The organism is Herbinix hemicellulosilytica (assembly GCF_002904165.1).
In the GTDB taxonomy this organism is placed as follows: Bacteria; Bacillota; Clostridia; order Lachnospirales; family Lachnospiraceae; genus Mobilitalea; species Mobilitalea hemicellulosilytica.
Genome location: NZ_CVTD020000024.1, coordinates 1 through 57,671, shown reverse-complemented (window position 1 = coordinate 57,671; position 57,671 = coordinate 1). Strand labels below are relative to the sequence as shown.

The window sequence follows — 57,671 nt, the reverse complement described above, 5'->3', positions numbered from 1 at the left end:
GCCTTATAATGAAACGAAGCATATGGGGCTTCTTCGGCACATTCTTATCCGTGTAGGTTATACTACCGGGGAAGTCATGGTATGCCTGGTTATAAACGGCAGGGATTTTCCGCACAAGAAAGAGCTGGTGGAAGGTCTGAGAAAAATTCCTGGCATTACAAGTATATGTCTGAATATTAACACCGCAAAGACCAATGTAATCCTTGGAGAAGAAGTAATAAAGGTTTGGGGAGAAACTTATATAACCGATTATATCGGTAGCATAAAATACAGGATTTCACCTTTATCATTCTTTCAGGTAAATCCCTTACAAACTCACAGGCTGTATCAGATAGCTTTAGACTATGCCGGCCTTACAGGAGATGAAGTGGTATGGGATTTATATTGCGGAATCGGCACCATATCACTGTTTCTTGCCAAGAAAGCGAGGAAGGTTTATGGTGTTGAGATTATTCCCCAGGCTATAGATGATGCCAGAACCAATGCCAATATCAACGGAATAGAAAACGTTGAATTTTTTGTAGGAGCAGCGGAAGAGGTATTTCCAAGAAAACATAATGAAGAAAATATTAAAGCCGATGTTATTGTGGTGGACCCCCCAAGAAAGGGTTGCGACCAAAAACTTCTGGATACCATAATATCAATAGCTCCGAAGAAAGTGGTCTACGTTTCCTGCGACCCTGCCACTTTGGCAAGGGACTTAAAATATCTGAATGCCAACGGCTATGAACTTAAGAAAGTACGGGCTGTAGATCAGTTTGCCCATAGCTCGCATGTGGAAACGGTTGCTCTGATGATAAAAGTGTAGATGAGGATTAGAGTGGCTTGAATCATCGGTAAATTATAACCGCCCTGTCTGCAAAACTCTGCAGACAGGGCATAATTGAAATTGGTATTTTAACAAGAAAGTGCTACTTACCGATTTATAGGTTACAAAGAAACAGAATGAGGATTTACCGGTTATAAAAAATGGCATAATAAAAAAGTATTTCCCATTTAGCAAAAATGGTTTATTATATAATAAAATAAATAGAGATAGTCAGGCATATGCTTGATTATATATAAATTTTCAGGAGGGCTATTTTTATGTTGAAAAATAGAAATCATATGGAGTCCGTAGTATAGCCGGGAGGTTATACCGGATTCGTCTAGTATACCTCCCATAGGCCATCAAATTATGATGCTATACGGAGGTAAACAAATTGAACAGAGAAAATAAAATAAAGAAATATAAAAAAGGTTACTATAAAACCAATGCATGCAATGAGACTTTTACCTGTAAAGTTTGTGGGAGACTTGTTGTTCCTGAAGGAGCGGGAAGTAACCATAGAAACCATTGCCCCAACTGCCTTTGCAGTTTGCATCTGGATATTGAACCCGGTGACAGGGCGGCAGATTGCGGGGGGCATATGGAACCCATAGCAGTATGGGTGAGAAAGAATGGGGAATGGGCAATTATCCATAGGTGCAAAATATGCGGAGCATTAAGCTCTAATCGAATAGCTGCTGATGACAATCCTATGAAGCTAATGTCCATTGCAATGAAACCTCTCTCACAACCGCCGTTTCCGATTGAGAAAATTGAGGAATTGACAAGGCTTATGGGCGGAGAAGGCAGTATCAGGTAGTAATTTTTTATGTGGTATGAATATAGTACAAAAAACAGCTCCTTACCGCAGGGTAATACTTGTGGCAAGGAGCTTTCATTGTGCACCCGTATGGGTGTAATCTGATAGGTGCAAGTCAATAATACGCCATAGTGTGAGTATAAATTACCAATAGTTATAAACCGTTAAAGAAAAGTAATCAGGCATTTTTGTATACTTTTTTTAAGCAACTTTATACATACATAGCCTTTCTTACTTCTATCCGTTCTATTATATCATCAATTTTTTCCATAGCCCTATTAATGGCATCAATTCTTTCTTTTTCTGTATCTCCTGTACCATCAACCAACAGACGTTCAAAGGAGCTTATGCCCATAGATTTCATTATATCTTCGATATAATTTAAGCCTTTATTCATTATAGGCCTCAGCATAAAGGGTATATGGGCTCCTGATGACTGGATATAAACTACGGTCCTTGGTTTATCGTTTAAAAGTCCTACCGGTTTATCACCGCCGTCCGGGAATGCAATTGTCCTATTTTCTTGAACTATGCAGTCTATATATTCTTTTAATGGTGAAGGGAATGACAGGCTCCACATCGGTGAAGCAATTACATAAACTTCCGCACTGATAAACTGGTTACACAAGTCAACGATTTTTTGAACTTCTCTTTGGTCTTTTTCGTCTAAATCCTTAAGAGCATCTCCGTTTATTATGCAGTTTCTTTTTACAAAATACTGGTATTCAAGCCTTGGTATATGAGCCTTATATAAATCCAGTTCTTCAACTGTAAATTCCGGATATTTTTCAATGAATTTATTTACAAAGGCTCTTCCCACGGTTTTGCAGGATGATAAGTTTTCAGGTTTTGAGTTGACTGTTATATATAATAATTTTCTCAATGCTGTATCTCCTTTACTAAATATTATTTTATTATTAGTATGAAAAGGATTTGAAAATTTATTAGTAATTATTAATTTATTTTTAGTTTTATATCCTTTATGGTATAATTTGATATATCAAATTACATAAGAGTTAAATTACGGCTGTTTTAGAATATAGGAATGGTTAAGGAGGAATTTATATGGATGCCATTTTTAACAGAAGAAGTATTCGGAAGTATAAAGAACAGGCGGTAGAACAGGAAAAAATAGACAAAATTTTAAGAGCAGCTATGCAGGCACCATCTGCGGTTAATCAGCAACCGTGGGAATTTATAGTTGTACAGGATAAAGAAAACCTTAGGAAACTGGCTGAACTTAGCCCATATTCGAAAATGGTTGCCGAAGCCCCTTTGGCTATTGTTGTATTAGGCAATGAAGACAGAATGAGATATAAACATCATTGGGAACAGGACCTGGGGGCTGCAACCCAAAATATCTTACTGGAAGCCGCCTATCTTGGTTTGGGAGCCGTATGGCTAGGAGTTGCCCCTATAGAAGACAGAATGGACTATATAAGAAATATATTCGGGTTAGGTAAGAAGTTAAAGCCGTTTTGTGTGATTCCTATCGGATATCCGGCAGAAGGTCAGGAAAATAAATTTGTGGACCGGTATGATCCTTCTAAGGTTCATTATGAGAAATATTAAGATATAATATTAAACGTACGTATAATAAAAAGATAATATTGACAGGGAAAATATATAAGGATTGACAATAATAAATGGGATATGGATATAACTTCACGGTTATACCCATATCCCTTTGAATTTACTCCACATACGATTGAAGCCCTACATTTGATCTTATTTATAAAGTAATAACTATATTTTTTTAATGGTAAATACCATTCCGCTCATCGGATAAATCCATTTATTATTTACAATCACATTATACATACCGTGGTCTTTTTCAAAAGCGTTACCTACCGAGGATTCAATACTGTCACTGAAAAATGAATACATCTCCACAGCCATTTTATCCGGCTGGTAACTTAACTGAATCTTGGGTGAATATGTGGGAACGCTGAGAGCCACTTGAAACTCACTGTTCCAAAGCTGAGCCATATGGAACAGGATTCTTACGGAATGCCCGTTCTTTTTGGCCATATGATTGGAATAGAAGAGAACCTTAATACATGTTTGGTCAACAATAATTTTTCGGATTTCTGCAGGTTCATTGTCTATTTTTATTTTGAGTTTAACAAACGATTTAATAAAATCGTTAAGTTCATTCTCAGGTAAATTAATAATCTTATCAAGGTCTTCCCGTTTTATTTTGAGCTGTTCCCTGAATATGAAGGGAATATGATCGTCGCAGCAGGATTTGCCTTTTCCGGTCCTTAAAGCATAATCAAGATTTTCAATGTCGAAAAAGAAACCGGCACAAAATTCATTAGGCAAGTCTTCATCTGTCTTGGAGTTTATGTAACAGATATTATATTGCAATGTTTCCGATAAAAAGAAATAATCGGCAGGATTAAAAATGTTGTTTTGGGGAATGTCATGTAAAAGCTGTATGTTGTAATCAAAGTATGTCCGAATATTAAATGAATTATCGGTATTCAGATATGGTTCCAGGCATCCCTGGACCATGGCACACGCCCTTTGATCGACCAGGGAGGCTATGGTTGAATTGATAAATCCCTGCCTTTGTTCTTTGGTAAATAAAGCAATGGTTTCCGGGTCGCTCATAAGGGTTTCGGTAATCTGCTCAGACATTTCTATAGCCGATATATCCTGCGTCAGTTTTTCATAAGCAAAGTTAAAAATCAGCAGGGGCGGAAGTATGCCAAGTATGTTGGCAGTTATATCATCCAGCAAATCACTAAAATTCAAACCCCATATAAAAATTTTTAAGAGCAGTAATATAATCCATATAAGAGTGGTACCTATAATAAGAAATGCCATCATTCGCTTTTTGCTTTTTTTATAAATTAATTTATTGTTATGGTAGAATTCTGATTTGTTTTTCATAAATTTAGCTCCTCTTTTGTAAATACTCCCCTATATAATGTTTTTGATTTATTATAATAAGCCCAGAATTTATCACCGTAATCGTAGTGCCACCATTCAGTAGGCAGATTGGTAAAGCCGGCTTTTATCATGGAGTTATATAACATTCTACGGTTGAGTTTGATGTCAATTTCATCGGTATTCTCAAAGTATGCGGTATGAGTCTTATCGGAAAATTCGTCAAATGCCGTTCCCATATTTAATTCATTTCCGTCTGGGTCCACTATAGTCAAATCTATGGCACCGCCTGTTGTATGTACAGGCGGATTGTCCCTTTCATGAACCGGTGGTGATATAAACCCGGACAAAATTTTTTCTTTTTCACTATCCGAAAGAGCGTTTAAATTATATTTTTCTATTAAAAGAGAGGAATAAACTTCATATAATTCTTCCTGCAGCTTAATAGGGCGCCAGGCATCGTATATTTTAAACCTGTAACCTTCGGGCAGGAAGCTTTGAGCAATTTTTAACCTTTCGAGTAATTCCTCCCGAACCAGGCATTTATTAAAAGTATTTTTAAAATTCATTTTGGGATACTGCAAATCTATAATAAATCCCATGTTTTCATCAATCAATACCAATTTGGATAAGATAAAACCGTTTTCAGTCCATTTTTCCGGCAAATCCATATTTGGTATAGGATTATCAAGGATGCGGCTATTTACCATTTTTGGCTCCTTTTAAACCTCCGAAAGAAGACATATTTAATATATTGGTATCAAAAGAAAACGTTATGTTTTCTTCTTCCCTTTTTCTTTTTAAAGCAAGTTCAATCAGCCTGCTTAAGAGTTCCTTATAAGGAATACCTACAGGCTCCCACAAATAAAATGCTAGAGAACCGGGGATTGTATTTATTTCATTAAAGTAGAGGTTTCCGGTATCTTTATCTATTATAAAATCTATTCTTGCTACTCCGTTACATCCGAGATGTTTAAATGCTTTTACGGCCATGGACCGGATTTTTTCTCTCATTTCCTCAGATAACTCTGCCGGTATTTTTCTTGAAACGCTTGCCATACCTTTGGAGCCACCCTTTGCGTTTGAAAGATACTTGTCTTCATAACTTAAAATATCTGAATTACGAAGAGGCTCTTCACACTCCGATGCTATGGCTTCGTTGAAATCGCCTAAAACGGCACAATTTATTTCTCTTAAATTCTTAATACCATGTTCTACAAGGATTTTATTGGCATAAAGGAAAGCATCGTCTATGGCAGAAATTAATTCATCTTTATTGTTTGCCATTTTAATACCTACACTGGAACCTAAATTCACCGGTTTTACAATAACGGGATAGGAGAATGCATTTTCAATATCTTCAATAATTTTGTCAATATTTTTATAATCACCTGTAGTAAAGGTAAGGCAGTCTAAAACAGGAATACCGCAGTCCTTTAAAATGGCTTTCATATAGTATTTGTCCATTCCGATTGCTGAAGCGGTGACATCGCAACCGACAAAGGGAATACCCAGGGTTTTAAGATAACCCTGCAGGGTGCCGTCTTCTACGTTGGTACCGTGAACAATGGGGAAGGCAACATCTATAATTATCTCTTCAGGTTTTTTAAACAGTTTCATGGGATAGGATATTAGCTTTACCTGGCCCTTGTCACTCACCATAATAACCCGGCGGCTGTTTTTAAGTAAGTTATCTATATTTTTATAAGCCTCAATGTCGCCTACGGCGTCTCCTATGTACATTTCATTCTGTTTGGTTATATATACGGGGATAATATCGTATTTATCCTTATCCATATTTGCAATAGCCTGTATTCCAGAGATTACTGAAACTTCATGTTCAACACTTTTGCCACCGAACATAACCGCTACTTTAATTTTCATATCAAATCTCCTCTCAATAATTATCCGGTAAATCATTTTCAAGCAGTATATATTTATGTTTATCCGTATGAATATTATAAGCGTGATTTATTGCATCATCAAAATAATCGGTAATATAAAGCTTTGATTCGTCAAACCCTTCACTTATAAGGCCTTCACGGATTGCCTGGGTCTGCCTTTTGCCGACAAGGATTACATAATCGCAGCTTACAGCCGCCTGTCTTCCGAATTCTTTGTTATAATAATCCTCCTTGTCTCCCAGTTCAACCATGCCGGGGGTAATAAGGATTCTTAATCCGTCAAACAGGGCAAGGGTATCTAAAGCTGCCTTAGAGCCGGCAGGGTTGGAATTAAAGGCATCGTCAATTATGGTTATATTGCTTCCTTTTTCAATCAGCTGCAACCTGTGCTGTACCGGCTGCAATCTTCTTACGGGTATAATAAGGTCTTCTAAAGGAATACCCAGGGTGTTTGATACGGCAATAGCACCGACTATGTTAACTACATTGTGGCGCCCCAAAAGCTTCGTCTGGAAACGGACTTCTTCTTTTTTTGGAGAAATGACCGTAAACTCCGTTCCTTTTGAGGATACCGTTATATCAACGGCACGGTAATCCACATTCGGATTATCTATACCGTAATAAATGGGATGGTTTAGTCCTTCTTTATTTTTAATATATTCGTTATCACCGTTAAGGAATATAAGGCCTTCTTTGGGCAAGGCATCGGCCAACTCAAATTTTGTTTTGATTATGTTATCTATAGTTTTAAAGGATTCCAGATGCTGAGGGCCGATTGAGGTGATTATTCCATGGGTGGGACTTACTATATCACAGATTTCCTTTATATCCCCTATATTTCTTGCCCCCATTTCACATACAAAGATGTCATAGACCGGTTTTAAGCCGGATCTTATTGTTTTAACGACACCCATGGGAGTATTATAACTTTCTGGGGTCATAAGCACATTGTATTTTGCCTGAAGTAAAGCGGAAAGAAAATGCTTGACACTGGTTTTTCCATAGCTGCCGGTTATACCTATAACCAGCAGGTTGGGACACTGTTTGAGGATTTTTTTTGCATCATTTATATAATAATTGTTAATACTTTTTTCGATAGGCTTATTTAATATATTTGATAAGATTACCAACAAGGGTTCAATTAGATTAACCAGTGTTGCACCTAGGACAGCCTTCCGGATAAAAGTAAAATCGGTCAATGTTGTTGCGGGAAATATTAATCCGGTTAAAATAACTGCCAGTATTAAATTTGTAGCAATCAATCTTTTTACCCTGTTTGTATAAACCAGTTTTTTCTTTGCCTTGGCTTTGCTTAAGATATAATAATATAGTAATACTATAAATGATCCTATTAACATCAAAAGGGCAAGGGCGAAAATACGGGCAACTGCCGCAAGTACCGCACTTACCAGAAAAATTACAAGAATGGCCTGTTTTTGTCTGTTTATCTTAAGCCACCTTAAATGTACTTTGTTTTTATAACCGTTAAGCTGAAACATATGGAGATTATATCTCAGCACAAAAATAAAAGATAAAATGACAACAATAAGGTTAACTAAATATATATAATCTATAAATTCCATTTTATAGGCTCCGTTCCGTATATTATTAGCTTATTTTAAAATATGATTTCATAACCCGGTCAAATATATAAGGTTGATCAAGAAAAGAATAATGCCCCGCACCTTTAAGCACAACCAGGCCTGCATTGGGGATGGCCTTTTCCATTATGTAGGCATCACTAATCGGGGTTGCAGTATCCTTATCACCCCAAATAAGTAAGGTTTCTGCCTTTATTTTACTAAGATAAGCTGTAAGATCTTCGTTTACCGCCTTAACAAGACACTGCCTCATAATCGGGGAGGCATTACGGTAATCGGCAGAACCTTGTTTGCTTTTCCAGCTTTCTATTGCATCTTTGAAAAAGGCTTGGGCTAGCTTTGTGCGGGATAAGCGGTTTACCGTCTTAAATATTTTAATTCTAACCTTTTGCTTAAATGTTTTTTTCGGTAAAATTCCCGCACTGTCTATCAAAACTAATTTATTTATTTTTATAGGAAGGCTATCCCTGCTTGCCAGTTTTATGATAACCCGGCCACCGTAGGAATGGCCTATAAAGGAGGCTTCCTTAACCTCCAATTTATTTAAAAATTTCAACACAAAATCGGCATAATCGTCTACCGACCAGGGCTCTTTAGGCTCATCGCTTTGACCAAAGCCGGGAAAATCAAGCTGAATAACCCTGTAATGAGAATTAATAGAGCCGGCTATGGTATCATACAAGTCCATACTTGTTCCCCAGCCCTGCAATATGACAACCGTTTCTCCATGACCGGTAATTTTATAATTTATCGAATAATTATCTATATTCATCTTCATGGCTGTATTCCTCTGATGCTTTGTACTTTAGTCATCATTATAACTCAATACAAATTTTAAGTAAAGTTTCTTCTCTAATTATATTATATGGGTATTTTAAAAATAATGCCTTGATTTTATCCGTTAAATCCAGGTTATTGCATTTGCATGGTAGGGGTTTTTACGGTGTTAATGTTTGTGTTCCTTATATCATAAATTTCTATAGGTTCCGGCCCTCTTACCACGGTTCTTTCTATATGCATGACTCCACTGTCATCGGCTTTTATTCTCCAGTCGACCATCAAAACTTGATCGTTTGCGATTTCGATACCCGGAATACCTCTGGTATTAATGCAGCAGCCGGTATTAAAATACGGAAGTTCGCCTTTTTTGGGGAATTTAGCCCTGTGGGTATGGCCACAGATTAACATAATTTTATGTTTTTTTATCCATTTGTTATAATTTTTTTCGACCTTATGCCTTTTGTACATATTCCTGGCGGGACTGGAAGGGTTTTCAAAACCGACGACATGCAAGAACCTCCAAAAGTAGCGTAAAAGAAGCATGGATACATACCAGAACTGGTCATTAATAAAATCTCCCTGATGGCCGTGGACAATTAAAATTTCCTGATCGGTTACGCGGTGTTTTAAAACCAGTGCTTCAATAGGTTTTAAACCTTTAAAAAGATCTACCTTTTTTTGCTCGTATTCGTCATAAAATTGGTAATAATTATTCCGTACATAATCCAAATTTTTCAGAAATATATTGTGATTTCCGTAAAGGATTCTGAGCCGTCCTTCATCATGAAATTTTTTCATAGCTATAAAAACATCTTTATGGGCAAGGCGGATATGTTTAAAATTCTTATGTTCCCATAATTCATCCCCGTCCCCGGCTTCCACCAAAATATAGCCGTTATTGTAATAATGATTCAGGGCATGAAGAAAAATCGCCTGATTACGGGCAAATTCATCGGATACACTGTCGTCACCGCGGTGTATATCGCTAAAGATAATATATTTTGAATCTTTGTCAAAATATTCAATAGTAGCTTCTTTATAGGCTTTTGTTAATCTTTTTTCCGTATTCATACTATATCCCTTAATATGGTTGATATTAAACTAAATGCTCTTTGATAGATAATTTGTGCAATAATATAATGCTTATTCATTTATGTATATAAATCGTATGTCGATGCAGACTTTAAATAAAGTACAATATAAAAAATACATTTGACTTAACTTAGTACAAATAGTAAATTTGTGGGTATAAATATTTTTAGAATAGAGGAAAAGTTATGGTAGTGGGAATAGTTAAAATTAAAATTTACGTACCTTGGGTCCATTCCTTAAAAGAAAAAAGAATGATAGTAAAAAGCTTATGTTCAAAAGTCAGAAATAAATTTAATGTGTCAATCTCAGAAGTTGAAAACCAGGATATTCACCAAAGTATTGTTCTGGGGTTTGCGTGCGTAACAACTAGCAATGCCCATGCGGATAAAATTATAGATACCGTAATAGGATTTGTGGAAGGGAATACGGAAGGGGAAATCGTTGGTATAGAAAGGGAGCTATATTAAGCTTCTTTTCTTGACATAATCTGGCACAAAAGCTACAATATTTAAAAGTTTTTTTAGTTTGACCGGATTATGTCTTACCTGTTTAATTGGTTAAAAAGTTTTTCATCGGCAGGAAAGGAGCATCTTTATGCGGATATCATCATTGTTTGGGAAAAATAAGGTAGTCTTTTCATTTGAGGTATTTCCGCCCAAGAAAACCAGCCCGATAGATACAATTTATAAAACCCTGGATGATTTAAAAGACCTTAAGCCGGATTTTATCAGTGTCACATATGGGGCCGGAGGCAATGCTGCGGATACTTCAACCTGTGATATTGTATAATGCCCCCCATTGTCAAGACAATTTTTCAGCTTTTCTAAGTTAGATTCTCCTTTCTTTAAATTTCTATATTTTACATTTATTTACTATGTCTGAGGATGTCAAGGGCGAGCGTAAGCGAGTTCATCTTGACCCTTGACATCCAATACACATACATCATTTTTCTTTCCGGTCTGTCATGACAGACCGGCTGCCTTCCGGCGAGGACGGGGTTTGGGGCAGAGCCCCAAGGTTTTATACGACTGCCTGAAACTGTTTGTAAACCCCGAAATAATACTCTGCTGGCGTTTTGTAGTCTAACGACTGATGAGGTCTCCGGTTGTTATAATATTCAACATAATCCCTGGTAATCTGCCGGAGTTGGTGCCCTGTTTCGCAATCCTCAAGATAAAGCTTTTCCCACTTGTAAGATCGAAAGAAGCGCTCTATCCTTTGGTTATCCAGTGCTCTTCCTTTCCCATCCATTGAAATTTTTATATTGTTACTTTTTAGTAAGTTTATGTAATCATCACTGGTAAACTGTGAACCTTGGTCACTGTTCATAATTTCAGGTTTCCCGTACCGTTTGATCGCCTTTTTTATTGCCTCTAATACAAATGTCCTTTCCAAAGTATTTGATAACTCAAATCCAACAATATACCGGGAATACCAGTCTATAATGGCTACCATGTACATAAAACCACGTTTCATCCGGCAGTATGTTATGTCTATAGACCATACCTGGTTTGGATGATCAATATTCAAGCCTCTCAGCAAATACGGATACAAATACTTGCCATGCAGACGTTTGCTAAGATTAGGTCCAGGACAGAAACCATGGATCCCCATTTCCCTCATGTAACGCCGGGTTCGCTTTCGATTGATATGAATGTGATAATCCCGGTTCAGGATATTCGTCATCCTGCGGTAGCCATACTCCGGATGAGCCGTGTAAATCTCATCAATAATACGCTTAATCAGGTATTCCTCATCATTTACTGGAACCGGCTTGTAGTAAAGGCTTGTACGGTTAATTCCCAACAGTTCGGCTTGCTTTGTGATGCTCAGTTTCTTTTCTTCTCTGTCAATCATCTTCATGCGGTCTTCACGGGACTTAGAGTCGGCCAGATTTTTTTTTAAGCCAGGCAACCTCATATGAAAGTTGTCCAATTTGCTTAAACAGTTCGTCCTTCTCCTTTTCATACGACTGTTTGACCTTCTCTACTTCATCAGTTTCCTTGCTGAAAACTCTGCCTGCATTGCTTATGAATTCTGCCTTCCAGCGACTTAGCTGGTTCGGATGTATTTCATATTCGGCAGCAATCTCATTCAGCGTTCTTTCTTCCCTTAAGACCTCAATCACTATTTTTGCTTTTTCTTCCGGTGTAAAATTTCTTCTCTTTTCCATAGTTCCATTCTAACTTATTTTGGCCGTTTTGTCTGTCTTAATTTCTGGTATCATTATATTGCTTCTACCATACAAAGCAAATACGGTATTATCCCTCTTGCCCATCTGACATGTGTTAACTATACATCAAAAGAGATAGATCAAATTCTTGACCTTTTAAAAAATAATGGAATAAAAAATATACTTGCCCTTAGGGGAGACAGAAATCCTAATATCCCTCCGAAAAAGGAATTTTCTTATGCCAGCGAACTGATACATTACATAAAAGAAAGAGGGGATTTTTACATATCCGCCGCCTGTTATCCGGAAGGGCATGTGGATGCGGAGAACCTGGATCAGGATATTATGTATCTTAAAAAAAAGGTGGAAGCCGGAGCACAGCATCTGATTTCCCAGCTCTTTTTTGACAACTCATATTTTTATAATTTTCTTGAAAAGGCAAGGGAAGCAGGGATAGATGTGCCTATACAGGCCGGAATTATGCCTGTTATCAATAAGGCTCAGATAGAAAGAATGGTAACACTGTGTGGAGCCAGCCTTCCTCCCAAATTTACAAAAATGATGCAGCGTTTTGAACATTCTCCTGAGGCAATCAGGGAAGCCGGAATAGCTTATGCAGTCGATCAGATAGTCGATTTAGTTTCCCACGGCGTGGACGGAATTCATCTGTATACCATGAATAATCCCTATGTGGCAAGAAGAATAAGCGAAAGTATAAAAGACATTATAAAAGCATGATATAAAATTAAATACAATTTCAGACATAAAATTAAAATCATCGACAAATTGGATTGCGTTGCACCAAAATTTATTTTAAAATAAACTATGAAACAGAATTTATATTCTGTTTCACAGTTTATTTATACAGGGGTGACGCGTGTGGTAGAGGTTAGAGAGGTTAAAACAAGAAAGGAACGGAAGCTTTTCGCATCTTTTAATGCGGATATGTATAAGGACGTTCCTCAGGCCATTCCGGATTTGGTTTCCGATGAGTACAAAAATTTTGATCCGAAAAAAAATCCGGCATATGAGTATTGCAGGGTTAAGCAGTTTTTGGCCTTTAAAGACGGCAAATGTGTCGGCAGGATTGCCGGAATAATCAATGATGCGGCCAATAAGAAATGGCAGACAAAACGGATTAGGTTTTCAAGAGTGGACTTTATTGATGATCCGGAAGTATCAGCCGCATTATTTAAAGCAGTAGAAGAGTGGGGAAGAGCAGAAGGCTTAACGCAAATACACGGTCCTATCGGATTTTGTGATTTGGATCAGGAAGGAATGCTTATAGAGGGATTTGAAGAAGACGGGATGTTTATCACCATATATAACCATCCCTATTATATTAAACACATGGAAAACCTGGGATACCGAAAAGACATCGACTGGATTGAAAATCAGATAAAGATGCCCGAAAAGCCCAATGAAAAGTTAAGTAAATTATCCGAACTGGTGTTAAAAAGGTATAATTTAAGGCTTATAGAACCTAAGTCAAAAAAAGAAATAAAGCCTTTTTTGCCTAAGGTATTTGATCTTATAAATGAAGCATACAAGCATCTGTACGGCACTGTGGAACTGACACCGGCTCAGATTATGAAATACTATCGCCAATTTATTTTAATAATAAATACCGATTATGTAAAATTTATTGTGAATGAAAATGACGAATTGGTCGGGTTCGGGCTTGCGGCACCTTCAATGAACAAGGCTGTAAAGAAAAGTAACGGAAGACTGTTTCCGTTTGGCTGGTACAGGATATTAAGGGCTCCATACGCAACCACAGAAGTTTTAGACCTGTTCCTGGTCGGAGTAGTACCGAAAATGCAAAATAAAGGGCTCACAGCGGTCTTGCTGCACTCTATGACCGAATCAGCCAGAAAAAACAACATAAAGTTTGCGGAGACCGGCCCCGAACTGGAAACAAACCATCAGGTCCTGGCGCTTTGGAGACACTATGAAACCAGGCAGCATAAACGCAGGCGCTGCTGGATCAAAGACCTGTAAGATGGTTTTCATAATTTGGCGGAATAATATAAAGCCAACCATTAATACCGATACAGGACTAATGATGTGACTTTTGTGACAACGCATTTGGATATAAAACAACGGGGTAATATAATTTTATAATATAATAAAGGTATAAGAACACCTGCCGTAATACGGACGTCATTCGGATTAGCCGCCAGACGTACAAAATACGGCAGGTGTATTTTTGTCGGTATATTTCGGTTATACCTTATATCCCGTTGATTTATGAATATATTATATACCCTTTATTATTAATTTGGTTTTAGGCTAAATTATTTTCGGCTTATAATTATGTTTTAAGTTAAATGCCTGATATATGAAACACCCTTGTTTTATTGCTGCTTTATAAATGATTCAAATCCTGAGCTGTATTTCATGGTTTTATCGGGAAAGACCCACAGGGCTTCTATGCCATCCAGGCTTTCAATAAGAGCTATGCCTTCATCAAAAGGCATACAGTAAATAGCTGTCGATAAGGCATCAGCCAGGCCGGAATCTTCGCAGACTATCGATATAGCCGTAAAGTATTCGGCAGGCATGAGAGTATCGGGGTCTATTATGTGATGATAAATTTTACCGTCAACTGTGTAATACCTTTCGTAATTTCCGCTGGATACCAGGGACATATCTTTTAGGGCAAGGGTATATAAGCTGGTTTGTTCTGAGCTTTTATCGGGGTTTTGTATTCCAACGTTCCAGGAAAGCTTTTCTTTGCCTTTTGCACCCACAGCTCGGACATTGCCACCTACGCTAAGTAAAAAGTCTGTATATCCTTTTTCTTTTGCAGCCTGTACTACACGTTCGACTGCATAACCTTTGGCTATGGCACCGACATCTAGGCTCATTTTACTGTCCTTAAGATATACGGTAGAATTGGACTCGTCTATTACCAGATTATTTAGGTCGGTATGCTGCTTTGCTTCTATTAGAAGCTCCATAGGCGGAAGTTTTGCATTTAAGGGATCATCAATACCCTGAGTGCGGTAGTCATGCCATATTTTAAGAACGGCACCCATACCGATATTGACTCTACCTTTGGATAATTCGTAAGCTTCAACTGAAAATTTCAGTAGATCAATTATTTTCTGGTCTACCTGCACAGGCTGTATACCCGCATTATCATTTATTGTTTTTATATTGTTAATCCCTTCATATGAATTATAAATATCATAAAGTTTATGATATGTTTCCATCTCATCATGAATAAAAGTGGCAAATTCCTTGAATGCGGCTTCGTCTTTTGCATAACCGATTACTTCGGTAACAGTATTAAATAGGAAAAGAAAACTTCCCTCATATTTTTTTAGTGCCTTGTTGCAGGATGAGAGGGTAAGCCCTACGGTTAACAAGAGCAATGTAAATTTTAATTTTTTCATATCTTACACTCCGGAAAAATTATTAGGATAAAGGTTAAACCATATGGTTAGAATAACACAGAAAATAAGGGATTGCAAAACATTTTAGAAATATGTTGTGTTTGCAATCCCTTATATAATTCTGTTATGACTATATACTACTTAAATATTATTTTGCAACCTTAGCGGCCTTATCAACTACTGTTAAGAAATCAGTGATAGTAATTGTAACAGAGCTTACAAGATCTTTATCGGTAGCTTTACCGCCATCCAATGCAAGACCGGTTATATCTGCAACTTTCTTGCCCTTCATATAGTTGCAGAATGCCTCAGATTGCTCAAACCATTCTTTGCCGATACCGGAAGCGGATCTCATGTTGTATCTATCGCCAAGCTCAATCTTGGTTTCAAAAGGTCCGGTAAGGTCGGAAGTAATCTTTCCTTCGGCATTGAAAAATACTTTAGACTGAGAAGCATCGATAATACTGCTGGTAATCTTGCCGTTCTTGTCTAATGTAATTACGCCGTAATGTGTATAAGCGGTTACAGAACCGTCTCCTTCGGCAGAGGCGTTCTTTGTACCGGAAGCCTGAGCACCGGAGATAAGTCCAAGACCTAATTTGTCACCGGCTTTTGCGCCTAAATCTTTTGCATTGTTAACGGCTTTTTCAATAGCGCTGATAATGGAAGCAATATTAATTGTAACTGAGCTGGCAAGATCTTCGTCGGTAACATATCCGTGATCATCAATGGCAATGCCTTTAACCTGATCAAGGGTCTTACCGATAACATATTTCTCAAGAGCTTCTGCCTGTTCATACCATTCTTTGCCTATAGGAGAAGCTTTTCTCATGTCGTAAGCATCTCCAAGTTCTTTCTTGCTTACAAATGTTTTGTCTAACTCTGTAGTGATTTCACCTGCAGCATTAAAGTTAAATCTGGTTTGAATTACATCAATTGCACAATTTTGAATAACACCCTTACTGTCAACAAGAACCGCAACAGCAGTTGAATCAACCTGGGCAAGGCCGTCAGATTCTGCGGTAGCGTCTTTTGAACTGGTTGCGGTAGTAACTACTGCAAGACCGGTCTTAACGCCTTTGGAACCGCATGCAGTAAACATTGTCATAACTAATCCAACGCATAAAAGTAATGAAATAATTTTTTTCATAAAACTTATCCTCCCATTTAAATTTCGTTAATTAATAAATTAACAAAGTGATTAAATATTACTACTTTTTTTAATAATAGTCAATGAGAATTTTGAATATTACTAAGTAAAATATTACTCTGTTACGTGATAATTATAACAGATAGAACCTATTTTAGTAAAGATATTTGTTATTATTTTCACTAAAAAATTAAAAAATTTAACGGTTGCAGATTTTGTTAAAATATATTCAATCTTTAAGCGGATTAGACGTTAATTATACATTCCTTTGCTTTGCATATACAAAAATAACGTTTCACCGTGTTTTTGCTCTTCTTTTTGTATATGGTTAAGCACGTCTCTTATTCTGGGGTCTTTAAATTCAAAAATGGCGGTATTGTAGGTTCCGGAAATATACTTTTCCGTACTTAACATATCAATGCACATTTCTTTATCTGTAAGGTTAAAACTACCGCTTGAAGATTGGCCGGATGAGACTTGCTGAGCTTGTCCTTGCTGATTTTGCTGCGAGTTTGACGCTTGTGAATTTTGCGCTTGTGAGTTCTGCATTTGTGAGTTTGATTGAGAATTTTGCATTTGCATATTTTGCGTTTGTGATCCCTGCTGTTGTGAGCCTGAACTGCTTTGGTTTACAGAGGGAATTTCACCGTTCAGCAATTGATTGATGGTTTGCAGGTGTTCTTTTTCTTTTTGGCTTAAGTTCTTAAATATTGATTTAAGTTCGGTATCTGTTGCCAGATTTGAGTAGTTGTCGTATTTTAAAACGCATTGCTCTTCATGGGTTTTTTGATCTTCAAGAAGATATCTCTCTTTAGTAGTTAATGTAACGTTTGTTATCATTTATTAACACCTCCTTCCATAGTATTTCTAAAAAAACTTATATTATCCAGAAATCCAAAATAATTTTTCTGTTTATTTAAACTTTAAGAATGAATTTTAATTCATATACTGTTTTTAATTATGAAATAAATACGGATATAAAGATAATGAAAATCTCTGCAATTGCCTAAATATACGGGGTTTTTTAAATGCAGGTATAAACTTTCGGCAAAAAAAGCATTAAAAAAAATACATTTTATTTAAAAAAAAATTGATATCATTATATATATTGTGATATAATACCGCCATAAAAGTCAGAAAAAAGGCCAATTAATAGCGGAAAATTCTGTAATAGGAGGATTAAATATGTCATATATACAAAAAGTACTTGATCAAGTAATTGCAAGAAATCCCGGAGAGCCGGAGTTTCACCAGGCAGTCAAAGAAGTTTTGGAGTCCTTGAAGCCGCTATTACAAGTACGGCCTGAATATCAAAACGCAGGTATTTTAGAAAGGATAGTTGAGCCGGAGAGGCAGATCATTTTTCGGGTACCTTGGGTGGATGATCAAGGCAGAGTACAAGTCAATAGGGGATTTCGGGTTGAATTTAACAGTGCAATAGGTCCTTACAAAGGAGGACTGCGTTTTCATCCTTCGGTGAATCTGGGAATTATAAAGTTCTTGGGTTTTGAGCAGATTTTCAAAAATTCCCTTACAGGAACTCCGATTGGCGGTGGTAAGGGAGGCAGCGATTTTGATCCCAAAGGCAAGTCTGACGGAGAAATCATGCGTTTTTGCCAAAGCTTTATGACAGAACTGTATCGTCACATAGGCCCTGATACGGACGTACCTGCAGGAGATATCGGTGTAGGCGCAAGGGAAATCGGTTATATGTTCGGTCAGTACAAACGTATCAGAAATGCCTTCGAAGGAGTTTTGACAGGAAAAGGCTTAACTTACGGAGGCAGCCTGGTAAGAAAAGAAGCAACCGGTTATGGGCTTATTTATCTTGTTGAAGAAATGCTTCGCGATAAGCAGAAAGGCTTTGACGGTGCCACAGTTGTTATCTCAGGATCGGGAAATGTGGCTATATATGCTGCCGAGAAAGCAATGCAGCTGGGAGCAAAAGTCGTTGCAATGAGTGATTCCAACGGTTATGTCTACGACTCCGAAGGTATAAAACTGGATACCGTAAAACGGATAAAAGAAATTGAGAGAAAGAGAATAAAAGAATATGTAAATATTCATCCGAAAGCCGAATACCACGAAGGTTGTTCCGGTATCTGGAGCGTACCTTGCGATATAGCTTTACCTTGCGCAACCCAGAATGAGCTGGATGGGGAAGCTGCCAAGATCCTTGTAAAGAACGGATGCTTTGCTGTCGGTGAAGGTGCAAATATGCCTTCCACACCGGAAGCAATAGAAGTTTTCATGAATAATAAAGTTCTTTTCGCGCCCGCTAAAGCAGCAAATGCGGGAGGAGTTGCAACATCCTCATTGGAAATGACTCAAAACAGCATGAGGCTGCCTTGGTCATTCGAGGAAGTTGACTCAAAATTAAGGAATATTATGGTTAACATATATAAAAGTATAAGCGAAACAGCCAAAGAGTACGGCTGTGAAGGAAATCTTGTTGCAGGCGCCAACATTGCCGGTTTTGTCAAAGTGGCGGATGCAATGCTTGCACAGGGAGTAGTATAAACACAGTTAAAGAACTGCCGCTTAACGGTTATTAATAAAAAAGCGGCAGTTCTTTATATATTACGGATATTTTATATGTTTATTTTTTAGCCTATTGACACGTTTTTTTTATTACTTTATAATATCTCAAGTGAACAAAGGCGTTCATCAGATAGTACCGGATAATAGGCCTAAGAAGCTTATTGTCTAATTTTGGTACTATGTGATGGACTTTTTTTATTTTAGCTGAAAATTTCCAGGATTACTGACCATATAATAAAAATATTATTTGAAAAGAAATCTCTCACGCTTTTATTCTCGGATATTCAAAATTCTTTTGGAATTCCTATTTGTCAATATTTATATATGGAATTAAATTTTTTGCTAAATACATTCAAATGGAATTATGATATTATATTAATAGTAATTTTTTAGTAAAAAAATATAAAAACAGGAGGGATGGATATGACTGCAACCGTAAGCGAAGCATTGGAATTCATTAAAGAAAATGACGTTAAATTTATTCGGCTTGCTTTTTGTGATTTGTTTGGAAGGCAAAAGAATATTTCCGTTATGCCGGATGTATTGCCTATGGCGTTTGAGTACGGAATTCCTTTTGATGCACATGCAATCAGGGGATTTACGGACGTAACAAATTCGGAACTTTTATTGGTACCGGATCCGTCGACACTTTCAGTACTTCCATGGAGGCCGCAGCAAGGAAGGGTTGTCCGGTTTTTCTGCGATATTAAAAATCCTGACGGCAGTGCATTTTGGGGTGATACGAGACAAATTCTAAAATCGGTTATCTCCCATACCCAGCAAAGGGGATACACCTGTATGGTCGGTGCGGAATGTGAGTTTTATCTGTTTAAAACAGACGAAAACGGAGAGCCTACAATGATACCCTTTGATAACGGCGGTTATCTGGACGTTTCACCTCTGGACAAAGGAGAAAACGTAAGAAGGGAGATTTGCCTTTGCCTTGAAGAAATGGGTCTGAAACCGGAAACATCCCATCATGAACAAGGGCCGGGGCAAAATGAAATAGATTTTAAGTTTTCCGATGCATTAAGCTGTGCAGACAATTTAGTTACTTTTAAGCAGGTGGTTAAAACTATTGCCCAAAGAAACGGCCTGTTTGCGTCTTTTCTTCCGAAACCTTTGCCGGATAAAAGCGGAAGCGGTCTGCATATCAATCTGTCCCTTTCTCGGAATGGGGTAAACATATTCAAATTGGGTGACAGTGAATATTCCGGGGTAACGGAAAGTTTTATAGCCGGTATTCTTGAAAAAACCCCCGAAATTACCGCATTTTTAAACCCGTTGCCAAATTCATACGATCGTTTGGGAGCTTTTGAGGCACCAAAGTATGTTTCATGGTCTTACAGTAACCGTTCTCAGCTTATCAGAATTCCGTCAGCTCACAATGAAAGATGCCGTATGGAATTGCGTTCTCCCGATCCTTCGACAAATCCTTATCTTGCGTTTGCTCTTGTAATCAGTGCCGGGGCCTATGGTATTGAAAAAGGATTAAAGCTGAAAGACAGCATAAATGTGGATCTTTACCAGGCTGACAAGAGTATTACCGATTCACTGGTTCGTCTTCCCGAAACGCTTGATGAGGCATTAAACCTTGCCAAAGGTTCTGAATTAGTAAAAAGTACATTAAATGAAGAACTTATATTAAGATTCCTTCACTTGAAGACCTTAGAACTGGAAGCTAATCAACAGGCAGTCAATAAGCATGATTATTTCTTTAATAATTATTTTAAGGTTATATGAAATTTAGTATATGAAAGGGGGAATGCTATGGATAGTGCGCTGATAATTTCATGTTCTGAAAAAAACAATCAGGATTTGCGCAAAATATTAACGGAAGCGGCCATATCTGAAATTACCGTAATACCTACTGCTTCTGAAGCAAGACGGGTACTAATTGAGAAAGATTTTGACCTTATTATTGTTAATACACCGCTTCCCGATGAGTTTGGCGAAAGCCTTGCAAGGCATATAGCAGAAAAAAAGATCAGTGAAGTTATTTTACTTGTAAAAGCCGAATTGTTTGATGAAATATCGCACAAGGTAGAAGAATACGGCATTATCACCATAGCAAAACCCATAGGAAAAGCTTTATTTTGGAATGCGTTAAAAATAGCCTCGGCAGCCCATAAAAGGGTAAAAATAATTCAAAATGAAAATAAAAAACTTGTACAGAAAATAGAAGATATTCGTATAATTGACCGGGCAAAATGTATCTTGATTTCACAGCTGTCATTTTCCGAACCTGAAGCTCACAGATACATTGAAAAGCAGGCAATGGACCTTAGGGTGACACGAAGGAAAATAGCGGAAGAGATTCTTAAAATGTATGAAAATTAAAAGTATTATAGTCTGATATTTAGTAAACATCAGGATAAAAAAGGAGCGTTATACTATGACGAAGTTTATCTTTGTAACCGGTGGTGTCGTGTCCGGTTTGGGAAAAGGCATTACTGCGGCAAGTTTAGGGCGGCTTTTAAAACAGAGAGGATTAAAAGTGGCCGCACAAAAACTGGATCCGTATATTAATGTGGATCCGGGGACAATGAGCCCGTTTCAGCATGGAGAAGTTTTCGTTACCGATGACGGGGCAGAAACCGACCTGGATTTGGGCCATTATGAAAGATTTATTGATGAAGACCTGACTAAATTTTCAAACCTTACTTCCGGCAAGGTATACTGGAATGTTTTAAACCGTGAGCGTCAGGGAGGTTATCTTGGAGAAACGGTGCAGGTTATTCCACATATAACAGACGAAATTAAAAACTTTATATATGAAGGAGCAAGAAAGAGCAATGCGGATGTGCTGATAACCGAAATAGGCGGTACAACCGGTGATATTGAAAGTCAGCCCTTTTTGGAAGCAATAAGGCAGATTTCTCTTGAACAGAGCCGTGATAACTGCCTTTTCATTCATGTTACTTTGGTTCCCTATCTTAAAGGTTCCAATGAACACAAATCAAAACCGACACAACATTCGGTTAAGGAATTGCGCTCCATAGGTATTTCACCGGATATAATAATAGCCCGTACCGATGAACCACTGGATGACAGTATCAAGGCAAAAATTTCTCTGTTCTGTAACGTAGAGCGTGATTGCGTAATCGAAAACCTTACGCTTCCTTGCCTTTATGAAGCTCCCATTATGCTTCATGAAAAGGGGCTTGATGAAGTGGTATGCCGCAAGCTTAAGCTTCAGACCGAAAAACCGGATTTGACCGAATGGAACAGCATGATTAAGAAAATAAAGTCTGTGGATAAAAAAGTTGTCATAGCCATTGTCGGTAAATATGTAAAACTTCATGATGCTTACCTTTCTATTATAGAAAGTTTAAATCATGCCGGCTTCCACACCGGTTCAAAAGTTACAATCAAATGGATTGAAAGCCAGGATATAACACCGGAAAATGTAGGAGAGCAGCTTCAGGGTGTTGACGGCATTATTATACCGGGAGGATTTGGCGACAGGGGAATTGAAGGAAAAATCACCACATGCCGGTATGCGAGAGAAAACAATATTCCTTATTTGGGAATTTGCCTTGGCATGCAGATTGCCGTTATCGAATTTGCCCGTAACGTTTGCGGGCTAGCCGGTGCCAATTCTTCAGAATTTACCGACTCCCCTCATCCGGTAATTGACCTTATGGAAGAACAGGTCGGTATAACCCATAAAGGAGGCACCATGAGGCTTGGGGCATATCCTTGCAAAATCAAAGACGGAAGCTTGCTTAAGAGTTTATATAAAGAGGATTTAATCAGCGAACGGCACAGGCACAGATATGAATTTAACAATAATTACAGAGAAACATTCGCTGAACATGGCATGGTTATCTGCGGAACTTCTCCGGACGGACATCTGGTAGAGGCAGTGGAATTGCCTGTGAACAGATTTTTTATAGGTGTGCAATATCATCCGGAATTTAAAAGCCGTCCCAATAGGCCTCATCCTTTATTTGTGGGATTGCTTGAAGCTGCCTTAGGTGACAGGTGATTGGGTGATAATTAATAGGATAAGATACAAGAATAGATTATAAAATATTACTTTATTTGATCAAAAATTCATTAAAATCCGGTCTACAATTTATTTTTCGTGCATATATAAATATTGTGTAACAATGGCGTTCACTTAATCATTTGAAAGAATGATTAAGAGGACGCCTTTTATTTATTATAGCGGATAATAATAAGAAATTATAGGATGTAAGATATGCCTATAGCAACTTTTTAATTCGCTTGGAGGGTATTCCTGCCCGTTATTAGGGCATTTAAATTTAAAAGTTCATAATCGACTATTAGGCGTATTAAAAACTGTAGTCCTAGATTTATTGAAAGAAAGAGGTGCTATATATGTGCGGAATAGCCGGATTTTGCAATTTTAATTTGGATTATACAAAGTATCCCGAATATTGGACGGATACATTAATAAAAATGAGAAAATCAATTGCTCACCGCGGAAAAGACGATTCGGGTGAATATTTAAGAAAATATGTCGGATTAAGCCACAGCCGCCTTTCCATAAGAGACCAGTGCTTTGGCAAACAGCCGATTATAAGGACCATAGACGAGCATGATTATGCAATTGTTTATAACGGGGAAATATATAATACCGAAGAGCTTACTCCTGAGTTGAAAAAAGCAGGATTTATATTCGAAACAACAACTGATACCGAAGTTATTCTATATGCATATATACATTACGGAAAAGATTTTGTAAGCAAATTAAACGGTATTTTTGCCTTTGCAATATGGGACGGAAAAAAGGAAAGCCTCATTTTGTACCGGGATCGGGTCGGGGTAAAGCCTTTGTTTTACAGTATTAAAAATCAGACTCTTGTTTTCGGGTCCGAAATAAAGGCCCTTTTTTGCCATCCTGATATAGAGCCTGAGATTGATATAAACAGTTACAGAGAAATATTCGGTATGGGGCCTGCCCGTACTCCCGGAAACGGTGTATTTGTCGGTATAAATGAGATAAAACCCGGTTATTATGCCGTTTTTTCAAAAGCAGGCATGGCTTTTTTCCGGTATTGGGAACTTGAAAGCAAAGAACATACGGATACTTATGAAGATACTCTTGATAAGGTATCTTATTTGGTACGGGATGCTATAAGAAGACAGATGGTTTCCGATGTGCCGGTATGCAGTTTTTTATCCGGAGGTATTGATTCAAGTATTGTAACTGCCGTAGCGTCCGATTATTTGTCTGAAAAAGGGTTAAAGCTAAATACATTTTCTTTTGATTTTAAAGACAATGATATTTATTTTCAGTCCAATGCTTTCCAGCCTGAAAGGGATAGGCCTTATATAGATAAAATGCGTTCAAAATATGAAGTAAACCATACTTATCTTGAATGTGACGAAAGAAAGCTCGCCGATTTGCTCTATGAAGCTGTAGATGCTAAAGATTTGCCGGGTATGGCCGATATTGATGCTTCGCTTTTGTATTTTTGCTCTCTGGTAAAAAAGCATAACAAGGTAGCTTTAACCGGTGAGTGTGCCGATGAGATTTTCGGAGGATACCCTTGGTTTTACAGAAAAGAACTTTTGTGGGCGCAAGGGTTTCCGTGGTCAAAGGACTTGTCGGCAAGAACGGCCCTTTTGGCGGATGATTTTATTAATGAACTTAATATTGAGGATTATGTATCGGCCAGATATGACGAGTCTGCAAAAGAGGTACCGTATCTTGCCGGTGAAAGTCTGGAGGAAAAGAAGAGAAGGGAAATAACATACCTTAATATAAAGTGGTTTATGCAAACACTTCTTGACAGAATGGACAGAGCAAGTATGTACAGCGGGCTGGAGGCAAGGGTTCCTTTTGCCGACCACAGAATAATCGAATATGTTTTTAATGTGCCTTGGGATATGAAATATAAAAACGGGACAGAAAAAGCACTATTAAGAGAAGCCTGTAAAGATCTTTTGCCGGTCGAGATTATAAATCGCAAAAAAAGCCCGTATCCAAAAACATATCATCCCAATTATGAGAAATTGCTTACGGAAAGATTTTTGGATATTGTTAATGATCCCAATTCCCCTATCCGGCCCTTGATTGATAAGAAAAAGGTTAAAAAATTTATGGAAGCTCCGGCTGTATACGGTAAGCCTTGGTTCGGCCAGTTAATGGCATCACCGCAGCTTATGGCTTATATGATACAGGTAAATGACTGGCTTAATAAATACAGTTCTTCATAAGATTAAGATAAATAAATAACCATGATGTAACGAACACCTGCCATAGTTTATTTGGTAATTCAGATATGTAGTATATAACCGATTTTACAAGTATAAATTATTGCAGGTGTTCTTATTATTTAATTCAGCATATTTAAAAGAAGTTGTCTTTCGAGTATATTTGTTTTCTTCATAATAACTTAATCATAAAATAATATCTTCAATAATTCTCTTATATACTACCGCTTTAAATCATTTTTTATTCCGGCTTGTCGAAGTTATTGTCGGTAACATTTATATCTTCACGCTTTATTGTTTTACCGCAATTCGGGCAGTAGTAAGTCAGCTCGATTTTGTGGCCGCATTCGGAGTGGGTAAGAATTTTGTGGCATTTTTTCAGATTGCGTTCACTCCACAGGATTATGCTGTTAAAAACATCTGCCAAATCTAAACCGCTATCTGTAAGGAAATATTTGTATCTGGGAGGATGGGACTGGTAGAGCTGTGAGGTTATAAGGCCGTCTTTTTCCAGGCTTTTTAGCCGGTCTGAAAGAATGTTGGTAGGGATTCCTATAAGCCTGTCCTGTATTTCTTTGAAGGTATCGTAACCCAGCATCAGCTGGCGGATAATAAGCAAGGTCCATTTATCTCCGATAATATTAAGGGTTTGGGCAATATTGCAGGGGAGGTTATACAGATTTTTCATGGTATACTCCTTTCATTAAACCCGGATATCTCTTGTTAAAATAAATTGCATCCTGACGTAAAAAATAAATTGTCATTCTTCGGTGGCTTGAAGGGCCTGGCGGATTACATTGTCCATAATATCTTTGGTCAGCATGGCTGCAGCATATCCGTAAATATTTCCTTCTTTGTCAATCAAGAAAGTAGTAGGATAGGCTGAAATAAAGTAATCCATTGTCACTTGCCCTGTTTCGTCGAATACTACTGGGAAGGTAAAGCCGTTTTCTTCTAAGAAATCTATGATTTCATCCCTGCTTACGTCCTGATTATAAGGATATTCATCACTGGAAGGATTGGCAACTCCCAAGATTATTACGTCTTTCTGGTTTTTTCCGTATTCATTATATATTTTTTCAATATCCGGCATTTCTTCTATACAATAAGGGCACCAAGTGGTCCAGAAATTTAAGAATACCACTTTCCCTTTATAATCGGAAAGGGTGTGTTCATTGCCGTACTGATCCTTTAAGGTAAAATCTATAGCCGGGAATTTGGGAGGGACTTCTTCTGTCTGTTCGCTGTTTGGGGAATCGGCATCGTTGTTGCTGGCACTATCAGCTGTCGAATTGTTTTCGGACAAGTCGTCATTTGAATTATCACCCGGAAGGATACTTTCGGCTTCAGGATCATAAGGAGTAGCTCCCGGTTCGTTTACGGTTTCATTGTTTGCGTATCCCGATGCATCCGTATCGGATTTATCGGTGGGGTTTCCGTATGATTCGTCCGCCATATCGGTTTGCTGTTCTTGCTTTACTCCCAGGGGACGGGATATTTTATTTAAATATTTTGATATGCCGTTCATCCAGCCTGTAAAAGTCATAATGCCGATAAGTATTAGGATTAATCCTCCTATTTTTACGGTATATTTTAATATTTTCTGTTTTGATTTAAGGAAATTTAAAACCTGCGTAGTAAAGAGACCCAGTATCAGGAAAGGAATAATAAATCCCGCAGTATAAAGAAGAACAAGAAGATAACCTGTCAAGGCACTTTTTGAGCTTGAAGCCAGTATAAGTACGGAAGACAGTGCCGGTCCGACACAGGGAGTCCAGGCAAAACTGAAAGTAAATCCCATAAGGAAAGCCATCAGGGGATTTATTTCATCAGGTATGAAGCGGAATTTCCGTTCTTTTTGCAGGAATTTAACATTAAACAGGCCCACCTGGAACAGGCCCAGTAAGGTTATAAGAATTCCGCCAATTCTGGTAAACAGAAGCTGGTTGGTCTTAAAGAAGCTACCGAGAGCGGTAAATGCCATTCCCAAAAGAAAAAAAGAAAATGATATGCCAAGGATAAAAAATACGGTATGAAAAAATACGGTTTTTTGCCTGTAAGTAATGGCACCGGATTCATCCGTATGTTTTGCATTGCCTGCCAAATAGCTCATGTAAATCGGAATAAGAGGTATTACACAGGGCGACAAAAATGAAATAAGTCCTTCAAGGAAAACAAGCACAAAACTTATATTGTCCAAAGACACTAAATTATCAAACATATACCTTCTCCTTATTAAATAATTAAAATTAAACCTTTAAGTGTATAGCCTAAATTGATTATTATATTAAGAAATTATCTTAAGTAAAAACGATATCAGTTTTATAACCTTGAAACAAATTAGAATAAAGTCGTATGCTTAGTCTGATATAAAATAGATTGAGATGTTTTTAAATGGATTAGTATTTTATTAATATTTTTAGCGTGTTTGTAATCTACACTATAATTCTATCATAGTAACTTTATATTTTCAAGTAACTTACAAATATAAAGTTACGAAAAGTTTTAATGATACATTTTCAGTATAGGTTATTACATTGACATAAGGGCAGAATGTCGGATAAACTGGTATATGTAAAAATATACCTGTGACTGAGGAGGTAACATTTATGGATAATAAGTATAAACATCGCATGGCGACAAGTGTTATACGTTTTGTAGGAAAGGACGGGTCACCCCTTGCCAATAAACGTATAGATATATCACAGACAAAGCATGAGTTTATGTTTGCCTGCGGAGCTTTTGATACTGTAGCTCTGGTAAATGATCTTCCATTCGGAGAAGATAAAGAACTGCTTAAGGACCGTATGGATAAATGGTTGGCCCTGTTTAATACAGCAACACTGCCGTTTTATTGGGGACAATTTGAGCCGGAAAAAGGAAAGCCGCATACAGAAGCACTTATGAAAGCAGCGCGCTGGCTTAAAGATAGAGGAGTTACCTTAAAGGGACATCCTTTATGCTGGCATACACAAACAGCTCCATGGCTTTTAGATATGACCAATGAGGAAATTTTAAAAGCCCAGCTTGACAGAATTCGCCGTGAAGTTTCCGAATTTAAAGGCGTAATAGATATGTGGGATGTAATAAATGAAGTTGTAATTATGCCTATTTTTGATAAATACGATAACGGAATAACAAGAATATGCAAGGAACTGGGAAGAATACCCCTTATACGGGAAGTGTTTCAAGCAGCTAAAGAAGCCAATCCCAATGCTGTGCTTTTGATAAACGACTTTAATACAAGTATATCTTATGAAATAATGATTGAAGGCTGCCTGGAGGCAGGAATTCCGATTGATGCAATAGGTATCCAATCCCATCAGCACCAGGGCTATTGGGGAGTGGAAAAAATCCAGAGTGTACTAGAGAGATTCTCTCATTTCGGATTGCCTCTTCATTTTACCGAAAACACATTGATATCCGGCGATCTTATGCCGCCTGAAATTGAAGATCTTAACGATTTTCAGGTCGACGAATGGCCTACAACTCCGGAGGGAGAGGAAAGACAGGCAAAAGAAGTAGTAGAGCTATACAGGACCTTGTTTGCCGATCCTTCTGTAGAAGCCATTACTACCTGGTGTATTGTGGACGGTAAATGGCTTAAGGCTCCGGCCGGATTCCTTAGAGCAGATAATTCCTGCAAACCTTCTTATGACGCTTTATATAATTTAATTAAAAAAGAATGGTGGACAAATGTAACGGTTATGACCGACGATAACGGTTTTGCTGAAGTTACAGGATTTTTGGGTGATTACGAAGCAAAATCCGAGGGACTTGACGGACGGTTTAAGATTGCAAAAAACAGCCCTGCAGTAACCGTATGTCTTGAATAAAACTGACGGTGCAGGGATGGTTTTGATATAGGAAACGGAGGAAATAAACAATGGAAAAAAGGGTAAAAAATCCTATACTTCCTGGATTTTATCCTGATCCGTCCATATGCAGGGTGGGCAGCGATTATTATTTGGTTACATCCACTTTTGCCTATTTTCCGGGAGTTCCGATTTTCCACAGCAAAGATCTGGTAAACTGGAAACAGATAGGAAACATTCTGGACAGAAGAGAACAGATTGAATTATCCGGTGTACGGCTTTCACAGGGTATATATGCCCCTACCATACGCTATCATGACGGGACATTCTATATGATTACAACCAACGTATCCGGAGGAGGCAATTTTATCGTAACGGCAAAAGACCCGGCCGGCCCCTGGTCAGACCCGTATTTTATTGAAGGAGCGCAAGGAATAGATCCTTCACTCTTTTTTGACGATGACGGGCGGTGCTACTATATCGGTACCAAAAAACGCAGAGAAGGGGGCAAATATTACGGAGACAACGAAATTTGGCTGCAGGAACTTGATATAAAAAATATGAAGTTAATAGGCGAATCTTATGCCATATGGCACGGGGCTTTGAAAGATGTGGAGTGGCCTGAAGGACCGCATCTTTATAAAAAAGACGGCAGGTATTATCTTCTTATTGCGGAAGGTGGAACAGGCCATGCCCATGCAGTTACCGTGGCTTCCTCGGATCGGATCACAGGTCCTTATGTGGGTTATAATTGTAATCCTATACTTACCCACAGGCATTTGGGGCTGGATTATCCTATAGTCAATGTGGGGCATGGAGATCTGGTGGAAACCCAGAACGGGGAATGGTATATGGTTTTACTTGGTTCCCGCCCTTACGGAGGTTATTACAGAAATCTCGGAAGAGAAACCTTCCTGGTGCCTGTTGAGTGGGAGAACGGCTGGCCCCTTGTAAACAGAGGTATTGGACTGGTAGAATCTACCGTAAAGGTTCCGAATCTGCCCTTAACACCGGTAGAGCCTCTTCCTGAAAAAGAAGATTTTGACGATGAGAAGCTGCCGTATCGATTCATGTATCTTAGAAATCCCAATTCAGCCAATTACAGCCTTACGGAGAGAAAGGGATATCTTAGGATGAAGCTTGCTCCGGAAAAACTGACCGAGCTTGTAAGTCCGAGTTATGTCTGTATTCGTCAGACCGGTATGAGTTTCATATTTGAGGCTAAGATGGAATTTGAACCTGAGAACAATTCTGAGGAAGCAGGCATTGTAATATTCCAGAATGATAAGTTTAATTATCGTTTGGTTAAAAAATTAAGGGAGGGTGTTAAGACTCTTTGCCTGATTAGGTGTAAAGAAGGTAAAGAAGAGGTCTTAGCCGAAGCAAATGTTCAAAGCAGCCGTAATGAGGGATACATTATTCTCCGAATCGAAGCCAGACTTCAGGACTTAACCTTCTCTTTCAGCTTTGACAATGAAGAATATCATGTCTTGATGGACGGGGTGGATGCAAGGATATTAAGTACCGATGTGGCAGGGGGTTTTGTGGGAAATACTCTGGGTATTTACTGCTCGTCCAACAAATCGGAAAGCAATAACTATGCGGACTTTGACTGGATATATTACAAAAACATTGATTAAACAAATTAGTAATCAGTCTTCAAATGTTTTTGGCAGGTTATAAATTATTTAAAATTATAAAACAGCATTAACAAAACTTTTGAGGAATATAAAAATAAAATCTGCACAGGTATAAAACGCAGCCGTTTCTGCTGCGAAGCATCATACCTGTGCGGATTTTCAGGTTACTTGTGAGAAATTATTTTTATTATGTATTGCTATTTAACATTCAACATATGTATGCTTTGCTTAACCCGGTTGCGCCGCTGATAAAGATTTTTAAATTCCGTTGGAGTACATTCTTTAAATTGCTTAAATACCCGGTTGAAGGTTGAAATACTTGAAAATCCTGATCTCATGGCGACTTCTGTTATGGACAGGTTGGGATTAAGCAAAAGCTTTTCGGCTTCCTTAACCCGCCTTTGGTTTAGATAATCATAAAAAGACATATCGGTAAACTGTTTAAAAAGCCTGGAAAAGTGGAATTTACTGAAACCTGCTACGTCTGCTATGACATCAAGGGTAATATCTTCCATAAAATTTTCATTGATATAATCAAATATTAAATTAAACTTCTCAATATATTCTTTCTGCTTGTTAAGCTTTACGTCCGGAAAGATATGATCGGTATTCATATATTTGCGGCCCAATATAACAAACATCCTGATAATTAGCGAATAAATGGCTGCTTCACGAAGAGCTTTGTCGTTGTTGTATTCTTCGGTTATCTCGTCATATATCTTTGAAAGTTCTTTGTGAGTATCAGGAGCAGTTCTTGATGTGATTAGTCTGGGTTGGTTGAGAACTGTAAAAATATTTGTAATGCCTTTAAGACTGCTTATTAAAGAATAGTCAAATAATAAGATTCTGCGAAGGCCTTCCTTTGGGGCAACCAGTTCATGAAGCTCTCCAGGCGGTATAATTAATATATCTCCTTCGTTCAAATTGTACGTGGTTTTCCCTATAATGACCGTGTAGATATTGAGAATAGGCATAATAACTTCTACCGCAGTATGCCAGTGGGGTGAATAATTATCCGGCTCATTGTTGATGTATAAAAGAATAGATGAATTATCTTTGTAATCAATTTTTTCATAAACACCGTCCAAAATCCTCATTATAACCCCTCACCTCTTGACTTTATGCTTTACTAAATAAAAACAGATATCCAGTATAAGCTAAAGTCACATACATAAAATAGGATAAACAGATGGCTTTAATATGAAGTCTGCAAATGTAATATATTACATATAAAAAGCCTAAAAACATTTAAAGTTATATCAATATTTAAATATTGATGCTTATTTAAATACTATTAATAATTACTATTTTTTATATAAAAAAGTACATATGTATTCTGTCGATCCTGTGTGGAGTTATTATTTATATTGTCAATAATTTAATTTTAATATATTTAGATAATTTTGTAAACATATATTCAATTTATTCCCAACTAAGTTTGTAGGTTTGTCAAACATATGTTACACCATACTTAATAAAATCATTTAAGACTTCTTGTGGCGATTTCCATCCCAGGGGTCTAATTGGAAAACGGTTATACTCTCTTTTGTTATATATAGTTAGCTGCTTACTGAAATCCTCGAATGAATAGAAGGTATGCGTTGAATAGAATCGCTCATTATCCTTTCTATGACTTCGTTCTACTTTACCATTATGCCTGGGCGTAAATGGCCGTATGAGTTTATGACGAATACCTAGTTGCTTAAGTCGTACTTCAAAAATTGTCGGTGTTTTAGCTTTATTTCCTGATGAAAGGCGTTTAGTGAATTCCATGCCATTATCTGTTTGAATGCATTCTATGGGCAGTGGAAATGCTTTTACAAGGTGCTCTAAAAACTGCATAGATGAATATGTACTACGCTCTTCAAAAGCTTCAACATAACGCCATCTGGAATATTCATCAATAGCAGTATACTGATAAAACTTTTGCCCCTTGGCTTCATTAACCAGGCATGAAGAAGGTACGGCCTTGACATCAATCTGGAACCTCTGGCCAGGATATGACATTTTCTCATAAGGCTTAGGAATGTACTTTGGTTTTTTTGGTTTAGTAGGCATAAGGCTTTTCTTACGAAGAAAACGATATAGACCGGTGATGGATCTTTTATAGCCACGTTGCCTAAGTTTTACCCAAAAAACAACCAAACCATCATGAGGATTACGACGGCGCATGTTATTAATAAGTTTGATTTCTTCTTCAGTATGCTGATTAGGATGATGATGAGGCCTTCTGGACCGATCTCTAAGAGAATCCCAAGAGCCATCGTAACGGCGTTTCCAGCGATAGACATACTGGCGATTGGTTTTATAACGAGCAGCAGCTTTTGAAACACCATATTTATCAGCATACTTAATTAATGCTAGTCTAAATCTCATATCCTGTGTTATAATAGCCATACGGAAATGCTTCTCCTTTCTGTTTGTATTTTTGTATGGTAACTTAAATATAACACAAAAGAGAGCATTTCCGTTTTTATTTATTTAATTTTGTAACACATGTATTGTAAACCTACATATTCAATTTATTCCCAACTAAGTTATATTTAGACATTATTGCCCTATGATTAACAATAAATATAAAAAACAATGAAAAACTAAGGATTTATAATAGTTCGGATAAAATTGAAGGCTTTATTCATACTAATTAAAGATAGAATTTATATAATGCCCCCCATTGTCAAGACAATTTTTCAGCTTTTCTAAGTTAGATTCTCCTTTCTTTAAATTTCTATATTTTACATTTATTTACTATGTCTGAGGATGTCAAGGGCGAGCGTAAGCGAGTTCATCTTGACCCTTGACATCCAATACACATACATCATTTTTCTTTCCGGTCTGTCATGACAGACCGGCTGCCTTCCGGCGAGGACGGGGTTTGGGGCAGAGCCCCAAGGTTTTATACGACTGCCTGAAACTGTTTGTAAACCCCGAAATAATACTCTGCTGGCGTTTTGTAGTCTAACGACTGATGAGGTCTCCGGTTGTTATAATATTCAACATAATCCCTGGTAATCTGCCGGAGTTGGTGCCCTGTTTCGCAATCCTCAAGATAAAGCTTTTCCCACTTGTAAGATCGAAAGAAGCGCTCTATCCTTTGGTTATCCAGTGCTCTTCCTTTCCCATCCATTGAAATTTTTATATTGTTACTTTTTAGTAAGTTTATGTAATCATCACTGGTAAACTGTGAACCTTGGTCACTGTTCATAATTTCAGGTTTCCCGTACCGTTTGATCGCCTTTTTTATTGCCTCTAATACAAATGTCCTTTCCAAAGTATTTGATAACTCAAATCCAACAATATACCGGGAATACCAGTCTATAATGGCTACCATGTACATAAAACCACGTTTCATCCGGCAGTATGTTATGTCTATAGACCATACCTGGTTTGGATGATCAATATTCAAGCCTCTCAGCAAATACGGATACAAATACTTGCCATGCAGACGTTTGCTAAGATTAGGTCCAGGACAGAAACCATGGATCCCCATTTCCCTCATGTAACGCCGGGTTCGCTTTCGATTGATATGAATGTGATAATCCCGGTTCAGGATATTCGTCATCCTGCGGTAGCCATACTCCGGATGAGCCGTGTAAATCTCATCAATAATACGCTTAATCAGGTATTCCTCATCATTTACTGGAACCGGCTTGTAGTAAAGGCTTGTACGGTTAATTCCCAACAGTTCGGCTTGCTTTGTGATGCTCAGTTTCTTTTCTTCTCTGTCAATCATCTTCATGCGGTCTTCACGGGACTTAGAGTCGGCCAGATTTTTTTTTAAGCCAGGCAACCTCATATGAAAGTTGTCCAATTTGCTTAAACAGTTCGTCCTTCTCCTTTTCATACGACTGTTTGACCTTCTCTACTTCATCAGTTTCCTTGCTGAAAACTCTGCCTGCATTGCTTATGAATTCTGCCTTCCAGCGACTTAGCTGGTTCGGATGTATTTCATATTCGGCAGCAATCTCATTCAGCGTTCTTTCTTCCCTTAAGACCTCAATCACTATTTTTGCTTTTTCTTCCGGTGTAAAATTTCTTCTCTTTTCCATAGTTCCATTCTAACTTATTTTGGCCGTTTTGTCTGTCTTAATTTCTGGTATCATTATATTATACAATATTTTCTGAGTAAAATAATTTTTTAAATATAGTTGAAATTTAGTTAAAAATTGCGAGCAAAATATGAAGCCATATGATATAATTTAATTCAAATGTACTGTTTTATACAGGAGGATAAAGATGGAATATAAGGCTTATTTGGATCAATCACTTAGTTTTGAAGAAAGAGCTAGAGACCTGGTATCAAGAATGACACTGGAGGAAAAGGTTTTTCAGACTCTGCATACTGCTGCCGCTATTGAAAGGCTGGGTGTAAAAGCTTATAACTGGTGGAACGAAGCTCTCCACGGTGTGGCCCGTGCGGGTGTTGCAACCGTATTTCCACAGGCTATAGGTCTTGCGGCTACATTTGATGAAGATCTTTTGGAAGAAGTGGCAGATGTTATCTCCACAGAAGGAAGGGCAAAGTTCAATGCTCAACAAAAGTACGGTGATTATGATATTTATAAAGGCCTAACTTTCTGGTCGCCAAACGTTAATATTTTCAGAGACCCCAGATGGGGACGGGGCCATGAAACATACGGTGAAGATCCGTACTTGACAGGCAGACTGGGAGTCCGCTTTATTAATGGTATCCAGGGCAAGGACAGCAAATATCTGAAAGCAGCCGCATGTGCCAAGCATTTTGCGGTTCATTCGGGACCGGAAGATTTAAGACACAGTTTTAATGCGGAAGTATCAATTCAGGATTTATATGAAACTTATCTTCCCGCATTTAAGGCTTGCGTACAGGAAGGTAATGTAGAAGCGGTCATGGGAGCTTATAACCGCACCAACGGAGAACCTTGCTGCGGAAGCAAAACCTTGCTTAAGGATATTCTTAGGGATCAATGGGGCTTTAAAGGCCATGTGGTTTCAGACTGCTGGGCTATAAAAGATTTCCATGAGAATCACAAGGTAACTTCAACTCCGGTTGAATCGGTTGCTTTGGCAATGAATAACGGATGCGATCTTAACTGCGGCAATATTTTTGGCAACTTACTGCTTGCCGTAAGAGACGGCCTTGTAGATGAAAAGACCCTTGATGAAGCCGTAGTAAGACTTATTACAACCAGAATGAAGCTTGGACTGTTTGACGATCCCGAAAAGGTTCCTTTCAATTCCATCGGATATGATAAGGTAGACTGTAAGGAACATAAGGAGCTTAACTTAAAAGCTGCAAGAAAATGTATTGTTCTGTTAAAGAACGAAAACAAACTTCTTCCTTTAGATAAATCAAAATTAAAGACAGTAGGTGTTATCGGGCCTAATGCAAACAACCGAAAAGCCCTTGTAGGCAACTATGAAGGTACCGCTTCCGAATATATTACCGTATTGGAAGGGATAAAGGAATATCTCGGAGACGATGTAAGAGTGTACTACTCCGAAGGATGCCATTTGTTTAAGAAATCCATACAGGGATTAGGCAAAGAGAATGACAGGCTTGCGGAAGTAAAAGCGGTATGTGAGATGAGTGATGTTGTTATAGCTTGCTTTGGACTGGACCCGGGGCTTGAAGGTGAAGAAGGAGACCAGGGCAACGAATTTGCCAGCGGGGATAAGCCGAATTTGAATCTTCCCGGAATTCAGGAAGAAGTACTGAAAGAAATATATAATTGCGGAAAACCTGTGATACTGGTACTGCTTTCAGGAAGTGCTTTAAGCATACCATGGGCTGACGAACATATTCCTGCAATAATTCAGGGATGGTATCCCGGAGCCCAGGGAGGAAGAGCAATAGCTCAAATTTTGTTCGGGGAATATTCTCCTGAAGGTAAGCTTCCCGTAACGTTTTATCGTTCAACAGAGGAGCTGCCTGACTTTACTGATTACAGCATGGCAAACAGGACATATCGTTATATGAAAAATGAAGCATTGTATCCTTTCGGATACGGCTTATCTTATACGGACTTTGAACTGTCTGATGTAACCGTTAATACGGATAATATCATATTCGGACAAAAAGTATTATGTACCGCAAACATTAAAAATACGGGAGATATGCCGGGTGCGGAAACCGTTCAGATTTATGTAAAGGTAAAACGGGAAGGTGCACCGAACTGGCAGTTAAAGGGGCTTAAAAAAGTATTTTTAAATCCCGGTGAATCAAGAACCGTTACTATTGAATTGGATAATACTGCCTTCGGACTTTATGATAACGACGGAAATCTTGTTTTACATGAAGGCGAATATGAAGTCTATATTGGTACAAGCCAACCGGATGTAAGAAGCATAAAACTGACAGGCAAAAAACCTTTCTGTAAAATCATGCGTTCCGACCGTACTGTTATACTTGAATCAAGAAAATAAAAAAGGCGGGCGCAGAGGCGTCCGCTTTTTTATTCAATTTAACTCTTGGGTTATCAGTATTGAATAAATTACTTAAACTAATATTTGAAATTATATAAATGGTGTTCATATAATTTAAATTGTGCCGGCAGAGCGGATATGTAAGATTATGTGTTTAGGCTAATTAGAAGTATAAAGCTGAAAATTTTTTGATAATATAGATCTTTATTCTAAATTATATACATGCATGACTTCATGTAACCGAATGATAAATAATTATTGGAGGAATTTATGAATTACAATCAGTGCTGGTTAAATTATAGCTTTATTGAAAATTATTCTGACAAAGATTTATTAACCGAACTTACAGTTTGCGTAAATGAGAACAAAAACGATATCATTATTCAAAATGCCATAAATGAGCTTACTTATGCATTGAAAAACATTCTTGGTATAAATGTATCCTGCGAGTATCAGGATGGTACTGAGACTGAAAAGGTAACAACAGGTATAATTTTAAAGTTATTAAATGATGATAACAGCAAAATTTCCGAGGAAGGATACAGGATATTACAAACGGGAAAAACTGTCCGCATAGAAGCCAAGACCGGGCAAGGCCTGTTATACGGATGTTTTGATTTGATACGGCGTATAGGCCAGGGGCTTTCTGTTCGCGGGCTTGACATAAACGAAAATCCGAAAAACAATATCCGAATGCTAAACCATTGGGACAATATGGACGGAAGCATAGAAAGAGGATATTCAGGCAAATCGTTTTTCTTTGAAAATGATGAAATATTGATAAACGAACGGACAAAAGATTATGCCAGACTTATCGCGTCCGTCGGTATCAATGCAACAGTTATTAATAATGTAAATGTGCACAAGGCGGCTACCGAACTTATTACAGAGCGCTATTTGGGTAAACTTCGGACCATAGCTGATATATTTGCCGGTTATGGTATAAAGTTATTTTTAAGTATTAATTTTGCGGCACCTATCGAAATAGGAGGACTGCCCGTATCCGATCCCTTGGATGAAAGGGTGCAAAATTGGTGGAATGACTGTGTAAAGAAGATTTATGAATATATTCCGAATTTCGGAGGATTCCTTGTCAAAGCTGACTCCGAAGGAAGGCCGGGGCCTTTTACTTACGGCCGTACCCATGCCGACGGAGCGAATATGCTTGCAAGGGCTTTAAAACCTTATGGCGGTCTGCTTATCTGGAGATGTTTTGTATATAACTGCATGCAGGACTGGAGAGATTATAAAACCGACCGTGCAAAGGCTGCTTACGATAATTTTATAGGACTTGACGGTAAGTTTGAAGATAATGTTGTGCTTCAGATAAAAAACGGCCCTATGGATTTTCAGGTAAGGGAACCGGTATCTCCTTTGTTTGGCGGCTTAAAAAATACAAATATGATTCTTGAAGTCCAGGCGGCTCAGGAATATACCGGACAGCAAATAGATGTATGTTATTTAATTCCTATGTGGAAAGAAGTGCTTAATTTCGAAACTTATGCAAAAGAAGATGGAGCAACCGTAGCCGATATTGTATCGGGAAGAGCTTACAATCAGATTAATTGCGGTATGGCAGCAGTATCCAATACCGGTAACGATTTTAACTGGACAGGCCATGACCTGGCCGCTGCTAACCTGTATGGTTTCGGAAGGCTGGCATGGAATACGGAGCTTACTTCAGAGCAGATTGCCCTTGAATGGATAAAGCTGACGTTTCCTCATAAGGATAAAGTAATAAAAACTATTTTTGATATTCTTATGAAATCATGGCCTGTATACGAAAAGTATACATCACCCTTAGGCATAGGGTGGATGGTAAATCCGGGCAGCCATTACGGGCCCAATGTAGACGGATATGAGTACGACAGATGGGGCACCTATCACAGGGCTGACAGAAACGGTCTTGGAGTGGACAGAACCGTAAGGAGCGGTACAGGTTATGCGGGTCAATACAATGAGCCTAATGCTTCAATGTACGAGAATATAGAAACCTGCCCCGAGGAACTTTTGCTGTTTTTCCATTATGTCAGGTATGATTATAAATTAAAAAGCGGTAAAACCCTAATTCAGCATATATACGATACTCATTTTGAAGGGGCAGAGGAAGTTGAAAAAATGGTAAGAGATTGGGAAGATTTAAAAGGCCTTATCCCGGACGACGTATATATGAGATGCAGGGAACGCTTTTATAAGCAGCTGGAGAATGCCAGAGAATGGCGTGACAGGATAAACACATATTTTTACAGAAAATCGGGTGTTAAGGACGAAAAGAACAGAACGATATATTAATTTTAAAAAATAAGATTGCATTAAATTTGTACGCTTTCTGCCGGTTTATAATATCAAAATTGTTTTTAATATTTTTAAATTATTTTGATGTTTATAAACGGTATAAGGGTTAGGATATTACCTAATCCGAAAAGGAGTTGTTTCATGCAGATGTGTTTGATATGCTCTGATTAAGTGAAAAGATTTTATTAATTAATATGTCTATCAGGAAGAGAGCATATCGAGCGGTAATATATGAAACAGCTCCTTATGTTTAAAACAAAAGATATTTTATAAAAATAAGATTATAGTAAAAGGCAGATAAACAGGAGCCCTATTGGCAGTTTATATACTTGATATTTATTTTATTATAATATAATATGGTTAATATGGATTTGTTATTTTGCAGTAATAATAGGTATGTTTTATGTATAATAAATTGAATCTTATAATATGGGATGTTATTCTGTCGCTAATCACCTTTTATGGACTTATGCGGCAGAATTTCTTGATAAATAAGCATAATAGAAAGGAAAATAGACTATGGATATTACATTGCGTTGGTTCGGGAAAAAACATGACAGCGTAAAACTGGAGTATATCAAACAGATACCGGGTGTTACCGGTGTGGTATCTTCTTTGCATGATGTTCCTGCCGGTGAGGCATGGAAATTGGAAGACATTCTGGCACTTAAGAATGAGGTAGAGGCTGCAGGCCTGAAGCTGGTAGGTATAGAAAGTGTGAATATTCATGAGGATATAAAAATCGGTCTGCCTACGAGGGAAAAATATATTGAAAACTATAAGATTTCCCTTGAAAACCTGGGCAAAGCCGACGTCCATTTGGTTTGCTATAATTTTATGCCAATCTTTGACTGGACAAGAACCGATCTTGCCAAGGAACTTGAGGACGGTTCGTATGTGCTGGCATATGATGAAAACATAATTAAGGATATTAAGCCTGAGAAAATGTTTGAGCGAGTAGAAAAAGAGAGCGCAGGCTTTATCTTGCCCGGCTGGGAGCCCAACCGCAGAGATGAGATTATGGATTTATTTGAAAAATATAAGGGCGTAACGGCAGAGAAGCGTATGGAGAATCTTAAGTATTTTCTGGACGCCATTATGCCTGTATGTGAAAAATATCAGATTAAGATGGCTATCCATCCAGACGATCCGGCATGGAGCGTATTTGGGCTGCCCAGAATTGTAACCAGTGAAAAATCCCTGGAAGAAATAGCAGCTTTAAATGACAGCATATATAACGGATTTACTTTGTGTACCGGATCTTTAGGCAGCAACCTGAAAAATAATTTGCCTGAAATTATAAGAAATCCGAAAATAAAAGACAGAATACATTTTGTACATTTCAGAAACATTAAATATGAATGTGACGGAGTGTTCCATGAAAGCTCCCACCTTTCAAGCGACGGCGATTTCGATATGTACGAAATAGCAAAGGCTCTTTATGATATAGGTTTTGACGGAGTACTGCGCCCCGATCACGGAAGAATGATTTGGGGAGAAGAAGCAAGACCCGGATACGGTCTTTATGACAGAGCCCTTGGTGTTGCATATTTTAACGGATTGTGGGAAGCTATTCGTAAAAGCGATAAATCAAAATAGTAATAGCGTTTTTAACTTATATTAATAAAAATATACTCGGTGAGAATTATTTCCGGAAAGGTAGTTGGCAATGAAACTGATAAATTATAATACTTCATGGCAAGAAAAGGGATATGAGCTTCCTAATTATGACAGAGACAAATTAAGAAGTACTACCAGAGAAAACCCCACCTGGATACATTTTGGAGCAGGAAATATCTTTCGCGGTTTTCCTGCGGCGGCTCTTCAGAAAATTATAAATGAAGGAATTTATGACAAAGGCGTAATAGTAAGTGAAGGCTTTGACTATGAAATAATAGAAAAAGCATACAAGCCTTTTGACGATTTGAGCCTTCTTGTGGTTTTGAAATCTGACGGAAATATTGAAAAGAAGGTTATAGGAAGTGTTGTTGAATCTATTGTGGCCGATGTAAACCGTGATGATGAATGGGAACGGCTTAAAGAAATTTTCCGGAAGCCGTCATTGCAGATGGTCAGCTTTACGATTACGGAAAAAGGGTACAGCTTGGTGGATTCAAGCGGAGAATATCTTGGTATTGTATTAAATGATTTTAAAAACGGCTATGAAAAACCTGTGCATCTGATGGGTAAAATAACGGCCTTAATGTATGAAAGATACAAAGGTGGTGCAGATGCTTTAGAGCCTGCCGAACTTCCTGTGGCACTGGTAAGTATGGATAACTGTTCCCATAACGGGGACAAGCTGTACGAAGCCGTAGAGACATATGCTAGGCATTGGGTTGAAAACGGTTTTATAGAGGAAGGTTTTCTTTCTTACATTAGAAATAAAAATAAGGTGGCCTTCCCCTGGAGCATGATAGACAAGATAACACCAAGGCCTGATGATAAGGTAAGGGAGCTTTTGAAGGAAGATGGCTTTGAGGATACTGATATAATAATTACCTCCAAAAACACCTATACGGCTGCTTTTGTAAACGCCGAAGAAACCGAATACCTTGTAATTGAGGATACTTTCCCCAACGGAAGACCTCCTCTTGATAGGGCGGGAATCATATTTACGGACCGTAATACGGTAGACAAAGTGGAGAAAATGAAGGTATGTACTTGTCTTAACCCTCTTCATACCGCCCTGGCTATATTTGGGTGTTTATTATCATACAAAACCATCTGGGAGGAAATGAGAGATCCCGAGCTTAAGAAGCTGGTTTACAAAATCGGGTACGATGAGGGTATGCCTGTAGTGGTAAATCCGGGAGTACTTGACCCCCAGGAGTTTATCAAGGCTGTTTTGGAACTTAGGCTTCCAAATCCCTTTATGCCTGACGCCCCTCAAAGAATTGCTACGGATACATCCCAGAAGATACCCATTCGGTTCGGCGAAACCATTAAAGCTTATTATAACAGCAATAACCTGAAGGTTACCGACTTGACTTATATACCTTTGACAATAGCCGGCTGGTGCAGATACCTGATGGGAATCGATGATAATGGTAATCCCTTTACTCCGAGCCCCGATCCCTTGCTGGAAGAATTGCAGGGTTATCTGAAAGACGTAAAACTGGGTGACACGGAACTTAAAAAGGATATTTTAAAACCAATTTTATCAAACGATAAAATCTTTGCTGTAAATCTGTATCAGGTCGGTTTAGGAGAAAAAATTGAAGGAATGTTTAAAGAATTAATTGCCGAAAAAGGTGCTGTTAGGAAAACCCTAAAGAAATATTTATAATGTAGCATGATTTGTCAGGGCTTTATATTCTTGGCACCTATTTTGACGGCAGATAATTGATTTTTGATAATTCAAATACAAAAATAACTTTTTTAGACTTTTAAAGGAAGTGAAATTCTGTTATTTCACTTCCTTTTTGCTATTTTACTTCGAGGTAATGAAGTTCAAATAAAACAAAAGGTAACGTTAACTTTTGTAATTAAGGCAAGAAAATTATAATATCATATAATAAAGAAAATTATATTTCCATATTTGAATTAAACCTTACATAAAATTACTTTGAGTTATATAAAGTATTATAGGTATTAAAAAAGCAAACGTTTATGGGGGCTGTTATGATTATCCATGTAGTGGAACAGGGGGAAACACTCGATTCAATTGCAGATCGTTATGGTATTTCTGTAGAAAGGCTGATTTTAGAAAACGGAATTCGCGCTACCGATAATTTGGTTGAAGGAGAAACTCTGGTTATTTTGATGCCTGAAATAATATATACTATTCAGGATGGAGATACTCTTGAAAGTATCGCCTTGGCTCATAATATATCCATTTTTGAACTGTTGAGAAACAACCCCTACCTTTCCGAAAGGAAATATATTTATCCGGGAGAAGACATTGTTATAAAATATGAAGGAGAAAAAACCGGGACTTTAACAACAAACGGGTATGCTTATCCGTTCATAGCTATGAATATTCTTCGAAAAACCTTACCATTTTTAACTTATCTTTCCATATATTCTTATTATTATAATATTAACGGTGAAATTTTTAATATAGATGATGAAGAGTTAATACGAACGGCAAAGCAATACGGAGTAGCACCGGTTATGATATTAAATGCCATGGATGATAATCCTTTGGAAGAAATTGAAATGATTCATTATTTATTGGAGAACACAGATTTGCAGGATATGCTGATTAGCAATATTATTGCTTTATTGTACAGGAAGGGATATTACGGTGTAAATTTTTCTGCCCACTATAATAAGCCTGAAGACCGATCGCTATATGTGGAATTTATCAAAAAACTTTCGACTCGCTTAAGGTCTGAAGGGTTTCGTACTTTTATAACTCTTGCATTTAATGTTTTTGAATTATTGCTTAATGTGGAATATGATGATTTAGAATATGAGCAGCTGGAAAAATACGTGGATAATATAACTATGATTACCTATGATTGGGGCCTAAGCTATATTTCACCTGCTGTTTTAGCATATGATACTATTGATAATTTAATGAAAGCAATAACCAGCCGTATCTCCCCGCAGGATATTAACTTTGGTATTTCGACCATAGGCTATATATGGAGATTGCCCTATATTGAGGGATTAACTACGGGGCAATCCATCACCTATGATGCGGCTATAGACTTGGCAAGGGAACATGGTGCACAAATATTGTTTGATGAAGTATCAAGGGCATCTTATTTTCAATATTTCTCAGATTACGAATATATTGTAAGATTTAGAGATGCCCGTGGAATTGAGGCTATTTTATTATTTATGGAGGAAAACAGATTAAATAGTATAGGAATTTGGAATGTTATGTATTTTTTTAATCAGATGTGGCTTGTTATCAATTCTAAATATTATATTGAAAAACGGAGGAAATTACATGGATTCTTTTAATAATGTCAGCTTAGGACTGGATAAATAATACAAATAATTGATTCTAATAATAAAAAAATTGACAAAAGGAAACAAATAATAAAAAAATGGTGATTTTGTGATAACATCACAGACTAATTTCCCGTATTGTGTTATGGTAGGGTTATCATAACAGCAATAAGGAGGAATTAGGATGGCATCCATTAAGATAACAAAGAATAATTTTGAAGAAGAAGTTTTAAAGTCAGACAAACCGGTGTTATTAGATTTTTGGGCAGCATGGTGTGGGCCATGCAGAATGGTTTCTCCGGCAATCGAAGAAATAGCAATGGAAAATGAAAATATCAAGGTGGGAAAGGTCAATATTGATGAAGAAAGAGAATTGGCCGCACAATTTAAAATCATGAGTATTCCGACTTTAATGGTCTTAAAAGAAGGCAAGGTTGCGGCTATGGCTGTCGGTGCCAGGCCAAAAAAAGAAATATTAAAAATGCTTCAGGTATAGTATTATATAATTGACTATATCACATCAGAGGGTTATAATGGTATATAGTAGTAGTTATCATTATTATTATGGATAGGAGGATTTTCCATGAAAGAACCAAAGTTTTTTAGATGTAAACACTGCGGAAATATCGTAGAAAAAATTTATGATTCCGGAGTAGTTCCCGTATGTTGTGATGAGGAAATGGAAGAACTTGTAGCCAATACTGTTGATGCTTCAAAGGAAAAGCATGTACCCAGTGTATCTGTAGATGGAAATATAGTTAAGGTTCAGGTGGGAGAAGTAGCCCATCCCATGGAAGAGAAACACTACATCATGTGGATTTATCTTCTTACCAAGAAGGGATGCCAGAGAAAGAATCTGGAGCCGGGCGAGGAGCCAAAAGCCGTATTTACACTGGAAGATGATGAATTAATTGCTGTATATGAATATTGCAATCTTCACGGCTTGTGGAAAAAAGAATTAAAATAATAAAGAAAATCAAGATTGAGTTGCTTTAAAACTTAATAAATATGTATATACCCTAAGAGTCAGTTCATAGAATGTACAAGGATACACAGGTATAACCAAATCAGATAAGTGATTGGTTGTATCTATGTATCCTTATATTTTTGTGCGGGCCGGATATGGCTATATGTTTTACTCACTTTTTATGGATTTTGGCAAGAAAGTGCATTATAATAAATATGGGGTGCTTGCAGTGATTGTAAAAAATACGTATTTTCAGGAAAATTTAAAATTTTGGGATGCTCTGACCGAAAATCAAAAAGAATTGATAATTCAGTCTGCTGTAGAAAAACATTTTAAAAAAGGAGAAGCATTGTTAAACGGGGCAAATAACTGTTCCGGGCTTTTTCTTCTTAAAAGGGGTCAGGTCAGGGCTTTTATTGTATCAGAAAATGGAAAAGAGATAACCCTATACCGCCTTTTTAAAGGTGATGTATGTATTTTTTCCGCTTCTTGTATTTTGAAAAATATAAAATTTGATATATATATAGAGGCCGAAAAAGATACAGATGCTTATCTTATCCCAACTTCCACATATGATAAACTTTCTAAGGAATCACTGGCAGTTCAGGCATATACAAATGAGCTTATGGCCATGCGTTTTTCGGAAGTAATGTGGATTTTGGAGCAAACATTGTTTATGACCCTGGATAAAAGACTGGCAATATTTTTATTGGAGCAATCGAGTATAGACGGTACAGATTGTCTTGCAATTACTCATGAAAAGATTGCCAACCATCTGGGAACCGCAAGAGAAGTAATAACTCGAATGCTCAAATATTTTCAAAATGAAGGAATGGTAAATTTGAACAGAGGTATAATTTGCCTGACCGACAGGAAAAAACTTAAAAATCTGACGGAATATTAATAATCAAAGGAAGAGGTCACGGAATGTCAGCTATAAAAGAACAATTAATTAAACTGGCGGATGAAAAATATAGAATGTTTACATCATCAATAACACCAGGAGCAGAAAATATTCTGGGGGTAAGGCTTCCCGTTCTTAGAAAGATTGCAAAAGACATTGCAAAAGGTGATTACATCAGTTACTTTAATGAAGCATCATCCGAAACTTACGAGGAAAAAATGCTTCAGGGTATGGTAATCGGATATATAAAAGCGGATATTGACGAAGTTCTGAAACTGGCAGGTAATTTTATACCACTTATTGACAACTGGGCTATATGTGACAGCTTTTGTGCCGGTCTAAAAATTACAAAGTTATATAAAGAAAAGGTATGGGATTTTCTGCAGCCTTATCTTCACTCTCTAAAGGAGTTTGAAATTCGTTTTGGCATAGTGATGATAATTAATTATTTTATTGATGAAATATATGCTCCTAAAGCTTTTGAACATTTTGACAGAATTAAGCATGAGGGATATTACGTAAAGATGGCGATTGCCTGGGCTATATCTGCTTATTTTGTAAAACAGCCTGACATAACCCTGGCATATATAAAGAATAACCGGCTGGATGATTTTACACACAATAAAGGGATTCAAAAAATAATAGAATCCCGCTGCGTAGATAAATCAACAAAAGATATGTTAAAAGTCCTTAAAAGGCCAAGAAGTTAAGTTTATCCGCCATATAGTCCGGATAAGCGAAAGTAGAATAATAAAGACATAGTATTTTAATGCGATACAGGCAGTATCAACCTGCCCTTCAAGTAAAACGAATAATTACAAATTATGCATGGACAAATCGTCCTTATCGCTTCTGAACTGATCCAATCTAAGTTCACTGACTATATGATCGATCTTTTGATACATTTGCTTTATACCCTTACTTGAAGCCTGAAAAATAAAAGACATGGAAGGATGGATGCCCAATTTTTGACTTTCTTTAATAAGATCCATATTGGTTCCCGTAAAAATAAATTTCCAGTTATACAGTTCTTTCTGACGGTCGATTAAATGCTTGATTTTTTCATATGTATACTCAGTACTGTAATTTTCCTGGTCGTTGGTTGTTATAATAAATATAACCTTTCCGGGATAATTTTCTTTATCCAATTGTGAAAGCCTGAAGTTGACGTCAAGGATAGCTCTGCCGATTGCATCCAAAAGGGCGGTTGTACTGCGGGTAAAGAAATCTTTTTCTGTCAGGGTCACAGTACCGGCATCGACGCCATTATGCAGAATTTCATATTTGCTGTCAAATAATATGGTTGTCAGATTGGTTTTGCCCAAACTGCATTGTCTTTGAATAAAACTGTTAAAACCTCCTATAATATCGGCTTCCAGGCCCGTCATGGATCCGCTTCGATCCAACAAAAAGACTAATTCGGTCAAGTTTTTATTCATATAGCATCATCCTTTCTAATTTTTACTAATAGCTGTTTTATGGTATAATTATATATATAAAAAAATATAAATGGTCGCCTGCCAGGCGACATTTTACGGATACGGGAGGTATTATGGATAAACGGTTGCTATATGAATTGACCTTATATTTAGATAAACATAAAAATACAGATATTTTTGTAAGAGAGGCCGGCGTAAAATATGATTATATAAAGCCAATGAAAAACGTAAAGAAAGATTCGCCGGAAAATATTGATAAATCAGAAAGCTCAAAAACAGACAATTTGCCGTTTGGCCTGTTCAGAAAAAAAGCAGCTTCCAAAAAAGAAGAAAAAAAGGAAGAATCCTGTCCGGTCTTAACAGAAAATGAATTGGAAAATTATATTAATAAAGAAAAAAGTGAAGATACCTTTACAACAAAACTCTTAAGGTATATTGACAGGTCGGGGCTTACGGACGCCGAAATTTATAAAAAAGCAGGCATAGACCGGAGGCATTTTTCAAAAATCCGCTGTGACAAATACTACAGCCCAAAGAAAACTACAGCTATAGCTTTATGTATAGCCCTGGAACTTACTTTGGAAGAAACTCAGGATTTGCTTCGACTAGCCGGATATTCGCTGTCAAACAGTGATACGGCGGATTTGGTTGTTAAATTTTTTATTGAGAGAAACATATATGATCTTAAGGCCGTAAATGAAGCTTTGGATTATTTCGGCCAAAAGTTGCTTGGAGTTGTGGGATAATTATAAGCATTTTTTAATATAAAACCCGTATCTTTTATCCGTTTTTTAATCTTGTAGTTATACAATTACATAAAAATGTATGGCAATGGCGTTTGGCTTAAAGCCATACTGCAGAATTATTTTTATTTTTAATTTTTCGGAGGTCTTTAAATGGGATGTCTAGGTAATATTATCTGGTTTATATGCGGCGGATTTGTAAGCGGATTAAGCTGGTTATTGGCCGGATGTTTTTGGTGCCTTACCATAATCGGTATACCGATTGGTGTTCAGTGTTTTAAATTTGCGGGATTATGCTTCTTTCCTTTCGGCAAGGAAGTGGTATACGGTGGTGGAGCCGGGTCCCTGCTTTTAAATATAATTTGGTTATTAATAACCGGAATACCTCTTGCAATAGAATCTGCAGCATTCGGGCTGCTCTTGTGCCTTACGATTGTAGGAATACCTTTCGGGCTTCAGCATTTTAAAATAGCAAAACTTGCCCTAATGCCTTTTGGGGCAACGGTCAGATAAGTATAGGAGTTGGCATATGGGAAATATTTTTATAGGTTTATTACTTATTTGTTTAGATTTCGATTTAACACTGGAAAACATAAAAGTCGGTTTACTGCCGAATTTTCTGGGTTATATTGTTATGATTAAAGGATTAAAGATAATGGCGCAAGAAAGCCCGGTTTTCATAAAAGCCAAGCCATTTGCGGCTGGTATGGCAGTTTACACAGGAATTTTATATATAATGGATTTGCTTGGAATTTCGGCATCTTATGGGGCATTGACATATCTTTTATCTCTATTGGCAACGGGAGTATTACTGTATATTTTATATATTATTGTTTCGGGTGTATCGGACACGGAGAAAAAATACGAAATTTCATTGGAAGGGGATAGGCTTAAATCGGCATGGATACTTCGTGCCGTATTTGACATTATATCGTATGCCTTGTATTGGTTTTGGCCGCTTCCTATAATCGGTGTTATAGGTTCGCTTCTTTCGTCGATTTATTTTCTTGTGATTTTTCATAAATCAAAGCATTTATACTATGCCAAAGTGCTATAAACATAAGTTATCCCGGTAAACTGAAGAGTTTACCGGGATTTTTGCATGTTAAAATGTCCATTATAGATAATTAAATTTAGGCCAAACATTTTGGCAAATTTTGGTTGAAATTGTAATAATTATGGTTTACAATAAAAAATAGAACAGTAATTTTATAAGCTTTATGATATAGATTTCTTACTGATAAGTTTTAATTATAACATATTTTAGTTTCTAACTTCATAAGTCATAATAGTACTTAAAAATAAAAGCGAAACTTATTTATACCCTAACTTACTAAAGACAGCATAAATAAAATGTAAATTGGATTTTGCCTTTAATGGGGAGATACAATTATATATTTAATTTATGAGGGGGTTATGCTATGGAAGGAAGATCGATAAAAATTCATTCATCGCTAAACCATAAAATTAATTTGAAAGTAATACCTGGACATTTTGCCACAAACAGTTCCCACATTAACCTTTACATTGATCTGACCACAACAAAAACCAGGCTTAATGAGGCAGCCGAGGCCGCCCGGGTTATGGCAACGCAATATGTCAGCAATGCGCTGATTGATACTATTGTTTGCCTGGATAATTGTGAAGTAATCGGAGCTTTTTTGGCACAGGAACTTACCAATGCCGGAATCTGTTCTATGAACACCCATCAGACCATGTATATTATATCACCCGAGTTCAATACCAACGGACAGATGATATTTAGGGATTGCAACCAGGGGGCGGTATTTAATAAAAGGATACTCCTGCTTGTTGCGTCGGCAACAACAGGAAATACCATAAAACGCAGTCTGGAATGTATCAGATATTACGGCGGCATAGTAAACGGAATCAGTGCTATTTTTTCTGCCGTAGATCAGGTCGAGGGAATCAAAGTTAATGCCATTTTTAAAGAGGCTGATCTTCCGAATTATAAAAGCTATAGCATAAATGAATGCCCCCTCTGCAGATCGGGACACAGGCTGGAAGCCATTGTGAACGGTTATGGGTATATGAGATTAAATTAAGCCGTTTTATAAATTGACGGGCACACAGGTGTTATCGTAAGATGCCGTTATAAGTATATATGCCCAAATTTGAATAACTTAAGGCAGTCATAAATATCTGCCTTGAGCGCTTAGCATCATTTCTTGTAACGGTGTATTACGGTTACTCCTGTGTGCCCGGTTATTATTATGAGAAATTACTTAATACAATCTATATTAAGTTATGATAAGCCATGTATCCAAGTCTAATGGATCCTTTTATACCGGAGTCTTCGCCCAGTCCGGTAGGGACTATATATTCGTCAATATGCTTTATTATGGCATCTGACCTTACATATCCGCCCAGATATTCCGTAACTTTTTCCCTAATTAAAGCAAAAAGCTGATCCTGGTGCATTACACCTCCGCCGAGAACGATTCTGTTGGGTGAATAGCATAAAATATAATTGACAAGGGCTTGGGCAATGTAGTCGGCTTCCAGATCCCATACCTCAGGGACATCTTTAAGATCGTAAGCTTTTTTGCCCCAGCGGTCCTCAATTGCGGGACCGGATGCCAACCCTTCAAAACAATCCGAATGATAAGGACACTTACCCTTATAGTTATCGTTAGCCATTTTTCGTATTAATATATGGCCTGCTTCCGGATGAATAAGGCCGTGCAAAGGGTTGCCGTTAATACAGACACCTACCCCTATACCGGTTCCTATTGTAATATATATACCCACTTCACAATCCTTAAGTGCGCCCCATGCAGCCTCACCCAAGGCGGCTGCATTGACGTCGGTATCAAAACCGATAGGTATGTTAAGTGCCTCTGAAAAAGTTTTTACTATATTATAATTTTTCCATGGTAATTTAGGAGTACTGGTAATGTATCCGTAAGTTGCAGAACATTTATTAGGATCAATGGGACCAAAACAGCCGATTCCCAACGCATCTATACCTTCATCCATAAAAAAATCAATGAGCAAGGGCATGGTTATATCCGGTGTTTGGGTTGGAAAAACTTCTCTTTTTAAAATACTTCCGTCTTCATCGCCGATAGCACATACCATTTTTGTGCCGCCGGCTTCCAATGCTCCAATTTTCATATAAAACCTCCGTTTTTTAATTTTATAAATGAACATATCCATAAAATATCACATTTAAACGAATTCTACAATATAAAATTACTATTTATGGACCGGTCTTATTTTAAGGATAAAATAAGACTGGTAATTAGAGATGAAAAACTTGTGATAATAAATATAAGAATTATCAGTACTACCGCCAATTTTGCCTGCATACAATGTAACAACAACGATGATAAGGGGGAATGCGTTCCGCGGACAATGCAGGAACGCAGACACTATGAAAGGCTATATAGAGGAACGGGCGGTTGAAATCGCTAATTATATCATTGAAAATAACGCGACAGTCAGGCAAACCGCAAAGCAGTTCGGTATATCGAAATCAACCGTACATAAAGACGTTACGGAGCGGCTTCTCCAAATTAATCCGATACTGGCCAACAAAGCGCGTATAGTACTGGACCACAATAAGTCGGAACGCCATATAAGGGGTGGTATGGCTACAAAAGAAAAATATAAACAGAAGGCAAAATACAGCTAATTTTAAGTATAAATTAAATCAAACTTATAAAGGTATCTTCGTGGATATTTTCACAAAGATACCTTTTTTGTAAATATACATAGAATAAACTTCCATTGACCGTTAAAGATTGTAAGGGCTATAATCAAGTTGTAAAAAACTCATATATGAGAATTAAAAATTTTTGTGCATTTAATAAAAAATAAAAAATTAGATGTGAAAAATTTCAATATATGTTATAATAAATAAGTATGCCTTCTGGGCAGAACATTGTTTATTTTTTAACACGAAATTATAATTATGAAGGAAGGATCAGTGATGGCTAAGTTAAGATTTAAGGGCATCCATATATATGACGGTAAGAACCTGTCTAAGGACAAGCCCATAACTGTTCTGCTGCCAAAGGGGGATTTGGTATTTCCTTTATTGCAGCATGCCGGTAAACCTGCCAGACCGCTTGTTTCCAAGGGTGACCAGGTATTGGTAGGCCAAAAGATTGCGGAAGCGGACGGTCCTGTTTCGGCAAATATAATTAGTTCGGTATCAGGAACAGTTAAAGCTGTCGAAAAAAGACTAACTGCAACTGGCAGGATGGTAGAATCGATTGTTATTTCCAATGACAACGAATATAAGAAAACAGAGGGTTATGGACAGGAAAGAGATTACACAAAAATGTCTAAAGAAGAAATCAGGGAAGCTGTAAAAGAGGCCGGTATCGTTGGTCTTGGGGGAGCAGGTTTTCCTACACATGTTAAGCTTTCACCGAAAAATGATGAAAAAATCGATTATGTTATTGTAAACGGAGCGGAATGTGAGCCATATCTGACATCCGATTACAGACTGATGCTTGAAGAACCCGAAAAAATTATAGGCGGATTAAAGATATTGCTTAGTTTATTTAAGAATGCCAAAGGCGTAATCGGAATCGAAGACAATAAACCGGAAGCTATAGAAAATTTGAGGAAGCTTGCCGAAGAGGAAAATAAAATTGAGGTTAAAGTTTTAAAAACCAAGTATCCTCAAGGCGGAGAGCGCCAAATGGTTTACGCCCTTACGGGAAGAAAACTCAATTCAGACAAGCTGCCTGCAGACGTTGGATGCATAGTATGCAATGTGGCAACGGTTGCGGCCGTTTATTTGGCTGTGGCAAAATCAACTCCTTTAACCCATATGACTGTAACCGTATCGGGAGACGCCATAGCCGAACCTCAAAATTTCCGTGTTCCTGTCGGTATGAGTTTTGCCGAATTAGTTGAAGCTGCCGGCGGCTTTAAGTCAGAACCTGAAAAGATTGTCTTTGGCGGACCTATGATGGGAACAGCCATGCATTCATATGACGTACCTGTAACCAAGACAACCTCTTCATTATTAGGGTTTGTAAAAGACGAGGCGGCGGTGGCGGAATCTGCATGCATTCGCTGCGGCAAGTGTCATGAACACTGTCCCCTTAATTTAATGCCTATACGGTTGCAGATGCTTGCTCTTAATAACAATCTTGAGATGTTTGAAAAAAATTATGGTATGGAATGCTGCGGATGCGGCTGTTGCTCCTATGTATGCCCTGCCAAAAGAAGTCTTACACAGACAATTACTAAGACAAAGCAGCAAATCCTGGCTAAAAGGCATTAAAAATATTAATTATTTTCATAAGCTGCTGACAGACCATATATAGCATGATAAATGCACATAGTAGATGATAAGAAAGAGGTGTAAACTTTGAGTGGTTTATATAATGTTTCGGCAGCCCCTCACACCAGGAGCCCGATAACAACGAAAACTATAATGCAGGACGTTATAATCGCACTGATACCTGCCTGTTTATTCGGTATATTTAATTTTGGATTAAGAGCTTTGATTGTGATATTGGCTACTGTTTTAACATGTGCCGTTACCGAATATGTATATTGCAGACTAATGAAGAAACCGGTCAATCCCTGGGATTATAGCGACGTGGTGACCGGACTGATTTTGGCGCTTAATTTGCCGGTTTCTATCCCTATTTGGATGGCAGTACTGGGAGGAGTATTTGCCATATTAATAGTTAAGATGCTGTACGGCGGATTGGGACAGAATGTTATGAATCCGGCATTGGCTGCCCGCGGATTTTTGATGATAAGTTTTCCGACAAGGATGGCATCATTTGCTCTGGAAAAAATATCATCACCCGGACTTAAAGATTACCTTAGGGACGGAGCGCTAGTGCTGGACGGTGTATCGGGAGCAACCCCGCTTGGACAGTTAAAAGCAGGAGAAACTGTTGATTTGTTAAAATTGTTTATAGGACATGTCGGAGGAACCATTGGTGAAACCGGTACCCTGTTCCTGCTTTTAGGAGCCGCTTATCTGGTATACAGAAAGATTATATCTTTAAGAATTCCCTTGAGTTATATTTTATCTTTTGCCGTATTTGCCTTAATTTTTGGCGGCAAGGGTTTTGATTCAAATTATCTGCTTGGGCAAATACTGGGCGGAGGCCTTATTCTTGGAGCATTTTTCATGGCAACGGATTATGTTACCAGCCCGGCAACACCCAAGGGGCAGATCATATACGGTATTTTCCTCGGAATAATGACCGGTATATTCAGAATAATCGGTTCGGGAGTAGAAGGTGTAACCTATGCAATCCTGTTAGGAAACCTTCTGGTGCCGATGATTGATAATCTGACACGCCCGGTAGCATTTGGAAGGGAGCGTGCAAAGAATGGAAAATAATAAGGAAAAGAAATCATCAATAATAAAAGATGCTTTAGCTTTAACCATTATAACTGTCATATGCAGTTTTGCTTTGGCTTTTGTATATGAAATAACAAAAACACCGATTAAGGAACAGGAAGAAGCAAAGAAGAACGCCGGATATAAGGCTGTTTTTGCTGATGCGGATAAATTGTTTACCGATGAAGAATTGGTAAGCAAGGCGGCAGAGACTAATCTTGCGGCTCTTGATTCGGATTTGGACGGCGTAACTGTCGCAGATGTGGTACAGGCTCTTGATGAAAACGGTAATCTGCTTGGTTACATAGTGACATCAAAAACAAGAGGATATGCCAGCACCATTAATCTGGCCATAGGTTATTCCCTGGACGGAACCGTAAAAGGAATAGAATTTCTTGAAATAGGGGAAAGCGTAGGATTTGGCGCGAATGCCGATTCTCCCGAGTTTAAATCTAAATTTACCGGAGTAAAAGCGGATCACTTTACCGTAACTAAGGGAAATTCTTCGTCGGAAACTGAGATCGATGTGTACAGCGGTGCTACCGTTACAACAACTGCTGTTGTTAAGGCAGTAAACGGTGCAATAGCGTTTCTTAAAGAATATGCCGAAGGCTTAGGAGGTGCGGCTAATGAATAAATATCTTGATCGTTTGGTTAACGGCCTGTTTAAAGAGAACCCAATTTTTGTTATGATGTTGGGCATGTGTCCTACACTGGCTGTAACCAAATCGGCTATGAACGGAATCGGCATGGGACTTTCCACTACGGCTGTTTTAATAGTATCCAATGTTATAATTGCAGCACTCAGAAAACATATACCCGAAAAAGTAAGAATGCCCTATTTCATTGTGATAGTGGCATCCATGGTTACTGTTGTAGAGTTGCTGATTAAGGCTTATTTGCCTGATGTTAATGAAGCTTTGGGTATTTATATTCCGTTAATAGTTGTTAACTGTATTATTTTCGGCAGAGTAGAGGCTTATGCTGCCAAAAACTCCGTAGGTCTTTCATTGTTTGACGGAATCGGAATGGGACTTGGATTTACCGTAGCCCTGGTGCTTATTGGAGCATTTCGTGAACTATTGGGTGCAGGTACCGTATTTAATATAAGGCTAATGCCTGAAAGCTATGAGCCTATTTCTATATTTGTTCAGGCTCCCGGAGCTTTTCTGGTTCTGGCAATGCTTACAGCCCTTCAGAATAAATTCAAGCTTCCTTCAGCTACCAACGGTACTGCTAAAAAATCGGAGTTGGCCTGCGGCGGAGATTGTGCTCATTGCAGTGCGGAAAGGTTTGCCTCTTTCCATAACAGCGCATCCGACTCTTCAATCAAAAAAGAGTCAATAAGGAAGGAGGATTAATATGAAATCAGATTATTTTGTAAACCTGTTGTTGATTTTTATAAGCGGTGCTTTGATTAATAACGTTATATTGAGCCAATTCTTAGGAATATGTTCATTCCTTGGCATATCAAATAAAATTAAATCAGCTATCGGTATGGGACTGGCGGTAATTTTCGTTATTACATCATCCTCAATTATATGTTACCTGCTCTATACCTTTATTTTGGCTCCGCTGGATTTGGGCTATCTTAACACAATTGTATTTATTGCGGTAATTGCATGCCTTGTGCAGTTTGTGGAGATGGTTATAAAAAAATTCAGTCCGGCTCTTTATGATGCTCTTGGAGTATATCTTCCTCTAATTACTACCAACTGTGCGGTTCTTGGCGTAGCTCTTCTTAACGTAGAAAAAGGTTATGATTTGGTAGAGAGTATAGTAAACGGATTTGCCGCTGCATTGGGCTATACAATATCGATAATCCTGATGGCAGGAATTCGGGAAAGGATGGAATATAATGATATTCCAAAAACTTTTAGAGGCTTCCCGATAACCCTGATAACAGCAACCCTAATGGCTATAGCCTTCTATGGCTTTTCCGGCCTTATTTAGGAGGGAGGATAGAATATGTTGACGGTAAACATTTTAGCGGCAATAGAATGGGCGGCAATCAGTTATACAGATATTGCTGTAGCTACCGGTGTGGTAAGTGCAGTTGGTCTATTGATCGGTCTTTTCCTTGGGTTAGCTTCCAGAAAACTGGAAGTACCCATAGATGAAAAAGAAACTATGGTAAGAGAGCTTTTGCCTGGAGCAAACTGTGGCGGCTGCGGATATGCAGGATGTGACGCCTGTGCTAAAGCTATAGCATTGGGTGAAGCGCCCGCAAATGTATGTCCCGTAGCCAGTCATGACATTCATGTTGAAATTGCTAAAGTTATTGGTGGAAGTGTGGTAGAAACCGAAAAGCAGGTCGCTTTTGTAAAATGTGCCGGTACCTGTGACAAATCAAAAATAAATGCCACTTATTATGGTCCGAAAGATTGTAAACTGGCAGCCGGAATAGGCGGAAACGGATCCAAAGGATGCGGATATGGCTGTATGGGGTTCGGCTCCTGCGTCAAAGTATGTGCTTTTGATGCCATCCATATCGTAGACGGAGTGGCTTTTGTTGATAAAGAAAAATGCACTGCCTGTGGTATGTGCGTGGCTGAATGTCCTATTAACATAATAGAACTGGTACCTCAAAAGGCAAGGACTTATGTAGCCTGCAGTTCCAATGATAAGGGTAAGGATGTAAAAACAGTCTGCTCTATTGGCTGTATTGGCTGCAAGCTTTGTGAAAAAGCCTGCGAATATGATGCCATACATGTTAATGACAACCTGGCAAAAATTGATTACGACAAATGTACCAACTGCGGTGCCTGTGTAAAAGTCTGCCCGGTTAAAGTAATACAGCAGACGGCATAATGATTTTTTAAATTCTAAATAAAAATAAGCTGTCACAAACTAAA

Annotated in this window: 51 protein-coding genes and 1 pseudogene (1 of these 52 running past the window's edge); 34 read left to right on the top strand and 18 right to left on the bottom strand. The window is 37.8% G+C overall.

What is annotated here, in order from left to right:
- Together rlmD and HHT355_RS10560 are read left to right on the top strand one after the other, a co-directional pair.
- Positions 1 to 808, top strand: the 3' portion of a protein-coding gene (gene rlmD / locus HHT355_RS10565; RefSeq protein ID WP_103203419.1) for a 23S rRNA (uracil(1939)-C(5))-methyltransferase RlmD. 551 nt of this gene lie to the left of the window's left edge; 808 of the gene's 1,359 nt are visible here — the last part of the coding sequence; its start codon lies off the left edge, out of view; its stop codon occupies positions 806 to 808.
- Between the two features lie 394 nt (positions 809 to 1,202).
- On the top strand, positions 1,203 to 1,628 hold the full coding sequence (locus HHT355_RS10560; protein ID WP_103203418.1) for an RNHCP domain-containing protein: 426 nt from the start codon (positions 1,203 to 1,205) through the stop codon (positions 1,626 to 1,628).
- A 211-nt stretch (positions 1,629 to 1,839) separates the two neighbouring features.
- Here the strand turns inward: HHT355_RS10560 and HHT355_RS10555 are convergent, their stop codons facing one another.
- Complete coding sequence (locus tag HHT355_RS10555) at positions 1,840 to 2,511, bottom strand: FMN-dependent NADH-azoreductase (RefSeq protein ID WP_103203417.1); 672 nt, start codon at positions 2,509 to 2,511, stop codon at positions 1,840 to 1,842.
- Between the two features lie 182 nt (positions 2,512 to 2,693).
- Between HHT355_RS10555 and HHT355_RS10550 the strand changes: the two genes are divergently transcribed.
- Positions 2,694 to 3,200 carry a nitroreductase family protein gene (locus HHT355_RS10550; RefSeq protein WP_103203416.1) on the top strand — a complete coding sequence of 169 codons (507 nt, stop codon included), beginning with the start codon at positions 2,694 to 2,696 and terminating at the stop codon, positions 3,198 to 3,200.
- 174 nt (positions 3,201 to 3,374) lie between these two features.
- Here the strand turns inward: HHT355_RS10550 and HHT355_RS10545 are convergent, their stop codons facing one another.
- From HHT355_RS10545 to HHT355_RS10520, 6 genes are all read right to left on the bottom strand, one after another.
- Positions 3,375 to 4,526: a hypothetical protein gene (locus tag HHT355_RS10545; RefSeq protein WP_103203415.1), complete on the bottom strand. Its 1,152-nt coding sequence runs from the start codon at positions 4,524 to 4,526 to the stop codon at positions 3,375 to 3,377.
- Positions 4,523 to 5,233, bottom strand: a complete 711-nt coding sequence (locus tag HHT355_RS10540) for a M15 family metallopeptidase (RefSeq protein ID WP_103203414.1) — start codon at positions 5,231 to 5,233, stop codon at positions 4,523 to 4,525. The genes HHT355_RS10545 and HHT355_RS10540 overlap by 4 nt, the downstream gene beginning before the upstream one ends.
- The gene (locus HHT355_RS10535; protein ID WP_103203413.1) at positions 5,223 to 6,407 is read right to left on the bottom strand and encodes a D-alanine--D-alanine ligase family protein; all 1,185 of its coding nucleotides are present in this window, start codon (positions 6,405 to 6,407) and stop codon (positions 5,223 to 5,225) included. Before HHT355_RS10535 ends, HHT355_RS10540 begins: the two co-directional genes overlap by 11 nt.
- 13 nt (positions 6,408 to 6,420) lie before the next feature.
- A complete protein-coding gene (locus tag HHT355_RS10530) occupies positions 6,421 to 8,010 on the bottom strand; it encodes a UDP-N-acetylmuramoyl-tripeptide--D-alanyl-D-alanine ligase (RefSeq protein ID WP_242967658.1) in 1,590 nt (529 codons plus the stop codon).
- Between the two features lie 25 nt (positions 8,011 to 8,035).
- On the bottom strand, positions 8,036 to 8,806 hold the full coding sequence (locus tag HHT355_RS10525; RefSeq protein WP_103203412.1) for an alpha/beta fold hydrolase: 771 nt from the start codon (positions 8,804 to 8,806) through the stop codon (positions 8,036 to 8,038).
- A gap of 134 nt (positions 8,807 to 8,940) precedes the next feature.
- Entirely contained in the window at positions 8,941 to 9,879 is a 939-nt protein-coding gene (locus HHT355_RS10520; RefSeq protein WP_103203411.1) for a metallophosphoesterase family protein, read from the bottom strand.
- A 206-nt stretch (positions 9,880 to 10,085) separates the two neighbouring features.
- On the opposite strand from HHT355_RS10520, the gene HHT355_RS10515 reads away from it, so the two are divergent.
- Together HHT355_RS10515 and HHT355_RS10510 are read left to right on the top strand one after the other, a co-directional pair.
- A complete protein-coding gene (locus HHT355_RS10515; RefSeq protein WP_103203410.1) occupies positions 10,086 to 10,367 on the top strand; it encodes a DUF503 domain-containing protein in 282 nt (93 codons plus the stop codon).
- Between the two features lie 127 nt (positions 10,368 to 10,494).
- Positions 10,495 to 10,683: pseudogene (locus HHT355_RS10510) on the top strand (methylenetetrahydrofolate reductase); the annotation flags it as partial.
- Positions 10,684 to 10,920: 237 nt separating this feature from the next.
- On the opposite strand, the gene HHT355_RS10505 reads toward HHT355_RS10510, so the two are convergent.
- Positions 10,921 to 12,073, bottom strand: a protein-coding gene (locus HHT355_RS10505; RefSeq protein WP_456298587.1) for an IS3 family transposase whose coding sequence is annotated in 2 segments (ribosomal slippage) — positions 10,921 to 11,803 and positions 11,802 to 12,073 — 1,155 coding nt in all. Because the reading frame shifts where the segments join, the coding sequence is not laid out codon by codon here.
- Between HHT355_RS10505 and HHT355_RS10500 the strand changes: the two genes are divergently transcribed.
- Both HHT355_RS10500 and HHT355_RS10495 read left to right on the top strand, forming a co-directional pair.
- Positions 12,056 to 12,811, top strand: a complete 756-nt coding sequence (locus tag HHT355_RS10500) for a methylenetetrahydrofolate reductase (RefSeq protein WP_103203408.1) — start codon at positions 12,056 to 12,058, stop codon at positions 12,809 to 12,811. The genes HHT355_RS10505 and HHT355_RS10500 overlap by 18 nt on opposite strands.
- A gap of 141 nt (positions 12,812 to 12,952) precedes the next feature.
- Entirely contained in the window at positions 12,953 to 14,074 is a 1,122-nt protein-coding gene (locus HHT355_RS10495; protein WP_103203407.1) for a hypothetical protein, read from the top strand.
- Positions 14,075 to 14,430: 356 nt separating this feature from the next.
- On the opposite strand, the gene HHT355_RS10490 is transcribed toward HHT355_RS10495, so the two are convergent.
- The 3 genes from HHT355_RS10490 to HHT355_RS10480 all read right to left on the bottom strand — a co-directional run bounded on the left by HHT355_RS10490 (position 14,431) and on the right by HHT355_RS10480 (position 17,464).
- Positions 14,431 to 15,474: an FAD:protein FMN transferase gene (locus HHT355_RS10490; protein WP_170124953.1), complete on the bottom strand. Its 1,044-nt coding sequence runs from the start codon at positions 15,472 to 15,474 to the stop codon at positions 14,431 to 14,433.
- 148 nt (positions 15,475 to 15,622) lie between these two features.
- Complete coding sequence (locus HHT355_RS10485) at positions 15,623 to 16,624, bottom strand: hypothetical protein (RefSeq protein WP_103203406.1); 1,002 nt, start codon at positions 16,622 to 16,624, stop codon at positions 15,623 to 15,625.
- 252 nt (positions 16,625 to 16,876) lie between these two features.
- Entirely contained in the window at positions 16,877 to 17,464 is a 588-nt protein-coding gene (locus HHT355_RS10480; protein WP_103203405.1) for a spore coat protein, read from the bottom strand.
- Positions 17,465 to 17,809: 345 nt separating this feature from the next.
- Between HHT355_RS10480 and gdhA the strand changes: the two genes are divergently transcribed.
- From gdhA to asnB, 5 genes are all read left to right on the top strand, one after another.
- Positions 17,810 to 19,144, top strand: a complete 1,335-nt coding sequence (gene gdhA / locus HHT355_RS10475) for an NADP-specific glutamate dehydrogenase (protein WP_103203404.1) — start codon at positions 17,810 to 17,812, stop codon at positions 19,142 to 19,144.
- 444 nt (positions 19,145 to 19,588) lie between these two features.
- Positions 19,589 to 20,908, top strand: coding sequence for a glutamine synthetase family protein (locus HHT355_RS10470; RefSeq protein WP_103203403.1), 1,320 nt, complete (start codon positions 19,589 to 19,591; stop codon positions 20,906 to 20,908).
- Positions 20,909 to 20,935: 27 nt separating this feature from the next.
- The gene (locus HHT355_RS10465; RefSeq protein WP_103203402.1) at positions 20,936 to 21,505 is read left to right on the top strand and encodes an ANTAR domain-containing response regulator; all 570 of its coding nucleotides are present in this window, start codon (positions 20,936 to 20,938) and stop codon (positions 21,503 to 21,505) included.
- Between the two features lie 55 nt (positions 21,506 to 21,560).
- Entirely contained in the window at positions 21,561 to 23,156 is a 1,596-nt protein-coding gene (locus HHT355_RS10460; protein WP_103203401.1) for a CTP synthase, read from the top strand.
- Positions 23,157 to 23,512: 356 nt separating this feature from the next.
- Entirely contained in the window at positions 23,513 to 25,357 is a 1,845-nt protein-coding gene (gene asnB, locus HHT355_RS10455; RefSeq protein ID WP_103203400.1) for an asparagine synthase (glutamine-hydrolyzing), read from the top strand.
- Between the two features lie 238 nt (positions 25,358 to 25,595).
- On the opposite strand, the gene HHT355_RS10450 is transcribed toward asnB, so the two are convergent.
- Complete coding sequence (locus HHT355_RS10450; protein WP_103203399.1) at positions 25,596 to 26,042, bottom strand: winged helix-turn-helix transcriptional regulator; 447 nt, start codon at positions 26,040 to 26,042, stop codon at positions 25,596 to 25,598.
- A gap of 72 nt (positions 26,043 to 26,114) precedes the next feature.
- Positions 26,115 to 27,575 (bottom strand): cytochrome c biogenesis protein/redoxin, encoded by a 1,461-nt coding sequence (locus tag HHT355_RS10445; RefSeq protein WP_103203398.1) that lies wholly within the window; start codon positions 27,573 to 27,575, stop codon positions 26,115 to 26,117.
- A 388-nt stretch (positions 27,576 to 27,963) separates the two neighbouring features.
- On the opposite strand from HHT355_RS10445, the gene HHT355_RS10440 reads away from it, so the two are divergent.
- Both HHT355_RS10440 and HHT355_RS10435 read left to right on the top strand, forming a co-directional pair.
- Complete coding sequence (locus tag HHT355_RS10440) at positions 27,964 to 29,190, top strand: endo-1,4-beta-xylanase (RefSeq protein WP_103203397.1); 1,227 nt, start codon at positions 27,964 to 27,966, stop codon at positions 29,188 to 29,190.
- A 50-nt stretch (positions 29,191 to 29,240) separates the two neighbouring features.
- On the top strand, positions 29,241 to 30,809 hold the full coding sequence (locus HHT355_RS10435) for a glycoside hydrolase family 43 protein (protein ID WP_103203396.1): 1,569 nt from the start codon (positions 29,241 to 29,243) through the stop codon (positions 30,807 to 30,809).
- Between the two features lie 197 nt (positions 30,810 to 31,006).
- Here HHT355_RS10435 and HHT355_RS10430 read toward each other — a convergent pair whose 3' ends face one another.
- The 3 genes from HHT355_RS10430 to HHT355_RS10420 form a co-directional block, all read right to left on the bottom strand.
- Positions 31,007 to 31,906 (bottom strand): helix-turn-helix domain-containing protein, encoded by a 900-nt coding sequence (locus tag HHT355_RS10430; protein ID WP_103203395.1) that lies wholly within the window; start codon positions 31,904 to 31,906, stop codon positions 31,007 to 31,009.
- Between the two features lie 352 nt (positions 31,907 to 32,258).
- On the bottom strand, positions 32,259 to 33,206 hold the full coding sequence (locus HHT355_RS10425; protein WP_103201470.1) for a DDE-type integrase/transposase/recombinase: 948 nt from the start codon (positions 33,204 to 33,206) through the stop codon (positions 32,259 to 32,261).
- Positions 33,207 to 33,705: 499 nt separating this feature from the next.
- Positions 33,706 to 34,858, bottom strand: a protein-coding gene (locus tag HHT355_RS10420; RefSeq protein ID WP_456298587.1) for an IS3 family transposase whose coding sequence is annotated in 2 segments (ribosomal slippage) — positions 33,706 to 34,588 and positions 34,587 to 34,858 — 1,155 coding nt in all. Because the reading frame shifts where the segments join, the coding sequence is not laid out codon by codon here.
- A 187-nt stretch (positions 34,859 to 35,045) separates the two neighbouring features.
- Between HHT355_RS10420 and HHT355_RS10415 the strand changes: the two genes are divergently transcribed.
- From HHT355_RS10415 to HHT355_RS10375, 9 genes are all read left to right on the top strand, one after another.
- Positions 35,046 to 37,214 carry a glycoside hydrolase family 3 C-terminal domain-containing protein gene (locus tag HHT355_RS10415; RefSeq protein WP_103203394.1) on the top strand — a complete coding sequence of 723 codons (2,169 nt, stop codon included), beginning with the start codon at positions 35,046 to 35,048 and terminating at the stop codon, positions 37,212 to 37,214.
- A 270-nt stretch (positions 37,215 to 37,484) separates the two neighbouring features.
- Complete coding sequence (locus tag HHT355_RS10410) at positions 37,485 to 39,506, top strand: alpha-glucuronidase family glycosyl hydrolase (RefSeq protein ID WP_103203393.1); 2,022 nt, start codon at positions 37,485 to 37,487, stop codon at positions 39,504 to 39,506.
- A gap of 522 nt (positions 39,507 to 40,028) precedes the next feature.
- Positions 40,029 to 41,108: a mannonate dehydratase gene (gene uxuA, locus HHT355_RS10405; RefSeq protein ID WP_103203392.1), complete on the top strand. Its 1,080-nt coding sequence runs from the start codon at positions 40,029 to 40,031 to the stop codon at positions 41,106 to 41,108.
- A 70-nt stretch (positions 41,109 to 41,178) separates the two neighbouring features.
- The gene (locus HHT355_RS10400) at positions 41,179 to 42,798 is read left to right on the top strand and encodes a mannitol dehydrogenase family protein (protein ID WP_103203391.1); all 1,620 of its coding nucleotides are present in this window, start codon (positions 41,179 to 41,181) and stop codon (positions 42,796 to 42,798) included.
- Positions 42,799 to 43,133: 335 nt separating this feature from the next.
- Positions 43,134 to 44,426 carry a LysM peptidoglycan-binding domain-containing protein gene (locus HHT355_RS10395; protein WP_158245956.1) on the top strand — a complete coding sequence of 431 codons (1,293 nt, stop codon included), beginning with the start codon at positions 43,134 to 43,136 and terminating at the stop codon, positions 44,424 to 44,426.
- 172 nt (positions 44,427 to 44,598) lie between these two features.
- A complete protein-coding gene (gene trxA, locus HHT355_RS10390; protein ID WP_103203389.1) occupies positions 44,599 to 44,910 on the top strand; it encodes a thioredoxin in 312 nt (103 codons plus the stop codon).
- Positions 44,911 to 44,997: 87 nt separating this feature from the next.
- A complete protein-coding gene (locus HHT355_RS10385) occupies positions 44,998 to 45,381 on the top strand; it encodes a desulfoferrodoxin (protein ID WP_103203388.1) in 384 nt (127 codons plus the stop codon).
- Positions 45,382 to 45,544: 163 nt separating this feature from the next.
- Positions 45,545 to 46,285: a Crp/Fnr family transcriptional regulator gene (locus HHT355_RS10380; RefSeq protein ID WP_242967657.1), complete on the top strand. Its 741-nt coding sequence runs from the start codon at positions 45,545 to 45,547 to the stop codon at positions 46,283 to 46,285.
- Between the two features lie 23 nt (positions 46,286 to 46,308).
- Positions 46,309 to 46,995, top strand: coding sequence for a DNA alkylation repair protein (locus tag HHT355_RS10375; RefSeq protein WP_103203387.1), 687 nt, complete (start codon positions 46,309 to 46,311; stop codon positions 46,993 to 46,995).
- Between the two features lie 105 nt (positions 46,996 to 47,100).
- Here the strand turns inward: HHT355_RS10375 and HHT355_RS10370 are convergent, their stop codons facing one another.
- Positions 47,101 to 47,724 carry a hypothetical protein gene (locus HHT355_RS10370; RefSeq protein WP_103203386.1) on the bottom strand — a complete coding sequence of 208 codons (624 nt, stop codon included), beginning with the start codon at positions 47,722 to 47,724 and terminating at the stop codon, positions 47,101 to 47,103.
- A 113-nt stretch (positions 47,725 to 47,837) separates the two neighbouring features.
- Between HHT355_RS10370 and HHT355_RS10365 the strand changes: the two genes are divergently transcribed.
- The 4 genes from HHT355_RS10365 (at position 47,838) to HHT355_RS10350 (ending at position 50,533) form a co-directional block, all read left to right on the top strand.
- Positions 47,838 to 48,470, top strand: coding sequence for a hypothetical protein (locus HHT355_RS10365; protein WP_103203385.1), 633 nt, complete (start codon positions 47,838 to 47,840; stop codon positions 48,468 to 48,470).
- Between the two features lie 150 nt (positions 48,471 to 48,620).
- Positions 48,621 to 48,980 carry a YccF domain-containing protein gene (locus HHT355_RS10360; protein WP_103203384.1) on the top strand — a complete coding sequence of 120 codons (360 nt, stop codon included), beginning with the start codon at positions 48,621 to 48,623 and terminating at the stop codon, positions 48,978 to 48,980.
- Between the two features lie 16 nt (positions 48,981 to 48,996).
- The gene (locus HHT355_RS10355; RefSeq protein WP_103203383.1) at positions 48,997 to 49,524 is read left to right on the top strand and encodes a hypothetical protein; all 528 of its coding nucleotides are present in this window, start codon (positions 48,997 to 48,999) and stop codon (positions 49,522 to 49,524) included.
- A gap of 364 nt (positions 49,525 to 49,888) precedes the next feature.
- Positions 49,889 to 50,533: an orotate phosphoribosyltransferase gene (locus HHT355_RS10350; RefSeq protein WP_103203382.1), complete on the top strand. Its 645-nt coding sequence runs from the start codon at positions 49,889 to 49,891 to the stop codon at positions 50,531 to 50,533.
- A 190-nt stretch (positions 50,534 to 50,723) separates the two neighbouring features.
- Here HHT355_RS10350 and HHT355_RS10345 read toward each other — a convergent pair whose 3' ends face one another.
- Positions 50,724 to 51,605, bottom strand: coding sequence for an ROK family protein (locus HHT355_RS10345; RefSeq protein WP_103203381.1), 882 nt, complete (start codon positions 51,603 to 51,605; stop codon positions 50,724 to 50,726).
- A 259-nt stretch (positions 51,606 to 51,864) separates the two neighbouring features.
- Between HHT355_RS10345 and spoIIID the strand changes: the two genes are divergently transcribed.
- From spoIIID to HHT355_RS10310, 7 genes are all read left to right on the top strand, one after another.
- Positions 51,865 to 52,125: a sporulation transcriptional regulator SpoIIID gene (gene spoIIID, locus HHT355_RS10340; RefSeq protein ID WP_103203380.1), complete on the top strand. Its 261-nt coding sequence runs from the start codon at positions 51,865 to 51,867 to the stop codon at positions 52,123 to 52,125.
- Between the two features lie 297 nt (positions 52,126 to 52,422).
- Positions 52,423 to 53,733, top strand: coding sequence for an electron transport complex subunit RsxC (gene rsxC / locus HHT355_RS10335; RefSeq protein WP_103203379.1), 1,311 nt, complete (start codon positions 52,423 to 52,425; stop codon positions 53,731 to 53,733).
- An 87-nt stretch (positions 53,734 to 53,820) separates the two neighbouring features.
- A complete protein-coding gene (locus HHT355_RS10330) occupies positions 53,821 to 54,816 on the top strand; it encodes an RnfABCDGE type electron transport complex subunit D (RefSeq protein WP_103203378.1) in 996 nt (331 codons plus the stop codon).
- A complete protein-coding gene (locus HHT355_RS10325) occupies positions 54,806 to 55,453 on the top strand; it encodes an FMN-binding protein (RefSeq protein ID WP_103203377.1) in 648 nt (215 codons plus the stop codon). Before HHT355_RS10330 ends, HHT355_RS10325 begins: the two co-directional genes overlap by 11 nt.
- Positions 55,446 to 56,177 carry an electron transport complex subunit RsxE gene (rsxE, locus tag HHT355_RS10320; protein WP_103203376.1) on the top strand — a complete coding sequence of 244 codons (732 nt, stop codon included), beginning with the start codon at positions 55,446 to 55,448 and terminating at the stop codon, positions 56,175 to 56,177. The genes HHT355_RS10325 and rsxE overlap by 8 nt, the downstream gene beginning before the upstream one ends.
- A 1-nt stretch (position 56,178) precedes the next feature.
- Positions 56,179 to 56,769 carry an electron transport complex subunit RsxA gene (rsxA, locus tag HHT355_RS10315; protein ID WP_103203375.1) on the top strand — a complete coding sequence of 197 codons (591 nt, stop codon included), beginning with the start codon at positions 56,179 to 56,181 and terminating at the stop codon, positions 56,767 to 56,769.
- A 15-nt stretch (positions 56,770 to 56,784) separates the two neighbouring features.
- A complete protein-coding gene (locus tag HHT355_RS10310; RefSeq protein WP_103203374.1) occupies positions 56,785 to 57,627 on the top strand; it encodes an RnfABCDGE type electron transport complex subunit B in 843 nt (280 codons plus the stop codon).
- Positions 57,628 to 57,671 lie beyond the last annotated feature (44 nt).

Excerpts from the sequence above, each read along its gene's own strand:
- HHT355_RS10550 (WP_103203416.1), top strand. The coding sequence starts at position 2,694 with ATGGATGCCATTTTTAACAGAAGAAGTATTCGGAAGTATAAAGAACAG.
- HHT355_RS10545 (WP_103203415.1), bottom strand. The coding sequence starts at position 4,526 with ATGAAAAACAAATCAGAATTCTACCATAACAATAAATTAATTTATAAA.
- HHT355_RS10540 (WP_103203414.1), bottom strand. The coding sequence starts at position 5,233 with ATGGTAAATAGCCGCATCCTTGATAATCCTATACCAAATATGGATTTG.
- HHT355_RS10535 (WP_103203413.1), bottom strand. The coding sequence starts at position 6,407 with ATGAAAATTAAAGTAGCGGTTATGTTCGGTGGCAAAAGTGTTGAACAT.
- HHT355_RS10530 (WP_242967658.1), bottom strand. The coding sequence starts at position 8,010 with ATGGAATTTATAGATTATATATATTTAGTTAACCTTATTGTTGTCATT.
- HHT355_RS10525 (WP_103203412.1), bottom strand. The coding sequence starts at position 8,806 with ATGAAGATGAATATAGATAATTATTCGATAAATTATAAAATTACCGGT.
- HHT355_RS10520 (WP_103203411.1), bottom strand. The coding sequence starts at position 9,879 with ATGAATACGGAAAAAAGATTAACAAAAGCCTATAAAGAAGCTACTATT.
- HHT355_RS10515 (WP_103203410.1), top strand. The coding sequence starts at position 10,086 with ATGGTAGTGGGAATAGTTAAAATTAAAATTTACGTACCTTGGGTCCAT.
- HHT355_RS10490 (WP_170124953.1), bottom strand. The coding sequence starts at position 15,474 with ATGAAAAAATTAAAATTTACATTGCTCTTGTTAACCGTAGGGCTTACC.
- HHT355_RS10485 (WP_103203406.1), bottom strand. The coding sequence starts at position 16,624 with ATGAAAAAAATTATTTCATTACTTTTATGCGTTGGATTAGTTATGACA.
- HHT355_RS10480 (WP_103203405.1), bottom strand. The coding sequence starts at position 17,464 with ATGATAACAAACGTTACATTAACTACTAAAGAGAGATATCTTCTTGAA.
- gdhA (WP_103203404.1), top strand. The coding sequence starts at position 17,810 with ATGTCATATATACAAAAAGTACTTGATCAAGTAATTGCAAGAAATCCC.
- HHT355_RS10470 (WP_103203403.1), top strand. The coding sequence starts at position 19,589 with ATGACTGCAACCGTAAGCGAAGCATTGGAATTCATTAAAGAAAATGAC.
- HHT355_RS10465 (WP_103203402.1), top strand. The coding sequence starts at position 20,936 with ATGGATAGTGCGCTGATAATTTCATGTTCTGAAAAAAACAATCAGGAT.
- HHT355_RS10460 (WP_103203401.1), top strand. The coding sequence starts at position 21,561 with ATGACGAAGTTTATCTTTGTAACCGGTGGTGTCGTGTCCGGTTTGGGA.
- asnB (WP_103203400.1), top strand. The coding sequence starts at position 23,513 with ATGTGCGGAATAGCCGGATTTTGCAATTTTAATTTGGATTATACAAAG.
- HHT355_RS10450 (WP_103203399.1), bottom strand. The coding sequence starts at position 26,042 with ATGAAAAATCTGTATAACCTCCCCTGCAATATTGCCCAAACCCTTAAT.
- HHT355_RS10445 (WP_103203398.1), bottom strand. The coding sequence starts at position 27,575 with ATGTTTGATAATTTAGTGTCTTTGGACAATATAAGTTTTGTGCTTGTT.
- HHT355_RS10440 (WP_103203397.1), top strand. The coding sequence starts at position 27,964 with ATGGATAATAAGTATAAACATCGCATGGCGACAAGTGTTATACGTTTT.
- HHT355_RS10435 (WP_103203396.1), top strand. The coding sequence starts at position 29,241 with ATGGAAAAAAGGGTAAAAAATCCTATACTTCCTGGATTTTATCCTGAT.
- HHT355_RS10430 (WP_103203395.1), bottom strand. The coding sequence starts at position 31,906 with ATGAGGATTTTGGACGGTGTTTATGAAAAAATTGATTACAAAGATAAT.
- HHT355_RS10425 (WP_103201470.1), bottom strand. The coding sequence starts at position 33,206 with ATGGCTATTATAACACAGGATATGAGATTTAGACTAGCATTAATTAAG.
- HHT355_RS10415 (WP_103203394.1), top strand. The coding sequence starts at position 35,046 with ATGGAATATAAGGCTTATTTGGATCAATCACTTAGTTTTGAAGAAAGA.
- HHT355_RS10410 (WP_103203393.1), top strand. The coding sequence starts at position 37,485 with ATGAATTACAATCAGTGCTGGTTAAATTATAGCTTTATTGAAAATTAT.
- uxuA (WP_103203392.1), top strand. The coding sequence starts at position 40,029 with ATGGATATTACATTGCGTTGGTTCGGGAAAAAACATGACAGCGTAAAA.
- HHT355_RS10400 (WP_103203391.1), top strand. The coding sequence starts at position 41,179 with ATGAAACTGATAAATTATAATACTTCATGGCAAGAAAAGGGATATGAG.
- HHT355_RS10395 (WP_158245956.1), top strand. The coding sequence starts at position 43,134 with ATGATTATCCATGTAGTGGAACAGGGGGAAACACTCGATTCAATTGCA.
- trxA (WP_103203389.1), top strand. The coding sequence starts at position 44,599 with ATGGCATCCATTAAGATAACAAAGAATAATTTTGAAGAAGAAGTTTTA.
- HHT355_RS10385 (WP_103203388.1), top strand. The coding sequence starts at position 44,998 with ATGAAAGAACCAAAGTTTTTTAGATGTAAACACTGCGGAAATATCGTA.
- HHT355_RS10380 (WP_242967657.1), top strand. The coding sequence starts at position 45,545 with ATGTTTTACTCACTTTTTATGGATTTTGGCAAGAAAGTGCATTATAAT.
- HHT355_RS10375 (WP_103203387.1), top strand. The coding sequence starts at position 46,309 with ATGTCAGCTATAAAAGAACAATTAATTAAACTGGCGGATGAAAAATAT.
- HHT355_RS10370 (WP_103203386.1), bottom strand. The coding sequence starts at position 47,724 with ATGAATAAAAACTTGACCGAATTAGTCTTTTTGTTGGATCGAAGCGGA.
- HHT355_RS10365 (WP_103203385.1), top strand. The coding sequence starts at position 47,838 with ATGGATAAACGGTTGCTATATGAATTGACCTTATATTTAGATAAACAT.
- HHT355_RS10360 (WP_103203384.1), top strand. The coding sequence starts at position 48,621 with ATGGGATGTCTAGGTAATATTATCTGGTTTATATGCGGCGGATTTGTA.
- HHT355_RS10355 (WP_103203383.1), top strand. The coding sequence starts at position 48,997 with ATGGGAAATATTTTTATAGGTTTATTACTTATTTGTTTAGATTTCGAT.
- HHT355_RS10350 (WP_103203382.1), top strand. The coding sequence starts at position 49,889 with ATGGAAGGAAGATCGATAAAAATTCATTCATCGCTAAACCATAAAATT.
- HHT355_RS10345 (WP_103203381.1), bottom strand. The coding sequence starts at position 51,605 with ATGAAAATTGGAGCATTGGAAGCCGGCGGCACAAAAATGGTATGTGCT.
- spoIIID (WP_103203380.1), top strand. The coding sequence starts at position 51,865 with ATGAAAGGCTATATAGAGGAACGGGCGGTTGAAATCGCTAATTATATC.
- rsxC (WP_103203379.1), top strand. The coding sequence starts at position 52,423 with ATGGCTAAGTTAAGATTTAAGGGCATCCATATATATGACGGTAAGAAC.
- HHT355_RS10325 (WP_103203377.1), top strand. The coding sequence starts at position 54,806 with ATGGAAAATAATAAGGAAAAGAAATCATCAATAATAAAAGATGCTTTA.
- rsxE (WP_103203376.1), top strand. The coding sequence starts at position 55,446 with ATGAATAAATATCTTGATCGTTTGGTTAACGGCCTGTTTAAAGAGAAC.
- rsxA (WP_103203375.1), top strand. The coding sequence starts at position 56,179 with ATGAAATCAGATTATTTTGTAAACCTGTTGTTGATTTTTATAAGCGGT.
- HHT355_RS10310 (WP_103203374.1), top strand. The coding sequence starts at position 56,785 with ATGTTGACGGTAAACATTTTAGCGGCAATAGAATGGGCGGCAATCAGT.